Raw genomic sequence first — 56118 nt, 5'->3', positions numbered from 1 at the left:
TCACCGAGCACGGGCTGTCGCCCGAGGACCTGCGGACCCCGCCGGACCTGCCGCTGGACGCGGTGGAGGCCGAGACGTATCTCGCCGCCGGCCACGTCCGCGAGCGCGTCACGATGAACTGCTCCGGCAAGCACGCGGCCATGCTCGCCGCCTGCGCGCACAACGGCTGGGACATGACCGGCTACCTGGACCCCGCGCACCCTCTCCAGCGGCTGGTGCACCAGGTCGTGGAGGAGGCGGCGGGCGAGCAGGTCGCCGCCGTCGGCACGGACGGCTGCGGGGCGCCGCTGATGGCGGTCTCGCTGGTGGGCCTGGCGCGCGCGTTCCGCGGTTTCGTCCTGGCGGAGCCGGGTACGGCGGAGCGCCGGGTGGCGGACGCGATGCGGGCACACCCGGAGTACGTGGCGGGCACCCGGCGCCCCGACACCTGGCTGATGCGCGAGGTGCCCGGCACGCTGTCGAAGATGGGCGCGGAGGCCGTGCAGGCGGTGGCCCTGGCGGACGGCCGGGCGCTGGCCTTCAAGATCGACGACGGCTCGACCCGGGCGCTGGGCCCGGTCCTGGCCCGGGCGCTGGGGCTGCTCGGGATCGACGCGCCGGTGGTCGGGCGGATCGGCCGGGCGCCGCTGCTGGGCGGCGGCGCGGAGGTGGGGGAGATCCGGGCGGCCTTCTGAGGCCTCGCCGTTCCCCGCGTACGGGCGGCAAAACCATGCGACATCCCGCACCGTGCTCCCTAGCGTGAGGCGCATGACCGACCTCGACATCCGCCTCATCGCCCCGTCCGAACTCCCCGACTGGCTGCGTGCCCTCAACACCGGATTCCTGCGGGCGCCGACGCCCACCGACGAGCAGGTGGCCGGGCGCCGGAGCCACATGGACTTCTCCCGCACCCGGGGGGCGTTCGACGGCGGGCGGTGCGTGGCGACGTTCCGCTCGCTCGCGCAGGAGCTGACGATGGTGGGCGGCGCCCGCGTGCCGACCGACGCGATCACCAACGTCACGGTCTCCGCCACGCATCGCAGGCGGGGCCTGCTGACCAGGATGATGGCCGCCGACCTGGCGGCGGCGAAGGAGCGCGGCGACGTGGCGGCGACGCTGATCGCCGCCGAGTACCCGATCTACGGGCGGTACGGCTTCGGTCCGGCGGCCTGGACGACGCATTGGGAGATCGACGTCCACCGCACGGGCCTCGACCCGCACCGCCGGGTCCCGGCGGACGGGGACGGCGGCCGGATCGACCTGGTGGACGGCGCGGAGGTCCGCCGGGTCGGCCCCGCCCTGCACGAGCGGCTGCGGGCCTCCCGGCACGGAGTGGTGGACCGCGACGAGCGCTGGTGGGAACAGCTCACCGGCGAGGCGGCCGTCCAGTTCGCCGTCTGGACCGAGCCCTTCTACGCCGTGTACCGGGGACCCGGCGGCACGGTGGACGGCCTGCTGGTCTACCGCGCCGACGACAACTGGGGCGACGCCAAGCAGCCGCTGAACGGCGCGACGGTCCGCGACATGATCGCGGTGACCCCGGCGGCCGAGCGTGCGCTGTGGCACTTCCTCTGCTCGGTGGACTGGATCTCCACCATCCGGTCCGGCAACCGCCCGGCCGACGACCTCCTCCCGCTCCTGCTCCCGGACCCGCGCGCGGCGCGTGTGGTGACCCAGGCGGACTTCCTGTGGGTGCGCGTCCTGGACGTCGTACGCGCCCTGGAGACCCGCACCTACGCGGTGCCCGGGTCGCTGGTCCTGGAGATCCGGGACACGGCGGGCTACGCGGCCGGCCGCTTCCACCTGGACGCCACGCCGGACGGCGCCACCTGCGCGCCGACGACGCGCTCGGCGGACCTGGCGATGGACGTCCGGGAGCTGGGGACGCTCTGGCTCGGTGACGAATCGGTCCTGCGGCTGGCGGCCCTGGGCCGGGTGGAGGAGCTGACCCCGGGCGCGGCGGCGACGGCGGACCCGGTGTTCCGGGCGGCGCGGCGGGCGTGGTGCCCGGACGTGTTCTGAGGGCGGCTCCGCGTGGTTGCGGCCGGGCCCGGCGGGGAAAGGCCGCGCGCACCAGCGGAGGAACGCCCTCCGGGGCCGCTGGCTGCGGGGCGCCGCCGACGCGGGGCGCCACGCGCCGCCGGGCGAGACCGTCGACGCCCGCCGGTCCGCCTGCGCCCGGATCTCGTCGTACGCGTCATGGGCGGTCACCCGGAACGCCTCGCCCGTAGGACGCCGGCGCGGCCCGCATCACCGGTCCGGCGAGCCCACATCGACGGCGCGCCCCGGCGCCCGTCGCTTTGTTCGGCGTGCTGCAGGACGCCGGTCCGGCCCGCTTCGTCGGGTCGGCGAGTGTGCGCTGCCGGCAGGCCGCGGGGAAGCCCGCCGGTCCGGCGAGCCCGCGCCCCGGGGCCCGCCCCGGCGCCCCTGAGCCCGTCGCCCTCTTCGGCGCCGAGGGGGGCGTTCGATCCGCCGGCCACCCGCAAGGCCCTCGCCGCGCCCTTCGTGCGGCCGGGGGCGGGGCGGTATCCGTGGGCGGATGACGCGGAGGCATTCGGGGCGGGGGTGACCGGGTTCCTCGGGGTGCGCGGCTGAGGAGGAGACCGCCCGGCCCCTCAGCGCGCTCAGGACCGGGCCGGCTCCCAGACGGAGCAGTCGTGGGCGAAGAGCACGCGGCGCGGGTCGAATGCGGCCAGCCGGTCCAGCCAGGGCCGGTACGGCGGAAGCGGCGGCTCCACGCCTCCCAGAGCCGCCTGGCGCGCCAGCTGGTCGGACGCGAAGCCGGAGGCGAAGTCGTGCGCCTGTCCGGCGAGGACCACCGTGCCGTCGCTCTGCCGAAGCACCAGTGACTGATGCCCTTCGGTGTGCCCGGGCGTGGGAACGACCCAGATCCCCGGCCGGACCTCGACTTCACCGGTGACCTCCTCGTAGACCGCGCCGGGGAAATCGATCAGCGCGTCGACGGTGTAGTCGCCCGCGCGGGCGGTAGCCAGCTCGACGTCCTGGACCAGGACGGGCTTGCCGCGCAGGAGGGGATTGCCGCCGCAGTGGTCGAAGTGCAAATGGCAGTTGACGACCAGGGAGATGTCGTCGAGGGCCACACCGGATGCCGACAGGGCCTCCTGTAACGGACGTCGCCGGGGCCGGTAGTGCGCCTCGGTCTCTGGCCCCGCGTCACCGATGCCGGTATCGAAGAGGATCAGCCCGTTGTCGTGCCGGACCAGGTAGGCGAGGACGGGCTCGACGCGCGGCAGCGGACCGTCCGTCTCCGCGGCGGGCCGGACGAAGTACCCGAGGTCGAGCCGACGCACCGACATGTTCCCCATCCACCCATCCTGGCAGCCTGCCGCCCGGCATTGACCCGCTTCGCCGGAAGCGGAACCAAGTGTGGATGGGAACACTTTTGCAAGCAGCCGCTTGCAAAAGTTAGCAAGGCGGGGCAGCATCGGGGCATGGCCTCACTCAACGTCGGCAATCTCGGCGAGTACCTGCGGGAGCAGCGTCGTAGCGCGCAGCTCTCCTTGCGGCAGCTCGCGGATGCCGCCGGCGTGTCCAACCCCTACCTCAGCCAGATCGAGCGCGGGCTGCGCAAGCCGAGCGCCGAGGTGTTGCAGCAGGTCGCCAAAGCGCTGCGCATCTCCGCCGAGACCCTGTACGTACGGGCCGGGATTCTGGACGAGCGGCAGCAGGACGAGCTGGAGACGCGGGCGGTGATCCTCGCCGATCCGTCGATCAACGAGCGCCAGAAGAGCGTGCTGCTCCAGATCTACGCCTCCTTCCGCAAGGAGAACGGGTTGGACGACGAGTCCGGCGCGGACGCCTCCTTCAATGCCGACGGCAGTGCTGCCGATACAGGTTGAGAGCTCCGTCACCCTCACACCCAGTCTGATGATCCGGGAGGACCACAGTCATGGCCATCACCGATGACCTGCGCAAGACCCTCACCGACCCGACCCCCCTCTACTTCGCCGCCGGCACCGCCGACCTCGCCGTCCGCCAGGCCCGCAAGGTGCCCGCGCTGCTCGAACAGCTGCGGGCCGAGGCCCCGGAGCGGATCGAGGCCGTACGCAACACCGACCCCAAGGCGGTGCAGGAGAAGGTCACCGAGCAGGCCCGGGAGGCGCAGGCCGTCCTTCAGGCCAAGGTCACCGAGGTGATCGGCGCCTTCGACACCGACCTGAAGAAGCTCGGCGAGAACGCCCAGGACCTGGCGTTGCGCGGGGTGGGCATGGCCGCCGAGTACGCCGTACGGGCCCGCGAGACGTACGAGAAGGTCGCCGAGCGCGGCGAGCGCACCGTGCGGACGTGGCGGGGCGAGACCGCCGACGAGATCGTAGAGATCGCCGTCGTCGTGGAGCCGCGCAAGGAGTCCGAGCCGGCCGCGGCCCCGAAGCCGGCTGCTCCCGCGAAGGCCGCTCCCGCGAAGGCCGCTCCCGCCGCGAAGCCGGCCGACGTGAAGCCCGCCACCGCGGCCAAGCCGGCCGCCGCCGCCAAGCCGAAGCCCGCCGCCGCGAAGCCGGCCGCCGCCAAGAAGGCGCCGGCGCGGAAGCCCGCCGCGAAGAAGACCACCCCGCCCTCCGGCAAGTAGCACCGGTGCCTCCGGCAGGTGTGCCGGGGCGGCGGGTGGGCACATTCCGGGTGGCCCGTTCGTTGTCCCGGTACCTTGGCCGCGAGGCGCTTTCCACTGACTAGGCGGTGCACATCATGTTGCTCGAAGGCTTCAACTCGTTCCTCGGGCTGCTCTACACGGCCATGCTCGTCCTCGCCGTGGTCGCTCTGGTCATGGCCCTGATGGTCCGCGAGGACGCCTATCGCGCCGCGGACAAGCAGAAGAAGTCCTTCTGGCTGATCATCCTCGGTGTCGCGGTGGCGGTGAACCTCTGGGTTCCGTGGCTCTTCCTCCAGCTCGCCGGGCTGATCGCCACCATCGTCTTCTTCGTGGACGTACGGCCCGCCCTCAAGGCCGTCACCGGCGGTGGCCGCCGACGCGGCGGCTCCAGCAGCGACGGCCCGTACGGCCCCTACAACGGCGGGCGCTGAGCCCCTGCCGGCGAGCCCGGGCGCGGGCGCGGGATGTTCACGCTCCGCGCGCCGCCGGCAGCCCGGTGCCGGGCGGTGTCCTGGTCGCGGTCGAGCAGCAGGACCGCGACGTCGTCCGTCAGCTCGCCGCCGTTCAGCTCTCGCACCTGGGTGACCGCCGCTTCCAGCAGCTCCTCGCCGGTCAGCCCCTCGGCGAGCTGGCGGTTGACCATCGCCACCATGCCGTCCTGGCCGAGGCGCTGGGTGCCGTCGCCGACGCGGCCCTCGATGAGGCCGTCCGTGTACATCATCAGGCTCCACGAGCCGCCCAGCTCGACCTGCCGACGCGGCCACCGCGCACGCGGCAGCAGCCCCAGGGCCGGTCCGCCGTCCTCGTACGGGAGCAGCTGCGCCGCCCGTCCGTGCCGGGCGATCAGCGGAGCCGGGTGCCCGGCCAGGCACAGGCCCGCGCGGCGTCCGTCCGGGGCGATGTCCACCGTGCAGAGCGTCGCGAAGATCTCCTCGCTCTCCCGCTCGTGCTCCAGGACCTCCTGGAGCGTGGACAGCAGCTCGTCGCCGCACAGCCCCGCCAGCGTCAACGCACGCCACGCTATGCGGAGTTCCACGCCGAGCGCCGCCTCGTCCGGGCCGTGGCCGCACACGTCGCCGATCATCGCGTGCACCGTGCCGTCCGGGGTGCGGACCGTGTCGTAGAAGTCCCCGCCGAGCAGCGCGCGGCTGCGGCCGGGGCGGTAGCGCGCCGCGAAGCGCAGGTCGGAGCCGTTGAGGAGCGGGGTCGGCAGCAGCCCGCGTTCCAGCCGGGCGTTCTCCTGGGCGCGCAGCCGGGACTCGGTGAGCTGGTGCTGTGCGACGTCGGCCCGTTTGCGTTCGACGGCGTAACGGATGGCCCGGCTCAGCAGCCTGCTGTCCAGCTCGCCGCGGAAGAGGTAGTCCTGCGCCCCCACCCGGACCGCCTCGGCGGCCAGCTCGGCGTCGTCCTCCGCCGTGAGGGCGAGTACGGCGTGCCGGGGCGCGATACGCAGCACGTGCTTGAGCGTGGCGAGCCCGTCCTCCTCGCCCTCCCCGTCGCCCCGCGCCTCGGCACCGGCCGGCAGGGCCAGGTCCAGCAGGATGCAGTCCACGTCGTCGGTGAGGAGCCGGCCCGCCTCGGTGAGGTTCCGGGCGGCACGGATACGGACCCGGGCACCGGCCGCGGCGGAGAGCTCCGGGGCGGTGAAGGTGCCCGCCGGGTCGTCCTCGATCACGAGGAGGGTGAGGCCGGCGCCGGAGCTGTTCTCCGCAGCGGGCGCGGAACACGGCTGCGGTACGGGTACGGGCATCGGTTCGGGTTTCCTTCCCTCCCCCCGAGGGCACGGAGGGGCGCCGATCGACGACCCGCCAGACGGGGACCATAGCGGTACGGACCACGGGAACGGAATGGCGACCCGCCCGTGGTGCCGGGCATATGCACCGCCATAAGCCGCGTCCCACCACGGATCAGGCACGGTGGGCCGCGTTGGAGCGGCCGATCCCGACATGACAAAGCTCACGCCGCCGGGGCCACGCGCAGTGGCCCGCCTCACGGTGGCCCGCTACGCGGACACGTCCCCGCCGAGGCCCCGGCCCGGCCCCCGGCCGCCGGACCGCGAACCGGGCCGCGCCCCGGGGGCGCGCCCCCGGGCCGGGCTGGGCACTGGGTCGTGCCGCCGGATCGCGTGCCGGGTCGCGCGCGGGGGTGTGCCTGCCGGGCTGGGCTGGGCGCTGGGTCGTGCCGCCGGATCGCGTGCCGGGTCGCGCGCGGGGGTGTGCCCGCCGGGCTGGGCTGGGCGCTGGGTCGTGCCGGTGGGGCCGCGTACCGGGCCGCGCCCGGGGGAGCGCCCCGCCGGGCTGGGTTGTGCCGGTGGGGCCGCGTGCCGGGCAGCGCACGGGGGCGTGCCGGTGGGGCCGCGCGCGGGGGCGTGCCCGCCGGGCCGGGCTGCGCACGGGGGCGTGCCGGTGGGGACGCGCACCCGGGCCGCGCTCACCGGGCCCCGCCAGGCCACGCACCGGACGCGCATCGGGTCCCGCGTACCGGGCCCCGCGTACCGGGCCGTGTCCGCCGGTGCGGGGTGACGGCGGGCGGCCCGGCGGCGCCGTGGCGCGCGGCCCGCAACGGCCCGGTGGTGGCGCCGCCCCGCACTACTGGGCCGCGTACCCGCGCGCAAGTCAGCGGAGGGCGCCCCGGGGCGTGTGCGCTGCGCCCACCCGTGCCAGGCGTCCCGCCGGGCAAGCGCGTCGGGCTCGGCGACGCACCACCGCGTCCGCAGCGGGGTCTGCCCGCGTCGGCCCCCACAGGGCGTGCCCTGCCCCCGCCGTCCGCCCGAGGACACCGCGGGCGCGCCCCCGACTGCCGTCCGCCCAAGGACTACGCGTCGGGGTCTGCCCGCGTCGGCCCCCACAGGGCGTGCCCTGCCCCCGTCGTCCGCCCGAGGACACCGCGGGTGCGCCCCCCGACTGCCGTCCGCCCAAGGACTACGCGTCGGGGCGGACCACGCCGAGTATCTGCATGGAGCCCGCGCCCGCCAGGGTGACATCGCGGCCGGGGCGTGGGGCGTGGACGATCTGGCCGTTGCCCACGTACATGCCGACGTGGGTGGCGTCGGCGTGGTAGATGATCAGGTCGCCGGGGCGCATGTCCTTGATCGGGATGTGCGGGAGCAGCCGCCACTGCTCCTGCGAGGTGCGCGGGATCGGGCGGCCCGCCGCCGCCCATGCCTGGGACGTGAGTCCGGAGCAGTCGTACGACGCGGGACCCTCCGCTCCCCACACGTACGGCTTGCCGATCTGCTCGGTCGCGAAGGCCACCGCCTTCTTGCCGAGCGGACTGGCGTCCCGGTTGATCTCCCGCAGCGCGCCGGAGTCGAGCCACGCGCTCTGCGCCTGCCGCGCAGCCTCCCGCTCCATTTCGAGGAGCCGGGCGCGCTCCTCCTTCTCCAGCTGGGACTCCAGCTTCTTCGCCGCCGCTATCTGCGAGTTGATCTTCTTCTTGGCCTTGGCCTGCTTGACCCGGTTGGCTTCCAGCTTGGTCCAGTTGGTGCTGGCGTCCTTGGTGTAGGTCTCCAGGTCCTGCTGGGTCCTGGTCAGCTGCTCCAGGAGCCCCTTGGTGGCCTGCTGGCCCTGGCGCGTGCGGCTGATGCCGTCCAGGAAGAGCTGGGGGTCGCCGCTGAGCATGAGCCGCGCGCCCGGCGGGAGGCCGGCGTTGCGGTACTCCTCGCGGGCCTGGGCGCCGGCCCGGTTCTTGAGGGCGGCGATCTTCGCCTGGCCCTCGACTATCGACTGGGCCAGCTCGACCAGCTCGCCCGACTGCTTCCTGGCCTTCTCCTCGGCGAGGTTGTACGCGTCCGTGGCGGCGCCCGCCTTCAGGTACAGCTCGTCGATCTCCGCGCGCACCTCTTCCAGGCTCTTCCCGCCGGAATCGGCGCTGCCTGTCGGTGTCGGTGCGGCGAATGCCTGGACCGGCGAGGCGAGGACCGCCAGCGCGCAGACCAGAGTCATCGCGGCGGCGGCACAGTGGCGTCGGTACACAAGCTCCCCCTCCGAGCAGTACCCAACTGTTCGAGCAGCGCCAGCGATCTGATGGATCGACTAGCTGATTAACCGTCAGTAACATGTTGTGTCGACCAGATCGTGCCATGCCGTACTGAAAAGCAACAGAGGCAGACACACTCCGGCCTTCGGGCGGCACTCCGCTATTCCGTCACTCCCCGCCACCCCGACGCCCCGCGCCCCCCGGTTCCACTCACTCCGACGAACGATGCCCGCCCGCCGTTCCCGCTCCGGGGGTGAATTCCGGATGAACCAGGGCGCGCGCCCACGCCGCCCGAGTGCGCCCCCTCACCATCCCCGGGGCTCCAGTGCCTCCCACGCCACCGTGACCTCGCCCTGGCGCCACCGGCGCACCCCGTCCGCCAGCGGCCAGTCGCCCGAGAGCGCCCGCACCGCCGTGATCCAGCGCTGCCGGGCCCCCAGCGAGGCGTAGGGCGCCGCGGCCGCCCACGCCCGGTCGAAATCGCGGAGGAACGCGTGCACCCGCTCACCCGGGACATTGCGGTGGATCAGCGCCTTCGGCAGCCGTTCGGCCAGATCGGACGGCCGGTCCAGCGAGCCGAGCCGGGTCGCGAAGGTCACCGTGCGCGGCCCCTCCGGCCCCAGCGCCACCCACACGTGCCGGCGCCCGATCTCGTCGCAGGTGCCCTCCACCAGCAGCCCGTCCGCCGCCAGCCGCTCGCACAGCCGCTGCCAGACGCCGGCCACCTCGCCCTCGTCGTACTGGCGCAGCACATTCGCCGCCCGGATCAGGGCGGGCCGCTCCGGCAACGCGATCTCGAAGCCGCCGTGCCGGAAGGTCAGGCCCTCGCGCGCGTACGGCTGCGCGGCGGCGACCCGCTCCGGGGAGATCTCGATGCCGACCACCGCCGTGCGTGGTTCCGCGGTGCGCAGGCGCTCCAGCAGCTCGACGGCGGTCCAGGGGGCCGCCCCGTAACCGAGGTCGACGGCGACGGGGGTGTCGGCGCGGCGCAGGGCGGGGCCGTGCGTGGCGGCGATCCAGCGGTCCATGCGGCGCAGCCGGTTCGGATGGGTGGTCCCGCGCGTCGCGGTGCCGATCGGGCGCATGACACAGAGCGTAACGATCCGGGCGGAGACGGGCGCCGGGCGGGCGGGAAGCCACCGGGAGGGCCCCGCGTCCGCACCGTAATGATTTGGCAAAGCGGAAATGAAAGGAGGTATTCCGCTGTTCCCCACCTTCGAAGGGACCGTGCGCCCCTTCGGTGCCATGCCGTGAACCGTGCGGGCGCCGGGGCCCAGCGAGGAGGACGGACGACGTGACCCAGTACGTCTCTCGGCTCGGCAGCAGCCGTGGCGCACCGCGTCGCAGGTTCCCCGCAGGTCTCACCGGCTCCTTCACCGCCGGTCACCGCAGGCCCCGCCGCATCGCGATGCTCTCCGTGCACACCTCCCCGCTGCACCAGCCGGGGACGGGCGACGCCGGCGGGATGAACGTGTACATCGTGGAGCTGGCCAAGCGGCTCGCCGCGATCAACATCGAGGTCGAGATCTTCACCCGCTCCACCACCGGCGGGCTGCCGTCCGCCGTTGACCTGGCGCCCGGCGTCCTCGTGCGGCACGTCGACGCGGGGCCGTACGAGGGTCTGGCCAAGGAGGAGCTGCCGGCGCAGCTCTGTGCCTTCACGCACGGGGTGATGCAGGCGTGGGCCGGTCAGCGTCCCGGCTACTACGACCTCGTCCATTCCCATTACTGGCTCTCCGGACACGTGGGCTGGCTGGCCGCGCAACGCTGGGGCGTTCCCCTCGTGCACGCCATGCACACCATGGCCAAGGTGAAGAACGCCGCGCTCGCCGAGGGCGACACCCCCGAGCCCGCCGCCCGGGTCATCGGTGAGACCCAGATCGTGGACGCCGCCGACCGGCTGATCGCCAACACCGCGGAGGAGGCCGGTGAACTCGTCCGGTTCTACGACGCCGACCCGCGGGCCGTCGCCGTCGTCCACCCCGGCGTCAACCTCGACCGCTTCCGCCCGGGCGACGGCCGGGCCGCCGCCCGGGCCCGCCTCGGCCTTCCCCAGGACGCCCTGATCCCCCTCTTCGCGGGCCGCATACAGCCGCTGAAGGCGCCCGACGTGCTGCTGCGGGCGGTCGCCGTGCTGCTCGACCGGGACCCCTCGCTGCGGTCCCGGATCCTGGTGCCCGTCGTCGGCGGCCCCAGCGGCAGCGGCCTCGCGAAGCCGGAAGGGCTGCAGAAGCTCGCCGCCCGGCTGGGCATCGCGGACGTCGTGCGGTTCCATCCGCCGGTCGGGCAGGACCAGCTCGCCGACTGGTTCCGGGCCGCGTCCGTGCTGGTCATGCCCTCGTACAGCGAGTCCTTCGGGCTCGTCGCGGTCGAGGCCCAGGCGGCCGGGACGCCGGTCGTCGCGGCGGCCGTGGGCGGCCTCCCGGTGGCCGTGCGCGACGGGGTCAGCGGCTTCCTGATACCCGGGCACGACCCGGCGGCCTACGCCCAGGCGCTGGAGCGGTTCGCGGGGGCGCCGGAGCTGGTCGCCCGGATGGGCGGGGCGGCGGCGGAGCACGCGCAGCGGTTCGGCTGGGACACGGCGGCCGCCGCCACCGCGGAGGTGTACACGGCGGCCGTTCAGGAACACCGCAGGCGGGCCCGCGCGCGTTGAGCGTGACCGGGCCGTACCCGCCGGGCTCCACCGCGTAACGCCCGCGGCACCCACCCCGGCCGCGCGCCTTTGCCGCCTGACGTACGCTCGAAACATGGCTGACGCACCCGTACCGGCGAAGAACGAGGCCACCCGGGCCGCCCAGGTCCTCGAAGCGAGCTTCGCCGACGCCGGGCTCGACTGGGAGAGCCCCGCACCGGGCAGTTACGTCGTCCAGCTCCCCGGCACCCGCAAGCTGGCCACCACCTGCTCACTGATCGTCGGCGCGCACAGCCTCTCCCTCAACGCCTTCGTCATCCGGCACCCCGACGAGAACGACGCGGCGGTGCACCGCTGGCTGCTGGAACGGAACCTGCGCCTGTTCGGGGTGAGTTACGCGATCGACCGGCTCGGGGACATCTACCTCACCGGGAAGCTGCCGCTGTCCGTGGTGACGCCCGACGAGGTGGACCGGCTGCTCGGCTCCGTGCTGGAGGCGGCGGACGGGGCCTTCAACTCCCTGCTGGAGATCGGCTTCGCGACCGCGATCCGCAAGGAATACGCCTGGCGGGTCTCGCGCGGCGAGTCCACCCGTAATCTCGAAGCCTTCGCGCACCTCACCCAGCGCCCGGCGGACTGACCGCCCGTCACCCCTGCACGCGCGTCGCCGACCGGATCTCGTCGAGTGTGGCCGCCAGCCGGGGTGCGACCTCGTTCCAGGTCCACTCCAGCTGTTCCCCGGCCGTGGCGCGCGGAACGGTCTCCACCAGCATGATCAGGTACAGGTAGGCCCGGTAGAGCGCGAGCCGCAGCCGCAGCGAGCGGTCGAACTCCACGGGCCCGCCCGGCGCCTCTTCCCCGTAACCGGCGAGGAAATCCTTGTCGTCCTCGATGTCGCCCAGCAGAGCGAGCGACACGAAATCGGCGACCGGGTCGCCCCAGAACATCCTTTCCCCGTCGATGACCCCGCCCACCCGCCGTGCGCCCGGCGCCCCCGTGACCAGGATGTTCCCCTGCCACAGGTCGAAGTGGACCAGGGCCGGCCGGGTCACGTCGTCCAGCACGTACGAGGCGGCGGCGAGCGTGTCGCGGATCTCCGCGACCTCACGGGGGAGCCGGGCCGTGTAGGTCCGCGCGTCGGCCAGGACCGCGTCCGTCATCGTCGTGAACGCCTGTCGCCAGGTGGGCGCGAGCGGACCGAGCGCCTGCGAGGGGTAGCCGAAGCCGCCCGGCGCGGGCGCGCCGTGCAGCCGGCCGACGACCCGCCCGAGCTCGGTGCGCAGCCGCGCCTCCTCGCCGTCGGCCATGGCGCCGGTCAGCTCGTGCCAGGGGCGGCCGGGGCGGGCGGACATGACCACGTACGGGCCGGTGGGGGCGGCCGGACCGAGCTCGGCGTGGACGACGAGGGGCACGGCGGGCTCCCCGGCGGCGGCCCGGTAGAACGTCACCTCGTTGACCAGCAGGCCGTGTTCGTAGGACAGGCAGTCCCCGGCGCCCGGCGGAGGCGCCTTCACCACCCAGTCCCGCCCGTCCGTCAGCCGGACGCGGCTGACGGCGTTGTACGTGCCCCCGGTGAGCGGTTCGCGAGAGGCGACCAGGCCGGGCGATATGCCCAACGCGCCGAGGACGCCGGAGAGAACGGAATCGATCGGCACGGCGAGCTCCCCCTGAACGGTGTGCGCGAAGTGATCACGACGTCGTCACGATCACGTGCGTTGCCCAAAGTAAAGGATTGCCAAACCACAGCGGACTCATAGAGTTGGCTCACCCCCACGCACCCCCATTCCAGCCGCGCCGAACCCGACGGGGCTGCTCGCGTGCGGGCGAAACACTTTGAGCAGAAGGACGGGCCATGCGACCCACTGTCATACGCCGTACCGCCGTTGCCGCCACCGTGATGTCCTTGGCACTGTTCACCGCCGCCTGCGGTTCGGACGGCGACGACACGGACAGCGGCAAGGCGGCCGGCTCCTCGGCCCAGCCGTCGGAGAAGGGCGCCGACAAGGGCGCGGAGGCCCCCGCGAAGGCGCTGTCCGCCGCCGAGCTGGAGAAGGTCTCGCTGGCGCAGGGCGACGTCAAGGACCACAAGATCACCAAGGCCGGTCCGGCCGACCTGATCGACGCCAAGGACGTGACCGCGGACAAGGAGTCCTGTGACGTCATCGGCGACGTGCTGATGGGGGCCAAGGCCGGTTCGCCCGCCGCCGCCACGCAGCGCAAGGTGGCCAGCGTGCCGAAGAAGGGCGCGGACGAGGACACCACCGACCCCGAGGAGGCGTTCAAGGCCGCCTTCGACATCACGACCACGATGACCACGCTCGCCTCGTACGACGGCAAGGGCGCCGAGGAGACGCTGGCCGCGCTGCGCACCGCCGCGACGGACTGCGCGGGCGGCTTCACGTTCACCGTCGCCGGTGACAAGCAGAAGGTCGTCAAGATCGCGGAGGAGCAGGTCGAGGGCGGCGACGAGGCGGCGGCCTGGACGGTGACCGTGGAGTCGGACGGCGAGAAGAACTCCCTCAAGCTCACCGCGCTGCGCAAGGGCGCGACGCTCGCCACGCTCAGCTCGATGAACCTCGCGGCCGCGGGCTCCGGCGAGGACTTCGACCTGCCGACCGCGGTGATCGACGCGCAGGCGAAGAAGCTCGCCTGACCTCCCGTCAGGGAAGCGGAACGAGCCGTACGACGGTGACGGTCAGGACCGACCCGGAGACGTAATAGAGCACGATCGCCCCGGCGACCGTCGCCTCCCGGCGATCGTGCTCCCCCTTGACGGCGGTCGACCCGTGCCCGTACGGCTCGTGCCCCAGGGTCGCCGCCATCTCGTCCCGGAATGTTTCACCGTCCGTCATCTTGGCAAGGGTGTCGTCGGCGGGCGGCGCGTAGGAGATCCGGAAGCTCAAGCGACGCTCCGCCTCTCGGCCTCGTCCTGCGCCAGCCGGTCCAGGATTCGCTCGGCCTCCGGATCGGGCACGGCCTCCAGCATCCAGTGCCGCATCACGGCCTGGATCTCATGCACCCCGGCCTCATTGATGGCCCGCTCGAACTCCGCCCGCCGCCCCTCCGGCAACGCGTCCCGGATCGCCGGAATGCTGTTGGGCACCTCGACCTCGGCACCCCCGACAAAGGTCTTCAACGGCTCACCCATAACCGCCCTCCCGCTCTTCCCCGCATGGGGCCCAGGGTACGGGGCGGGGTGACGCGCGTCACTTCCGCTACGGGGCCCGGGCTGCCCGCCGAGCGCCGGCCGTGGTGCTCGCGGCACCGTCCCCGCACGGGGCGCAGACCGCCGCCGCGGTGCTCCGGAGTGGAGGGCCGGAGCCGGCTGCGCCCGTGGACGGCTCCGTAACGCGCGAAGGCCCCCGCCTGACCGTGCAGGGCGGGGGCCTTCTCGGGGCAGTCGTTACTTCTTCTTGCCCTGGTTCTTCACGGCCTCGATGGCCGCCTTCGCGGCGTCCGGGTCGAGGTAGGTGCCGCCCGGGTTCAGGGGGCGGAAGTCCGCGTCGAGTTCGTAGGTGAGCGGGATGCCCGTGGGGATGTTCAGGCCCGCGATGTCGGCGTCGGAGATGCCGTCGAGGTGCTTGACCAGGGCGCGGAGGCTGTTGCCGTGGGCGGCCACCAGGACCGTGCGGCCGGTCAGGAGGTCCGGGACGATGCCGTCGTACCAGTACGGCAGCATGCGCGTGACGACGTCCTTCAGGCACTCCGTGCGCGGGCGCAGCTCCGGCGGGATCGTCGCGTAGCGCGCGTCGTCGCTCTGGGAGAACTCGGTGCCGTCCTCGAGGGCGGGCGGCGGGGTGTCGTACGAGCGGCGCCAGAGCATGAACTGCTCCTCGCCGAACTCGGCGAGCGTCTGGGCCTTGTCCTTGCCCTGGAGCGCGCCGTAGTGGCGCTCGTTCAGGCGCCAGGAGCGGTGTACGGGAATCCAGTGGCGGTCCGCGGCCTCCAGCGCGAGCTGGGCGGTGCGGATGGCGCGCTTCTGGAGGGAGGTGTGCAGCACGTCGGGGAGCAGGCCGGCGTCCTTCAGCAGCTCACCGCCGCGGACCGCCTCCTTCTCGCCCTTCTCGGTGAGGTTGACGTCCACCCATCCGGTGAACAGGTTCTTCGCGTTCCACTCGCTCTCGCCGTGGCGGAGGAGGATCAGCTTGTACGGTGCGTCGGCCATGAGCCCGAGCGTAATCGAACCCGTCCGAGCCGCGCGCGGCCGGTCACAGAGCGGACAGGGCCGGAGGGGGCCTTTTGACGTTTGACGGCGCGTGTCAATTGAGTGGCAGGCGGGCCTCGCGGATTCGTAATGTTCGGATCGCCGGTGGGCCACTTACTCCCCCGGTCCCATCCGCCGTACGTCCCTGGGGGGAACCCGTATGTCTGCCACCGGTCTCGGACGGGCCACGCGTGCCACCCGGGAAACCGTCTCCGGGCTCCCCAGGGAGTTCTGGTGGCTGTGGACCAGCACCCTGGTCAACCGCCTGGGCGGGTTCGTCGCCACCTTCATGGCCCTGTATCTGACCCTGGACCGCGGCTACTCCGCCTCGTACGCCGGTCTCGTCGCCGCCCTCCACGGGCTCGGCGGGGTCGTCTCGTCACTCGGGGCCGGGGTGCTGACCGACCGCGTCGGGCGCCGGCCCACCATGCTCGCCGCGCAGCTCTCCACCGCCGCCGCGGTCGCCGTGCTCGGCTTCATGACGCATCCGGTGGCCATCGCCGGGGTCGCCTTCGTCGTCGGCATGGCGAGCAACGCCTCGCGCCCGGCGGTCCAGGCGATGATCGCCGACATCGTCCCCGCGAAGGACCGGGTGAGGGCCTTCTCGCTCAACTACTGGGCCATCAACCTCGGCTTCGCGGTCTCCTCCGCCGGCGCCGGGTTCGTCGCCGAGTACAGCTATCTCGCGGGCTTCGTGGGCGAGGCCGCGATGACCCTCGTCTGCGCGGTCGTCGTCTTCCTGAAGGTGCCGGAATCCCGTCCGGAGCGCTCGGCACCGGCCGTGCCCGGCGGCGTGCCGGCCGACGACGGCGTACGGCTCTCCACCGTGCTGCGCGACGGACGGTTCATGGGCGTCGTCGGCCTGTCGTTCGTCATCGCGCTGATCTTCCAGCAGGGTTACGTGGGCCTGCCGGTGGCCATGGGCGCCGACGGGCTCAGCAGCTCCGACTTCGGTACGGCGATCGCCGTCAACGGCGTCCTCATCGTCGTGCTCCAGATCCCCGTCACCCGGTTCATCCAGAGCCGCGACCCGCGCCGGCTGCTCGTCGCCTCCTCGCTGCTCGCGGGGTACGGCTTCGGGCTGACCGCCTTCGCCGGTTCCGTCGGGGTCTACGCGCTGACCATCAGCGTGTGGACGGTCGCCGAGATCATCAACGCGCCCGTGCAGAACGGCCTGGTCGTCCAGCTCTCCCCGGCCCACGGCAGGGGCCGCTACCAGGGCATGTACACCCTGTCCTGGTCGGCCGCCGCGCTCATCGCCCCGCTGATGTCCGGTGTGGTCATCGACCACTTCGGCGCCGGCTGGCTGTGGGCGACCACCGCCGTCCTGGGCACCGTGGCCGCCGCCGGCTACTGGCTGCTCATGCGGACCCTGCCGGCGGCGGAGACGGCGGCGGCGGAGACCGCCGCACCGGCGCCGCGGACCGGGGCGCGGGTCACGAAGGCGGAGGCGTCGCCCTCGTGACCCGTACGGCCCGGCGGCGTCAGCCGGAGCAGCCCCCGCACTGGCACGGCGCCCCGGACTGGCAGCCGCACCCGCAGCCCGAGCCGCAGCCGCAGGCGCCCAGGACGGTCAGCGGCACCACCTCGGCGGGGGCCTCCCGCTCCGGTTCGGTCATGGGGGAATCGGCCATGGTTCCTCCTCAAGGCGTACGACAGGGCCGCACGCCCACCGAGGGGCCCGCGACCGGGGCGTACGGACACGTCGTGCCGCCCCGTCCCATTGCATGCCCACCCGGACGGGCGCATCAACGGCGCACATGTGCAGGAACGTGTGTACGAGCCGTGCGCGCGGGCGTGCGCCGGGCCGCCGAGCGCCCCGCCTTTCCCGCGCCGGTGCCCTTCTAAGCCCCTTCGACCGGCCCGGGCTGCTGGATCTCGTCCGCGTGCTCACCCGTCACCAGGTAGACCACGCGCTTCGCCACCGACACCGCGTGGTCGGCGAACCGCTCGTAGTAGCGGCCGAGCAGCGTCACGTCGACGGCCGTCTCGATGCCGTGCTTCCAGCGGTCGTCCATCAGGTGCTGGAACAGCGTGCGGTGCAGCAGGTCCATCTCGTCGTCGTCCTGCTCCAGCTGGAGCGCGAGGTCGACGTCCTTGGTGACGATCACCTCCGCCGCCTTCGCCATCAGGCGCTGCGCGAGCTGGCCCATCTCCAGGATGGTGGCGTGCAGGTCGTGCGGGACCGCGGACTGCGGGAAGCGCAGCCGGGCCAGCTTGGCGACGTGCTGGGCGAGGTCGCCCGAGCGCTCCAGGTCCGCGCTCATCCGCAGCGAGGTCACCACGATCCGCAGATCGGTCGCCACCGGCTGCTGCCGGGCCAGGAGCGCGATGGCCCGCGCCTCCAGCTCGTGCTGGAGGTCGTCCACCTTCTGGTCGGCGGCGATCACCGACTCCGCCAGCTTCAGGTCGGCGTCGAGCATCGCCGTCGTCGCCCGGCCTATCGCCGAGCCGACGAGCCGGGCCATCTCGACCAGGCCCTCGCCGATCGAGTCGAGTTCCTCGTGGTACGCGTCACGCATGGGTGTCCCTCTCCAGTCCTTGACCGAGGCCGGGGCCCGCCGACGTCCGGCTCCGAACCCCACGGCACCACCGTGACGGGCGTACGCGTCGGATTCCGACCGGCCAAGTGAACCAGCCCTAGCCCCTCGGTGAACTCTGGGCGACGAGTGGCCGTGGAGGGCATCGGACGGCTGGGAGAGTGTCGGAGGTGCCGCATAACCTGGGGACATGGACGTGAACGCGGCGGTCGCCGCAGCTGCCGCGATCGCCGGGGTCGGTACCGGCGTGATCGCCATGCTGGCGTTCCGCTGGAGCGAGCGCGACCAGAAGAAGCCGACGCGCACCTCCCTGCGGCCCGACAGCGGTGCCCCGCTGCCCCCGGGCGTCGACACGGTCCTGTCCGTGCTCAGCTCCTCCGCGGTGGTGCTGGACGAGAGCGACAGCGTCGTCAAGGCCAGCTCCGCGGCGTACGCGCTGGGGCTCGTCCGGGGCGGCCGCCTCGCCGTCGAGCCGATGCTCAACATGGCGCGGGACACCCGCCGGGACGGCGAGATACGGCAGGTCGAACTGGACCTCCCGCGCCGCGGCACGGGCCGGGGCGAGGCCCTGGCGGTCTCCGCGCGGGTCGCCCCGCTCGGCTCCCGGCTGGTGCTGCTGCTCGTGGAGGACCTCACCGAGGCCCGCCGCATAGAGGCGGTCCGGCGCGACTTCGTCGCCAACGTCAGCCACGAGCTCAAGACCCCGACCGGCGCGCTCTCCCTGCTGTCGGAGGCCGTGCTCGACGCCTCCGACGACCAGGAGGCCGTCGAGCACTTCGCCCGCCGCATGCAGATCGAGGCGACCCGGCTCACCAATCTCGTGCAGGAGCTGATCGACCTCTCCCGGGTGCAGAACGACGACCCGCTGGAGGACGCCGAGCCGGTCCGCGTGGACGAGCTGGTCGCCGAGGCCATCGACCGCTGCCGCCAGCAGGCCGGCTCCAAGCAGATCACGATGGCCGCCGGCGGCACCGCCGACCTGCGGATATGGGGAAACCGCGGCCAGCTCGCCGCGGCCCTCGGCAACTTGGTCGAGAACGCCGTCAACTACAGTCCCGCCCGCACCCGCGTCGGCATCGCCGCCCGCCGCGTGGTCGTGCCCGGCGGGGACGAGATCGAGATCGCCGTGACCGACCAGGGCATCGGCATCTCCGAGAAGGACCGGGAACGGGTCTTCGAACGCTTCTACCGCGTCGACCCGGCCCGCTCGCGTGCCACCGGTGGTACGGGCCTCGGCCTGGCCATCGTCAAACACGTGGCCGCCTCGCACGGCGGGGAGGTCACCGTGTGGAGCTCGGAGGGACAGGGCTCCACCTTCACCCTGCGGCTGCCCGAAGCGGGCTCCGCACGCGGCCGGGACCGTGCGTCCGGCGGCCCGCTCATCGTCAACGGCGACGAGGCGTCCGACCCGGACGCCGCTCCCGACTCCTTCGATTCGTTCCCTTCCCCGGAGGCCCTTCCGTGACCCGAGTGCTTGTCGTCGAGGATGAGGAATCCTTCAGCGACGTCCTGTCCTACATGCTCCGCAAGGAAGGCTTCGAGGTCGCGATCGCGGCCACCGGACCCGACGGCCTGGACGAGTTCGAGCGCAACGGCGCCGACCTCGTGCTGCTCGACCTGATGCTGCCCGGACTCCCCGGCACCGAGGTCTGCCGCCAGCTGCGCAGCCGCTCCAACGTGCCCGTGATCATGGTGACCGCCAAGGACAGCGAGATCGACAAGGTCGTCGGCCTGGAGATAGGGGCCGACGACTACGTCACCAAGCCCTTCTCCTCCCGCGAGCTCGTCGCTCGCATCCGTGCCGTCCTGCGCCGCCGCGGCGAGCCCGAGGAGGTCGCCCCCGCCGCCCTGGAGGCCGGACCGGTCCGCATGGACGTCGACCGGCACGTCGTCACGGTCTCCGGCGGCAAGGTCGACCTGCCGCTGAAGGAGTTCGACCTGCTGGAGATGCTGCTGCGCAACGCGGGCCGGGTGCTGACCCGGATGCAGCTCATCGACCGGGTCTGGGGCGCGGACTACGTGGGCGACACCAAGACCCTCGACGTCCACGTGAAGCGGCTGCGCGCCAAGATCGAGCCTGACCCGGGCGCGCCCAGGTTCCTGGTGACGGTGCGGGGCCTCGGGTACAAGTTCGAGCCGTAAGCCGGCCCGTGGGCATGACATGGCCGAGGCGCCGCCCCCCGGCGGGGAAGGCGCCTCGGCCATGTGCGGTGCGGGGTGCGGCTCAGCCGGGCTGGCCGGACTCGGAGGCCGAGGACGAGGCCGTCGCCTCGCCGGACGGGCTCTCCGACGAGTCCGGCGACGCGGAGCCGGAGGGGGAACCGGACGGCGAGGCGTCCGGCGACGTGGACGGCTCGGGCAGCGCGCTGGGGCCGAAGTCCTTGAAGTAGTGGGTCGCCGGGACGACGGAGGCGCCCAGCGAGATGTCGCCGGTACGGCTGAACTTGAAGACGAGCGGCTGCACGTTGCCGTTCTCCGTGGCCTCGCCGCCGTTCTCGATCACGGCGGAGGCGTTGCCCTGGCCGCCGAGGATCACCCGGCCGCCGGCCGGGACGACGACCGGACCCGAGCCCTCGGCGGGGTGCAGCTGCACGGTGCCGCTGCCGCCCTTCAGCGTGATGGAGTCCAGGGTCTCCGGCTTGTTGCCGTTGTTGAACAGCGTGGCGGTGACGACCGCCGGGCCCTCGGCGTCGCGCTCGGGCTGGGTGATGACGTTGGCGTTCTGGATCTTGATGTCGCCGGACCGGGTGGAGGCGTTGTCCGGGCGGACTTCGAGCGTCTGCGCGTTGTTGCCCGCGCCGCATGCGGTGAGCGCGGTGATCGAGAACGCGATGGCAGTGGCGGCGAGGGCGCCGTGTCGAAGGCTGCGGCTCACGGCGGCGGCAACTCCTTGAACGTGCGGACGGTACGGACGGGTCGGGCGCCTGGGGTAAAGGCGCCCTAAGGGTCTGTCAGCGGTCAGGTTACCGAGCCCTCCTCGCCGCCCCGCACCCGACCCGCCCCTGAGGGGCCCGTGATCGCGGGGCTCGGACGCGTACGGACATTCGCGGTCCCTTCACATAACGCGCTTGATCAAATTCCGGCCACGCGTTCGTCCCGGGCTTCGTGGCTGTTCACGGACGGTGGCGCATTCATTGCGCATAATCCCCGCCGGGGCCGTACGTTGATCAATTTCATTGGCCATCGGCACTTACGTCCGAACGAGTGACCCATCACCGAACGGACTACGGAAAGTGCGGCAAGCGGAACCCGACAAAACGGGACGTTCGACCCCTTCGAAGTGAGCTGGAGGGTGTGTAACGTCCGCGTTTCTCCGTCGCCGGACAGCGGCTCCGACCTGCGAATACCGTCCTCCGCGCGCCCTCCGCAGCACGTCCCCGTCTCTCTTGTCAAGCCCCGAGATATGCCCTGACCTGCGAAAACGCCATTCAGGAGTAGCGATTCTCGTGTTACGCTTGATAGCCACGGAAGGGGTACCTGTCACATGACGTTCAAGGTTGGCGACACCGTGGTCTATCCCCATCACGGGGCCGCGCTGATCGAGGCTATCGAAACTCGCCAGATCAAAGGCGTGGACAAGACCTACTTGGTGCTCAAGGTCGCTCAGGGCGACTTGACGGTGCGTGTGCCGGCGGACAATGCGGAGTTCGTGGGCGTGCGCGACGTAGTCGGGCAGGAAGGGCTGGACCGCGTCTTCGAGGTGCTGCGCGCACCGTATGCCGAGGAGCCGACGAACTGGTCCCGGCGCTACAAGGCGAATCTCGAGAAGCTCGCGTCCGGCGATGTCATCAAGGTCGCCGAAGTCGTGCGCGACCTGTGGCGTCGTGAGCGCGAGCGCGGACTTTCCGCAGGTGAGAAGCGCATGCTCGCCAAGGCCCGCCAGATTCTGGTGAGCGAGCTCGCTCTCGCGGAGAACACCAACGAGGACAAGGCCGAGGCTCTCCTCGACGAGGTCCTCGCATCCTGAACCGGATGGCACCGGTCGGGACGACCGGATCGCACCGGCCGTAGATAATGTGCCGCGGTGCCCGCTGACCAGCCGTATTCACGCTGTGTCGTCGGGCGCTGCGGCATGTCCGGACACACTGCCCGGCGACCCAACGGCGAATTCCGGCCACTTGCCGACGATCCCCCGGTACACGTCCTTGGTACGTTGCTCGCGATTCCGCTGAACCCGGCGTGCGAGACCGACCCCGAACGGCCGGGGCCCGTCCCGGCTCGCCCGGGGTCACGGAAAGGGTCCCGGTCGAGTCATGGCGCAGCGCCCGGCTCGCTTGTGGCCATACCCACGTCGGCCGTGGACACAAACATGCCGAAGCCTCGGAGTGCAACCGATGTCTGAACAACCGCGTCCTTACCGCACGGCCGCCGTGATCCCCGCGGCCGGCCGCGGCGTACGGCTCGGCCCCGGCGCCCCCAAGGCGCTCCGCGCGCTCGGCGGTACGCCCATGCTCGTCCACGCCGTCCGCGCCATGGCGGCCTCCCGGCACGTGTCCCTGGTCGTCGTCGTCGCACCGCCCGAGGGCACCGCCGAGGTCCGCAACCTCCTGGACGAGTACGCCCTGCCCGAACGCACCGACTTCGTCGTCGTGCCCGGCGCCGGCACCCGCCAGGCATCCGTGAAGTGCGGCCTCGACGCGCTGCCCGACACCATCTCCGCCGTCCTGGTCCACGACGCCGCCCGGCCGCTGGTGCCCGTGGACACCGTCGACGCCGTCATCGAGGCCGTACGCGACGGCGCCCCCGCCGTCGTTCCCGCACTGCCGCTCGCCGACACCGTCAAGGAGGTCGAGCCCGGGGCCCCCGGCGCGCCCGAACCGGTGCTGGGCACCCCGGCCCGCGCCCGGCTCAGGGCCGTACAGACCCCGCAGGGCTTCGACCGGGCCACCCTCCTGCGCGCCCACGAGCAGGTCGCCGTCAGCGGTGAGGGCGCGACCGACGACGCCGGCATGGTCGAACAGCTCGGCTCGCCCGTCGTCGTCGTCCCCGGACACGAAGAGGCATTCAAGGTCACCCGCCCCCTGGACCTGGTCCTGGCCGAGGCGGTTCTCGCACGCAGGAGGGCCAACGATGGCTTCTGAGACCCCCGCCCCCGCGCCGGTGATCCCGCTCGTCGGCATCGGCACCGACATCCACGCCTTCGAAGAGGGCCGCGAGCTGTGGTGCGCCGGACTGCGCTGGGACGGCGAGGGCCCCGGCCTGGCCGGCCACTCCGACGCCGACGTCGTCGCCCACGCCGCGTGCAACGCGCTCTTCTCCGCCGCCGGCCTCGGCGACCTCGGGCAGCACTTCGGCACCGGGCGCCCCGAGTGGTCCGGCGCCGCCGGGGTCACCCTGCTCACCGAGGCCGCCCGTATCGTCCGCGCGGCCGGTTTCGAGATCGGCAACGTGGCCGTCCAGGTCGTCGGCGTACGCCCGAAGATCGGCAAGCGGCGCGAAGAGGCGCAGCGGGTCCTGTCCGACGCCGTCGGCGCCCCCGTCTCGCTGTCCGCCGCCACCTCGGACGGACTCGGCTTCACCGGACGCGGCGAGGGCATCGCCGGCCTCGCGACCGCCCTCGTCTACCGCACCGGCTGACCCCCGCGCCCGGACGCCCGCACCCGCCCCCCGTAACAACCGTGCCCGTGTTGTCCACAGGGGCGCGGGGCACTGGTGCGGGCCCACTACCCTTGAGGGGTGACTATTCGCCTGTACGACACCAGCGCCCGGCAGATCCGTGACTTCGTCCCGCTCACAGCGGGCTGTGTCTCGATCTACCTCTGCGGCGCCACCGTCCAGGCCGCCCCGCACATCGGGCACATCAGGTCCGGACTGAACTTCGACATCATGCGCCGCTGGTTCGCCCACCGCGGCTACGACGTGACGTTCGTCCGGAACGTCACGGACATCGACGACAAGATCATCACCAAATCCGGTGAGCAGGGCCGCCCCTGGTGGTCCATCGGTTACGAGAACGAGCGGGCGTTCAACGCGGGCTACGACGCGCTCGGCTGCCTCCCGCCCACCTACGAACCGCGCGCGACCGGGCACGTCCCGGAGATGATCGAGATGATGCGCGGCCTCATCGAGCGCGGCCACGCCTACGCCTCCGACGGCAACGTCTACTTCGACGTGCGCTCGTTCCCCGGCTACCTGGAGCTGTCCAACCAGGAGCTGGACGACCTGCGCCAGCCGTCCGGCGAGGGCGAGACCGGCAAGCGCGACCAGCGCGACTTCGCCATGTGGAAGGCGTCCAAGCCCGGCGAGCCCAGCTGGGAGACCCCCTGGGGCCGCGGCCGTCCCGGCTGGCACCTCGAGTGCTCCGCCATGGCGCACAAGTACCTCGGCACCGCCTTCGACATCCACGGCGGCGGCATCGACCTGATCTTCCCGCACCACGAGAACGAGATCGCCCAGGCCAAGGCGTTCGGCGACGACTTCGCGCGCTACTGGGTGCACAACGGCTGGGTCACCATGTCCGGCGAGAAGATGTCGAAGTCGCTGGGGAACTCCGTCCTGGTCAGCGAGATGGTCAAGACCTGGCGCCCCATCGTCCTGCGCTACTACCTCGGCACCCCGCACTACCGGTCCATGATCGAGTACAGCGAGGAGGCCCTGCGCGAGGCCGAGTCCGCGTTCGCCCGCATCGAGGGCTTCATCCAGCGCGTCACCGAGAAGGCCGGCGAGACCGTCGCCCCCGCCGCCGAGGTGCCGCCCGCCTTCGCCGAAGCCATGGACGACGACCTCGGCGTCCCGCAGGCCCTCGCGATCGTCCACACCACGGTCCGCCAGGGCAACTCCGCCCTCGCCGCCGACGACAAGGAGGCCGCCGTCGCGCGCCTCGCCGAGGTCCGCGCCATGCTCGGCGTCCTCGGCCTCGATCCGCTCGACGACCACTGGGCCGGCGAGAGCGACCGCGGCGACGACCTCCACGGCGTCGTCGACACGCTCGTCCGCCTCGTCCTCGACCAGCGGCAGTCCGCACGCGCCCGCAAGGACTGGGCCGCCGCCGACGCCATCCGCGACCAGCTCAACCAGTCCGGACTCGTCATCGAGGACAGCCCGTCCGGCCCCCGGTGGACACTCGGCCCCCGCCAGTAGCCACCACATGCCGCCCGGTCCGCCGGGCGGCACACTGCACTTATACGTACGCACGACCGAAGCAACGAAACAGGTAGGTCATGGCCGGGAACAGCCAGCGCAGGAACCGCCGCACGTCCAACAAGAAGGGCGCGCAGGTCGGCAGCGGTGGCCAGCGACGCCGGGGCCTCGAAGGCAAGGGCCCGACCCCGCCCGCCTCCGCCCGCAAGGGGCACAAGAAGAACCGCGTCGCCAACGCCCAGGCCAGGCAGGCCGCCGCCCGCCGCCCCGCTCCCCGGCGCGGCGGCGTCAAGGGCACCTCGGAGATGGTCGTCGGCCGCAACCCGGTCTACGAGGCCCTGCGCGACGGCGTCCCCGCCACCACCCTCTACGTCCAGCAGTACATCGACAACGACGAGCGCGTCCGCGACGCCCTCCAGCTCGCCGGTGAGCGCGGCAACATCAACCTCATGGAGGCCCCGCGCCCCGAGCTCGACCGCATGACGGGCGGGCTCAACCACCAGGGCCTCGTCCTCCAGGTCCCGCCCTACGAGTACGCCGACCCGCAGGACCTCCTCGAAGCCGCGTACGACAACGGCGAGGACCCGCTCATCGTCGCCCTCGACGGCGTCACCGACCCGCGCAACCTCGGCGCGATCGTCCGTTCCGTCTCCGCCTTCGGCGGCCACGGCGTCGTCGTCCCCGAGCGCCGCGCCGCCGGCATGACCGCCGGAGCCTGGAAGTCCTCGGCCGGCACCGCCGCCCGCACCCCCGTCTCCAAGGTCACCAACCTGACCCGCGCCCTCGAAGCCTTCAAGAAGGAGGGCATCGCGGTCGTCGGCCTCGCCGCGGACGGCGAGCACACCGTCGAGGACCTCGAAGCGCTCGGCGGACCCGTCGTCATCGTCATCGGCAGCGAGGGCAAGGGCCTCGGCCGCCTCGTCGGCGAGACCTGCGACTACCGCGTCCGCATCAACATGCCGGGCGGCGCCGAGTCCCTCAACGCCGGTGTCGCCGCCGGCATCGTCATGTACGAGGTGGCGCGCCGCCGCGCCTGACCGGACGCGTCCGAGGGGCCACCCGGGGGCGCGCGCGCACGTGCACGCGCCCCCGCGCAACCCCCCACCACCTGTTGACGGGTCTCGGACACCTTCGGCGCGGTCAAGGCAGTGTCCTAATCACACATCACTCGGTTAGATGAGTGTGGACACCAGAACGCCTCGGTTCGACGAACTACCCGCCCTGAGCATGACCAAGGTGGACTGCGACCCTGCGCAGGTCATCGTCAACCACGCCAGCTTCCGGGTGCAGCTCGCCCCCGGCCAGCGCGCACGGCTGCGCGGTGTGACCCCCGCCGGCGCGCCCAGGATTCCCGCCATGAGCGCCCCCGGAGCCGGCCGCGGCCGCCGCGCCCCCGTCGTCTGGAGCGGCAAGTCCGCCCCCGGCGACCCCGGCGCCACCGGCCTCCTCCAGGCCGTACGCAACTCCACCGCCGGCCTTCCCGAGGCCGGGTACGACCCCTACGATCCGTACGCCTCCTATGAGTTCGACCACGGACGCGGCGGCGCCGGCACCCAGGTCATCCCGCGTCTCGACGAGTCCTCCCTCGAAGAGACCCAGCCCAACCCCGTCATCGGCGCACCCCGCCCCGGCGGCCCCCTGCTGCCCCCGATGCGCCGGGCGGTCGGCGCCTACGACCCCGTAGACCCCGGCCCGTACGGCGCGGACGGCTACGACGAACGGGGCCCGTACGACGACGCGCCCGCCGTCGACCTCACCGACGAGGAGGCCCACGGCCGGCGCCAGGGCGGCGCCGACGACGTGCGCCACGCGTACTACCCGGGCCGCCGGATGAACCTCGGCGTCGTCCTCCTGCCGATGCGGGTCTTCCTCGGCTTCATCTCCATCTACGCCGGCATGGGCAAGCTCTGCGACCCCGTCTACTTCGACGGCGGCGAGCGCGGCTCCATGGTCAAGTGGCTCAACTCGCTCCACCCGTGGGCACTGGCCGAGCCGCTGCGCGAGTTCGCACTCGCGCACCCGGTCGGCGCCGGGCTCTCGATCGCCTTCCTCCAGGTCGTCGTCGGCGTCCTCACCGTGCTCGGGCTCTGGCAGCGCGTCGCCGCCACCGTCGGCGCCCTGCTGTCCGCCGCCCTCCTGGTCACCGTCAGCTGGCGCACCGTCGCCGCCTACGACGCCCCCGACATCATCTACCTCGCCGCCTGGAGCCCCCTGATCATCGCGGGCGCCCCCGTCTACTCCATCGACGGACGGCTCGCCGGCGAGGCCTGGCGCAAGCTCGGCCCCCGCTCCGAGATCTGGGACCTGCGCCGCCGCGTCCTGCGCCGGGGCGCCGTCGTCGCCAGCGTCGTCGTCGGCCTCACCCTGCTCATCGGCTCCGTTCTCGGCGGTGCCGTCCGCTCCACCGAGGTCGTCACCGTCCCCGGCCCGAACGGCGTCCCCACCAACCAGCTCCCCGGCGCCCCCCTCCCCGACGAGTCCCGCAAGGGCAAGGCGTCCAAGAGCCCCACCAGCCGGCAGCCCCCCCCCTCCCACAGCACCGCGCCCCGCTTCCATGTCCTACCGCCCGTCCAGTTCCTTGGCGGCCTCCGTCAGGTCCTTCGCGGTGTCGATCGCCCGCCAGTACGCCCCATGCGGCAACGGGTAACCCGCCAGCCGGCGCTCCCGGGCCAGCCGCGGAAACGTCGTCCGTTCGTGGTCGCCCCGGTCCGGCAGCATTCCCGTGAACGCGGGGGAGAACACGTACACCCCCGCGTTGATCAGATACGGCGACGGCGGTGCCTCGATGAAGTCGGTGATGTGCCCGAACGCGTCCGTCTCCACCGCACCCCACGGAATCCGGGGCCGCGCCAGCGCCAGCGTCGCCGTCGCGTCGCGCTCGGCGTGGAACGCCGCCATCTCGCGCAGCGAGAACCGCGTCCAGATGTCCCCGTTGGTCGCGTACCACGGCTCGTCCGGCTCGGGCAGCCGCGCCGCCGCGTACTTCAGGCCACCGCCGCGTCCCAGCGGCTCGGACTCCACCACCGTCGTCACGCGCAGCGGCAGCACCGCGTCGGCCAGCCACTCCTGGAGCACCTCGGCCAGATGCCCGCACGACACCACGGCGTCGGTCACGCCCTCGGCGGCCAGCCAGGAAAGCTGATGGCCGATGATCGGCGTCCCGGTCCCCGGGATCTCGACCATCGGCTTGGGGCGGTCATCGGTATACGGGCGCAGCCGTGACCCCTGGCCACCCGCCAGGATCACGGCCTGCGTCGGAAACGTATGCATGCCAGGCACGATAGGCCGTGCCCGGCAGCGGGAAGTGTCGCGTCGGTCAGCTGAACTGGGCGACGCCCGAGGCGAACGAGGTGTCGCAGACGGGGCGCGAGAAGCGGTGCGCGCGCGTCGGGCCGTACTTCTCGACGGCCGCCTTGCCCAGGGTCTTCGCGATGGACATGCAGTGCTTGGCGAGCGACGGGCGCCCCTCCACGGCGCGCTGGAGTTCCGTCAGCGCGACGCCCGGGTCCTTGGCGCGGAGCTCCTGGACGAGCCGGTCGCGCAGGACGTCCTGCGGGGCGCGCGGCTTGACCGCGGCCTCGGCACCCTTGGCGTCGGAGACGGTACGGGCCGACGCGGCGAGGAGCTGCGAGTCGGAGTTGCTGGCTGCCCACGGCACGGCGGTGACCGCGAGGGTCCCGGACAGGACCATGACGACGGGCAGTACGAAAGCGAGAGTTCGGCCGATACGGCGCACGGTGTGGGTCACGCAGCGAGCGTAGCGGCCGGTGACAGCGCGGCGACATTACGTCACCCTCGCGGGGGACGGTTCGAGCGTGCTTTTCGAATCGCGCGTTGACGAACGGGGCCGAAATGACCGTTCTGGCGGGGAATTCGCCCCTGCGGCTTTTAAACGCCTCCGCCGCTTCGAACCCTTCCCGCGACGCGCGGTGGCCCCGCACGGAGATCGTGCGGGGCCACCGTACAGCGTGTGCGACGTCAGGCGGTGAGGCGCTCGCCGGTCGACGTGGCGAAGACGTGCAGCTCGTCCGGGCGGGGCACGACGTGCAGCTTGGTGCCCTTCTCCGGGATGGCACGGCCGCCGACGCGGACGACCAGGTCCTTGTGCTCGCCACCGACCTCGGCGGCACCGTAGACGAAGCCGTCGGCGCCGAGCTCCTCGACGACGTTGACCGAGACGGCCAGGCCGGCCGGGGCGTCCGAGGAGTCCTTCGTGAGGGACTTCGCGGCGGCGCCGCCGTGCTCGACGATGTCGAAGTGCTCGGGGCGGATGCCGACCGTGACGGTGGTGTCGCCGCGGTTCGCGGCGGCGGTCAGCGCCTCGCGGGAGACCGGGACGACGCTGTTGCCGAACTTCACGCCGCCGTCGGTGATCGGGACCTCGACCAGGTTCATCGCCGGGGAGCCGATGAAGCCGGCCACGAAGAGGTTCGCCGGCTTGTCGTACATGTTGCGCGGCGTGTCGACCTGCTGGAGGAGACCGTCCTTGAGCACCGCGACGCGGTCGCCCATGGTCAGGGCCTCGACCTGGTCGTGGGTGACGTACACGGTCGTGATGCCCAGGCGGCGCTGGAGCGAGGCGATCTGCGTACGGGTGGAGACACGGAGCTTGGCGTCGAGGTTCGACAGCGGCTCGTCCATGAGGAAGACCTGCGGCTCACGCACGATCGCGCGGCCCATCGCCACACGCTGGCGCTGACCACCGGAGAGCGCCTTCGGCTTGCGGTCCAGGTACTGGGTGAGGTCCAGCATCTTGGCGGCCTCTTCGACCTTCGCCCGGATGTCGGTCTTGTTGACACCGGCGATCTTGAGCGCGAAGCCCATGTTGTCCGCGACGGTCATGTGCGGGTACAGCGCGTAGTTCTGGAACACCATGGCGATGTCCCGGTCCTTCGGCGGCAGGTGCGTGACGTCGCGGTCACCGATGCGGATGGCACCGCCGTTGACGTCCTCAAGACCCGCGAGCATGCGGAGCGAGGTGGACTTGCCGCAACCGGAGGGACCGACGAGGACGAGGAACTCGCCGTCCGCGATGTCGATCTCGAGCTGGTCGACCGCGGGCTTCGTGGAGCCGGGGTAGACGCGGGACGCCTTGTCGAACGTGACACTGGCCATGCTGATTCTTCTCCTCCACCGGCAGGAACGTGCCGGACGATCCGTTGTAAGGGAGTGGTCTGGTCCATCGGAGTGAACCTGCAAGGACGCTACCTGGCGGTTTCGGATCTGTCAGTAGTTCCATGGCTGTGAGATTTCCGCACTGTGCCGGCGGCCGGGTTGGTTAGACTGCTCCGGCACGCCTCCTTAGCTCAGCTGGCCAGAGCAACGCACTTGTAATGCGTAGGTCGTCGGTTCGAATCCGACAGGGGGCTCCACCGAAACCCCAGGACGGACGCGCTCCGGCCTGGGGTTTTGTCATCAGCGGATGCGGCGGCGGCGCCGGGTGCGGGCCGCTCGGGTGTCGGGGGTCTCGGCTTCTGGTCTCGGCAGGGCCGGATTCGGGGCCCGGATCGGGGGCCGGGGGAGTGGGCACGAAGAACTCGCTCATCCGTCGCGCCGCTCATGCGACGAGCATCCCCCGGGCGAGCTCCGTCAGGCGTTCGGCCACGATGCGCGGACCGTCCTGGGTGAGTATGGATTCCGCGTGGAACTGCATCGAGGTGAAGCGCGGGGCACGGAGCGCGTGCACCTCTCCGGTGTCCTTGTCCCGGCTGACTTCGACGACTGTGCCGTCCGGCGCCTGGAACGTGTCTGCGGCACTGTGTGCGGCGAAGGTGTTGTAGAAGCCGACCCGCTCGCTCGAACCGAAGAGGTCGATCTTCCGCTGCACACCCTGGTTGGGAACGGCCCTGCGGCGCAGAGTGAGGCCCAGGTCCAGGCTGAGCACCTGGTGGCTCAGGCAGACGGCGAGGAAGGCGCGACGCTCCCGCAGCAGGGTCCGGACCGCCCTGCCCAGATGCTCGATCCTGGGATCGCCGGTCTCGCGCGGGTCCCCGGGGCCGGGCCCCATCACGACGAGGTCGTGGTCGTCGAAGGTGTAGGGCTGGTCGAAACGGCGGACCGTCACCTTCATCCGCATGGACTTGAGCTGCTGCTCGATCATCGAGGTGAAGGTGTCCTCCGCGTCCACCACCAGAACCCGCCGCCCGGCCAGTTCGGGGACGGACAGTCCGCGCTCGGCGAGGTCGGCGAGCCAGAAGTCGGCGATCGAGCCGTTGCGTTCGGCGAGCGCGGCACGCACCTGCGGATGCTCGCCGAGCCGGGCCGGAGTGCCGTCCTGCAACGCGGCCACCAGCCCCGCGGCCTTGGCCCGTGTCTCGGCGACTTCGGAGCGCGGGTCGGAGTGGCGTACGAGGGTGGCCCCCACGCCGATCCTGACCTTCCCCGTGTTCCCGATCTCCGCCGTGCGGATGAGGATCGACGAGTCGAGGGTGCGTCGGCCTCGTGCGTCCCGGCCGATCAGCGCGGCGACGCCGCTGTAGTAACCGCGCCCGTGCGGCTCATAGCCGACGATGACGCGGCAGGCGCTCTCCAGAGGGCTGCCGGTGATGGTCGGTGCGAACATGGTCTCGCGCAGGATGTCCCGGGGGTCACGGTCGGTGCGTCCCTCGATGAGGTACTCGGTGTGGGCGAGCCGGGCCATCTCCTTGAGGAACGGTCCGGTGACCCGGCCGCCTCCTTCGCAGATCCGCGCCATCATCTTGAGCTCTTCGTCGACCACCATGTAGAGCTCGTCGGCCTCCTTGCGGTCGGCGAGGAAGTCCATGACCCCGGCGAGTGTGGGGCCGGTGGCGGGATAGCGGTAGGTGCCGCTGATCGGGTTCATCACGGCGACACCGTCGGCCATGCTGACGTGCCGTTCGGGGGAAGCACCGACGAAGGTGCGTTCACCGGCGTGCACCAGGAACGTCCAGTACGCGCCCTGCTCCCGCTCCAGCAGACGGCGGAAGAGCGTCAGGGCCCGGTCGAGCCCGTAGTCGGTGATCTCGGCGGTGAAGGAGCGTTTGATGACGAAGTTGGCGCCCTTGCCGGTGCCGATCTCGTCGGTGATCACCCGGCGCACGATGTCCGCGTAGGCGTCGTCGTCCACGTCGAAGTGTCCGTCGCGCAACGCCAGGGGCAGGTCGGGCACGCGCCGCAGCACCTCGGTGAGCGACACGCGCTGCTGATCGGTGACGGTGAGGGCGATCAGCGGGGAGCCGTCGTCGGTACAGGCGAAACCCCGTTCGGAGATCTGCCGGTAGGGCACGAGGGCGAGGACTTCCTGGTACGGCTCTCCGGTCGGGGCAGCCGCCTGCGGGACCGGTATCTCCGCGAGGGTCCCGGGCAGGGTCACGGTGCCGAGGAGCACATCGACCAGGCTCGCACCGATGGTCTCCGGACGGTGTATCAGGGCGAAGGCACCTGGGTCCGGCGCGAGCACCCGGCCGAGGAGGTCGCTGGTCATCCGGTGACCTCCTTGGTCGTGGTGACCACGGCGCAGCGGCGCGCCGCGTAGGTGAGGGCCAGCCAGTGGTCCTCCTCGGTGAAGTCGGCGACCGCGTCGGCCACCAGGAAGGGCTCTATGTCGTGGGTGAACGCCTCCACGGTGCTCATCAGCACACCGACATGGGCGTACACACCGCAGACGATGAGCTGGTCGCGCCGGTGGAAGCGCATCCGCTGCAACAGATCGGTGTTGAAGAACGCGCTGTAGCGCCACTTGGTGAGCAGCCAGTCGCCGGGAGCGGGCGCGAGCGCGTCAACCACCTCCCGGTCCTCGGGGGCGGTACGCATGCCCGGCCCCCAGAAGTCCTTCAGCAGACCCCGCTCCTGGGGGGTCATGCCGCCGGGCTGCGCGGTGTAGGCGACCGGAATGTTCTGGGACGCGCAGTACGCGCGCAGTGCCGCCGCCCGGGTGATCAGTTCCTCGCGCAGCGGAGCCGCGAACGGTTCGAGGAAGTAGCGCTGCATGTCGTGGACGAGCAGGAGCGCCCTGCTCGGGTCGATGGACCACTGCGGCACGGGGGAAGGCAGGGATTCGGCGGTCGGCAGCGGGTAGCTGGCGATGGGGGGCAGGCCGGCCATGGAGTCCTCTCACATGCGGGAACGCGGAAAGCGGCAGGGGCAGAAGCCGGCGGGCTAGGCGCCGAGCGTCGCCCCGCCGTCGACGGTCAGGTCGTGCAGGGTGATGTGGGACGCCTCGTCCGAGAGCAGGAAGGTGACGGCGGCGGCGATGTCCTCGGGCTGGGCGACCTTGCCGAGCGGAATGCCGAGCCGGAACTCCTCGGGCCGGCCCTCCACGGTGTGCTTCGGGCCCGTCTCGTCGTGCCACATGGAGCGCAGCATCGGAGTGTCCGTGGACCCGGGAGCGACGAGGTTGCAGCGGATGCCGTACGGAGCGGCCTCCAGGCCCAGGGACTTGGTGAAGAGGGTCGCGGCGGCCTTGGACGCGGCGTACGCGGCCATTCCCGCGCGGGGTGTGCTCGCGGCATTGGAGGCCACCGTGACGACGGAGCCGCGGCGGCGTTCCATCATCCGGTCGATGACGGCACGGGACACGTGGAAGACCGCGGTGGTGTTGACGGCGAACGTCAGCGCCCAGTCCTCCGCGCTGAACGTACGGACGTTTCCCAGGCGCAGTACACCCGCGCCGTTGACCAGGTACTCGATGGGGCCGAGCCGTTGTTCGACCGTGTCGACCAGCTCGCGTACGGCACCGGCGTCGGTGATCTCGACGACGTACGGATGGACGTCGTGGCCCTCCGCCCTGAGCTCGGCCACGGCGGCGTCGAGGGCCTCCGCGTCGCGGTCGACGGCGGCCACGGTCGCTCCGCGTTCGGCAAGTGACCTGATCACGGCTCGGCCGATGCCGCCTGCCGCTCCCGTGACGACGGCTGTCCTGTTCTCCACCAGGTGACTCCTTGTCTGGGTCTGGGTCTGGTTTCCGGTCGCGGCCCGGCACCGGTCGGTGGGGCCGAGCGGTCAGCGGCGCCAGGCGGTCAGCACCGAAACGGCCTGCCCGGGGTTGAGCCGTGGGTCGCAGAAGGTCGTGTACGTGCCGACGCTCCGGTCCGCGGACTGTTCGCGCGACACGCACTCACGGACGTCGTTCGGGGTCGTCTCCAGGTGCACTCCGCCGGCGACGCCGCCTTCGGCGACCACTGACTCCTGGAATGCCCGGATCTCCCGCTCGACTGTCTCCGTGCAGCGGGTCTTGACGCCCTCCGGCGTGCTGACGGTGTTGCCGTGCATCGGGTCGCTGAGCCAGATCGCGGGGTGTCCTGCCTCGCGCACGGCCGCCACCAGGGGCGGCAGCCGGTCGGCGACCCGGTCCGCCCCCATGCGTGCGATGAGGGTGAGCCGTCCGGGCCGGCGCTGCGGGTCCAGCCGGTCGCACAGGGCGAGGAGTTCCCCGGGGGACATCCCGGGGCCGACCTTGCAGGCCACGGGGTTGGCGACCTCCGCGAGCAGTGCCACATGGGCGCCGTCGACCTGCCGGGTGCGTTCGCCGATCCACGGCCAGTGCGTGGAGGCGAGGAAGAGACGGCCTTCGGCGTCCCTGCGCAGCATGGGGACCTCGTAGTCGAGCAGCAGCGCCTCGTGGCTGGTCCAGATGACGGGGTCGATGACCGGCCGCGCCTGCGGGGAGGACCAGCCGAGATGGCCCATGACTTCCCGGGCCGCCATGTACCCCGTGAGTATCCGCAGCGGATCGGGACGGCGGCTCTCGGGGTCGGGCTCGGGGGCGTTGACCATGTGGCCCCGGTAGACGGGGAGTTCGACGGCGCCGACCCGCTCGGTCGGACTGGAACGGGGCTTGGCGAACTGGCCGGCGATCCTGCCCACGCGGAGCACCGGCGCATGGGTGATCATCTTCAGGGTGCCGGCGAGCAGGTCGAGGACGGCTGCCTTCCGGGCGACGTCGGAGGCGCTGCACTCGTCGGGGTCCTCGGCGCAGTCGCCGGCCTGGATCACGTACGCCTCCCCGGTGGCGACGCGGGCCAGCAGGCCGGTCAGGGTGTCGAGGTCCTCGGCACGGACCAGGCCCGGACGCTCGGCGAGCTCGCCGTGGACCGAGCGCAACTGGGCCTCGCTCTCCCACGGCGGTTGGTGGAGTGCGGTCCTCGCCCGCAGGTCGAGCAGGGCGTTGTCCACGGAGATCTCCCAAGACGTAGATGGCGTAGGAACGTCGTGTGTCAGGTCTGGCCGGGGTGGTGGGCGGACCGGCGGTCCCGGTCCTGGCCGGTCCGCGGCGCATCCCGGCTCGACGGTGAACAGATGGTCGGGCAGCCCGCGGTCAGGCGCCGGGGAACCTCTGGCGGACGCGGTCGGCGGCCCGGCGCCCGGGCCCGCGCGCGGCGTCCTCACGTCATGTGCGGTCCGGTCCGCTCGTACGGGGAACCGGGCGCACGGACGGCACCCAGCCGGCGTGATCCCAGTAGCGAAGCTGACGGCTCTTGGGGAGGGGCCCGATCCGCGGCCGGTCGGTGCCGCCGAGGACGAGAGTGGACGCGCGCCCCGGGGTGAACTCCGGCCAATGGGGGGCCGCGGGGCTGCTTGGCACTCCGTGGTGGGAGAAGGAGGCGATCAGGTCCATGAACGTGCGGCTCACCCGCTCCTCGCGCGGACCGTCTCCGAGCTGCGCGACGTTCTCGGGGAGAGCGTACGTCCCGAAGAGGAACTTCGACGTGGCCTCGTGCGGTGTGCCGAACCACGGCGCGCGGACCGGGTGCGCGAAGTCCATGACGTACACCGGCGTACCACCGACACGAGCATGGCGCTCGGCAAGACGTATCCCCTGGTACCGGAAGAGGCCGTCCCCCCAGATCTCGGTCCACAGGGAGAGCGGGGTGTCGGACAGCCCGTCGGCGGCGGCGGCCTCCCGGTACGCGGCGATGCACGCGTCCACCTGCGCGGCGGAGATCTCGGCCGTGCCCTTGAGCAGCACTCCGCGGACGGCGTCGTGCAAGGTGGCCGCGTCGGTGGGCGCCGGCGTCGGCGGTGGCGTCGGCGGATTCGGGCCGGTGAAGAACGAACCTTCCGTGTGGGTCCCGATCACCATCATCGGCACGGAGGGCGTGGGCAGGTCGCTGTCGTTGCCCCGCATCCACCGCCCGTCGAGTACCGGGCCCTGGTACTCGCGCCCGCTGCTCAGCGCCCGGTCCCCGGGCGCCCCGGAGAACAGCTGCTGCCACGAGTCGCGCAGCGCCCGCGCCGGCACCTCACGCAGCCCGCGGACCGTCGTGCCGTGCCGGTGCGCCATCCGCTCGTACGCCTGCCGGGCATCGTCCGGGGTCAGGCCGATGGCCGGTGCCCAGGCGTGTGCCGCGCTGATGGGCACCGTCCGGCGCACGACCCCGCGCAGTTCGGGCAGGAGGGAGAGCTGCCAGGCGCTGCTGCCGCCCGCGGAGGAGCCGCACAGGGTGATGTTGGCCGGGTCCCCGCCGAAGGCCGCCGCGTTGTGCTGCGCCCAGTGCAGCAGCGCCGCTTGGTCCTGGAGTCCCCAGTTGGCGCAGTCGCCGGTCAGCGGGTCGGACAGGTCCTCGTGCAGCCCCCACCCGAACGCTCCCAGCCGGTAGTTGAAGGTGATGACGACGAGACCGCCGTGCCGGGCCAGCCGGGCCCCGTCGTACGTCGGCAGGCTGCCCGCGCCCGTGCGCCAGCCGCCGCCGTGGATGAACACGAACACCGGACGACGGCCGGCCGTGTCCGGGGTCCACACGTTCGCGTACAGGCAGTCCTCGCTGCCCGACCCGCCGGTGGACTGCAGGGCCGTGGGTGCGAACCGGGTCGCCTCACGTACCCCGCTCCACGGCCGCGGCGGCCTCGGCGCGGCGAAGCGCAGATCTCCCACCGGAGGCCGTGCGTAGGGCACCCCGCGGAACACCGAGACGTTCCCGATCCGTTCGCCCTGCACCAGGCCGGCGGTGGTGCGCGCCAGGGCGCCGCGAGCCGTGCCGGTGCGGCGGGCCGCCGCCCGTGCCGTACCGGCGGAACCCACCAGTGCCGACGCGGCGCAGGCGGTACCGATCGCGAAGGTTCGCCGTTGCACGGCTACCAGACCTGCCGGAGCGCGACCGCCGGTGCGGCCGCGGCGAGTATTTCCTGCACGGTTGCTCTCCTCGAAGGCGAAGGTGTGACCCCGGGAATGTTGGGGTCGAGCTCCGCCATCGGCCAACGAGAGCCCGGTGAGTCTGTCAAGTACGGACCGGAACCGAACCACTACGGGCGCGAGGGGCCCTGACCCGAGCTGACCTGACGTACTTTCGGTGAAGGGCTGCGGACCTCCATTCAGGACATGTAATGTCCTCGTTATGAACATGGGTGAGGGAGTCGAGTGGGGACTGCACTGCTGTCTGGCCCTGGCGTGGGTGGGGGAGGAGACCCCTGTCCCCGCGGCGAAACTCGCGGCCTGGTTCGACCTGCCGCAGGCGTACCTGAGCAAGTGCCTGCAGGCACTTGTCCGGGCGGACATCCTCGGGTCGACCCCCGGGGTCCGCGGCGGCTACCGGCTGGCGCGCCCGCCCGAGCGGATCACGCTCATGGACGTGGTCACCGCCATCGAGGGCCGGGAAAGCGTCTTCCGCTGCACCGAGATCCGGCAGCGCGGCGAGTCGGCCGCTGCTCCCGCCGGGGAGTTCCGCCGCAGCTGCGGCGTGGCGGTGGCGATGCGCCGGGCCGAGCTGGCCTGGCGGCGTGAGCTCACCGCGCAGACCGTCGCGGACCTGATGGCCACCGCACCTGCGAAGTCCCCCGAGCGCGCCCGGCGCCACTTCGCGGCCACCGGCAGCTGACCTGTCCCCCGCGCGTTCCACTCTCGCGCCGAATCGAACGGCCGGGAACCCAAGCACACTTCGAGGGAGATTCCGGATGTCAGATGTCTCGATTAAGTCGGACCGGGCCCCCGCCGGACCCGGCCCGGCCGAGCAGAAGGGGCTGTCGTCGACCCTGGTGCTTGCCCTGGGCACCTTCGCGGTGGGCACGGACGCCTTCGTGGTCGCCGGCTTCCTGCCGTCGATCGCCGCCGACCTGCAGGTCTCCGTCGCCGCGGCCGGCCAGGCGTCCGTCACCGTGTTCGCCGCCGCCTACGCCGTGCTCTCGCCGGTGCTGGCCACGGCGACCGCGCGACTGCCGCGAAGGGCTCTGCTGGTCACCGCTCTCGTCGTGCTCGGCCTGGCCAACCTCTGCTCCGCGCTGGCCCCCAATCTCCCGGTGCTGATCATCAGCCGGATCCTCGCGGCCGTCGGCGCGGCCGCCTACACCCCCAGCGCGGGCGCCGTCAGCGCCGCACTGGTCAGGCCCGAACTACGGGCCCGGGCACTGGCCGTGGTGATCGGCGGTCTGACCGTGGCGACCGCCCTCGGAGTACCGCTGGGGAACCTGGCCAGCCACTGGCTCGGCTGGCGCCCCGCCCTCGGCATCGTCGCGGCTCTCTGCGTCCTCGTGGCCGTCGGTCTGCGGCTGATCATGCCCGCCCTGCCGGGCAACGCGCGGGTGCCGCTGCGCACCCGGCTCGCCGTGCTGCGCCGTCCGGCCGTGCTCGCGGTGCTGCCGCTGACCATCCTGGGCATGGGCGCCTGCTACACCGCGTACGCCTACAGCGTCCCGGCCCTGCGCTCGGTGCACATCCCCGACAGCGCGCATCTGCTGATGCTCTTCCTCTACGGACTCGGCGCCGTCCTGGGCAACATCGCCGCCGGCTACGCCACCGATCGCTGGGGCTCCCGCCCGGTGCTGACCCTCGGCTACCTCGCGATGACCGCTTCGCTCGGCCTGCTGGCCTGGCTCTCGGCGAACGACGCCTCGCTGGAGACCGTGGTCGGCCTGCTCGTCCTGATGTGGGGAGCGAGCAGCTGGTGCCAGACGCCGCCGCAGCAGCACCGGCTGATCGAGGTGGCGCCGCACGAGGCACCCCTGGTGGTGTCGCTGAACTCCTCCTCCATCTACCTCGGCATCGGCCTTGGCACCGTGCTCGGCGGCATCGCACTGCCCTCCGGGATGACCGCGGTCTACGGACTGGGGGCCGCACTGGCCCTGGCCGCCCTGCTGTTCCTGCAGCTCACCGCTCGCACGAAGGCCCCCGCCGCGGACTGAACCGCCCGGCAGGTCCGGGTCGAGCACGCACGGCAACACGCCGAACCGCCCGCTGAAACACCCCTCAGCACCCGACACCGAACGACCGGCACGGAGAAGGACCCTGCCGCCCGGTTTTCGAGACAACGGCCCCGGCCGGTACGAGCGCCCACCCGGCGCAGCCGCCGCGGCCCGCAAGAGGCCCCTGTCAGGAGCCCACAAGTCGACGAAACCGAGAGGTCGCCCTGATGATCCAGCAGTCGCCCACCGAATTCCCGCTTCTGTCGGACCCGCAGCTCATGACGGGTGCACAGGCCCTGGTCCGCTCGCTCGAAGCCGTCGGCGTGGACACGGTCTTCGGTATCCCGGGCGGTGCGATCCTGCCCGCCTACGACCCGCTGATGGACTCGACGGCGCTGCGCCACATCCTGGTCCGGCACGAGCAGGGCGCCGGGCACGCCGCCACCGGCTACGCACAGGCCACCGGCAAGGTCGGGGTCTGCATGGCCACCTCCGGCCCGGGGGCCACCAACCTGGTCACGGCGATCGCCGACGCGCACATGGACTCGGTGCCGATCGTCGCGATCACCGGGCAGGTGCCGTCGTCCCTGATCGGCACCGATGCCTTCCAGGAGGCCGATATCTGCGGCATCACCCTGCCGATCACGAAGCACAACTTTCTGGTGACCGACGCGGACGAGATCCCGCAGACGATCGCCGCGGCCTTCCAGATCGCCGGCACCGGACGTCCCGGCCCGGTCCTGGTGGACATCACCAAGGACGCCCTCCAGGGCAGTACGGCCTTCACGTGGCAGCCCCGGGCCGACCTGTCCGGCTACCGGGTCGTCGCGCAGCCGCACACCAAGCAGATCCGGCAGGCGGCCGAACTCCTCGTGGGTGCCGAGCGCCCGGTGCTGTACGTCGGCGGCGGGGTGCTGAAGGCAGGGGCCGCCGCCGAACTGCGGGCCCTCGTCGATCTGACCGACATCCCGGTGACCACCACGCTGATGGCCCTGGGCGCGCTGCCGGACTCCGACCCGCGGAACCTGGGGATGCCAGGCATGCACGGTACCGTCGCCGCCGTCACCGCGTTGCAGAAGGCGGACCTCATCCTCGCGATCGGCGCCCGCTTCGACGATCGGGTCACCGGCAGGGCGGACACCTTCGCCCCCGGGGCGACCATCGTGCACGCGGACATCGACCCGTCCGAGATCGGCAAGATCCGACATGCCGACGTGCCCATCGTCGGTGACGCCCGCGCGGTCCTGGCGGAACTGGCTGAGGCGGTGCGGGCCTGCCACGAGAATGGTGGGCGCGCGGACTGCTCCGCCTGGTGGGACCAGCTGCGCGACTGGCGGGACCGCTACCCCCTCGGTTATCCGCCGGCACCCGACGGGCTGCTGTCGCCCCAGCAGGTCATCGAGCGCATCGGCCAACTGGCCCCCGAGGGCACGGTCTTCGCGTCCGGTGTGGGACAGCACCAGATGTGGGCCTCGCAGTTCCTCACCTTCGAGCAGCCCCGCACCTGGCTCAACTCCGGCGGCGCGGGAACCATGGGATACGCGGTCCCCGCGGCGATGGGCGCGAAAGCCGGCCGGCCCGAGGCCACCGTCTGGGCCGTCGACGGGGACGGGTGCTTCCAGATGACCAACCAGGAACTGGTCACCTGTGCGCTCAACAACATCCCGATCAAGGTCGCGGTCATCAACAACGGTGCTCTGGGCATGGTCCGTCAGTGGCAGACCCTCTTCTACGGCGGGCGGTACAGCAACACCGCTCTGAAGAAGGGGAGTGCGGGAGACGCGGGGCTTCCTGCCACCGGCACTCGTGTCCCCGACTTCGTCCTGCTCGCCGAGGCGATGGGCTGTGTCGGCCTGCGCTGCGAGAGCCCCGCCGAACTCGACGCGGTCATCGAGAAGGCCAACGCGATCGACGACCGCCCCGTCGTCATCGATTTCGTCGTGCACGAGGACGCCATGGTCTGGCCCATGGTCGCGGCCGGCGCCAGCAACGACGACATCCAGGTCGCCCGGGGCATGCGTCCCGACTTCGGCGACGAGACGGACTGAAGGGCCCTCGGCGACGGGCGACGACGCGCGCAGCGACGCCGGCCCACGGACCCGGCGCTCAGCCCATGAGGGCGCCGGGCCCCCCGGGGCGCACGAGACCGCGGCGGAGTTGACACAGTGCGGCACCGGCGGTGGCCCCCCGCCCGGCGCGGAGCACAGAATCTCCGGCGAGGCTCCGCGCTCCGCCGCTACGAGAACTGCCGCCTTCCCCGGCAGAGCCGGGTGACGGCCGGGCAGGCCCGCCGTGGAGCACCTCCCACGCCCACCCTGCCCTCGTACCCGGCGTACCTCGTTCTGGCCCAGTCGGCTCCAACCGAGGGAAAGAGAAACATGATCTTGCAACGCGTCGGCAAGGGCATCCGGCTCGGCACGGTCTTCGACCGCGCCGCCGCCCGGCATCCCGCAAGCCCCGTCTACCTGGACCATGACCTGGATGTGGCGCCGGAGCTGGGCCGTCGGCTCACCCTGACCGAGATAGCCGATCTGATCGACGACTTCGCCTCCCGGCTCTGGGCGGCCCGGGTGCGGCCGGGGGACCGCGTCGTGGTCCACAAGTCCGACAACTTCGACATCTCCCTGCTCGCCTACTGCGTGGCACGCGTCGGTGCGGTTCCGGTGCTGCTCTCACCGAAGCTGGACGGCGCCACGACCGCCCGGCTGCTGGAACGGCTCGACCGGCCCGCGCTGGTCACCGACCAGGCCAAGCTGGAGCAGGAGCTGCCCTCCGAGGTCTTCGACCTGGCCGAGCGGGTGATCACGGCCGCGGGCACCTTCCCCGGTGCGTGCGCGCTGGCCGAGCTGGCGGGGACTCCTCGGGTGCCTGCGGTCACCATGCCGCAGGACCTGCCGGCACTGATCACCCACACCTCGGGGACGACCGGACTGCCGAAGCTGGCGGTGCAGTCGGGCCGCACGATCCAGGCGCGCTGCCGCCCGCAGTCCACTCTGCTGGCGCCGGTCGGCCGGCACGAACCCATCGCCGTACACGTCTCCTTCGCACACTCCCGGATGATCAGTGGAGCCGCGCTGTTCGCGCTGCGGGGGCACCCCCTGATCATGATGCGCGACGACGATCCCGAGCGCGCGGCCGAGCTCTTCGCCCGGGTTCCTCCGGGGGTGATCGAGTCCCACCCCAACACCCTGCTGCACTGGGAGAGCCTGGCGCACCACCCGGCCCGGCCGCTGGCGCGAGTACGTTGCTTCAGCAACACCTTCGACGCCATCCATCCGCGTACCGTGGCGAGCCTGCTCGCGGCCTCGGAACGGAACCTGCCGTTCTTCGCCCAGACCTACGGCCAGAGCGAGACGGGCGCGATCGCCGCGCGCACCTACACCCGCCGCCACCGCGAGAGCGCGGACGGCCGCTGCGTGGGCCGGAACTTCCCCGGGCTCACGGAGCTCAGGGTGGTCAGCCGGAACGGCCGTGCCCCGGCCAAGGACAACCCGGGGCGCATCGAGGCACGCAGCGCCGGGCGGATCATGACGTACCTCGGAGAGCAGCAGCGCTTTGACGACCAGTTCTCCGAGGGCGGCTGGTGGCGCATGGGAGATCTCGGCTACCGGACCAAATGGGGCTGCCTCCACCTGCTGGACCGTGAGGTGGACGAGATCCCCGGGATCAACAGCACCTTGGAGCTGGAGGACAAGCTGTTCACCCGGCTGCCGGAGCTCATCGAGGTCATCGTCATCCCGGACTCCGCCGGTGTGCCGGTGCCGGTGGTGTGCACCCGCGACGACCAGCCGCTGGATCACGCCCGGTGGCGCTCGGCCGTCGCCGACCTCCCCGAGCTGGCGCCGCCGTTGCAACGTCGGCTGGACGAGCTTCCGCACACCGCGACCACGAAGGTGAAGCGCTTGGAGCTGGCCAGACTGCTCGGGTGACACGCCGACAGCCACGGGGCAGACCCGTCTTTCGAACAAGACCTCGACCGGATGCCGGGCGTTCCGGGTGACCTTCTTCCTGACGGAGAGCGAACAGAGATGAGTGCGAGTGCTGCGGCCACCGCAGGCGTCTCGGCCCGCAGTGGTGTCATTTACATAGCTTGCGCAGCGACGGCGTGGGGGACCGGAGGCGCAGCCGCGGCCCTGCTGTACAGGGACGCCGGGCTGGGCCCGGCCGCGGTGTCGTGCTGGCGATTCCTCACCGGCACCCTGCTGCTGCTCCTGTTCCGCGCACTCGGGCGCGGCCGGGCCGCCACGCGGGCCGGCGACGCTTCACTGTGGCGGACGCTTCGTTCCCACCGGCGTCAGATCCTGACGACCGGGTGCGGACTGGCGGTCTACCAGACCGCCTACTTCGCCTCGGTGGAGCAGGCCGGCCTCACCGTCGCGACCGTGGTGACACTCGGCTCCGGCCCCGTACTGGTCGCCGCCGGCGCCCGCCTGCTGCTCGCCGAACGGATCGGAGCCGGTGCTCTGGCCGCTCTGGCCGCCGGTGTGCTGGGGCTGGTCCTCCTGGCCTCGGGGGCGGACAGCGCGGTCGGCCCCGAACCCGTGCTCGGTCTCGGCTACGCGCTTCTCTCCGCCACCGGCTACGCGGGCATCACCCTCCTGGGACGCGCGCAGGGCAGCCGCACATCATCCGGCGCGGCCAGGACCTTGGAATCCCTCCCGCTCGGTTTCGCGGTCGGAACCCTGTGCCTGCTGCCCCTCGCGCTGGCCGAAGGCCCACTGCCCGCGGCGGGCCGAGAGCTCGACGCTGTCATGCCGGTGCTCTACCTCGGCCTGGTGCCCACGGCACTCGCGTTCCCGTTGTTCTTCGCGGGCCTGCGCACCGTGCCGGCCGCGACCGCCTCCGTCGTCGCTCTGGTCGAACCGCTGGCCGCCGCCGCGATCGGCGTCACCCTGCTCGGCGAGCGGCTCACCCCCCTCGGCGTCACCGGCACGGTCCTGATGCTGAGCGCTGTTCTCTGTCTGGCGACAGCCGGCAGACCGGACGTCTCCGGTGGGCGGTACGCCCCGCACGAGCGCACCGCTCACCCGCCTCCCGATGTGGCCCTCGAAGAAGCGGCCGCGCCACACCTCATGAGAAAGGAACCGCATGAACACTCTTGACATTTCCCGGACCCTGTCGGAACTGGAGAAGATCAAGGGCGAGTACGTACGCAACCGAATGGTCTTCATCGACGGCGCACGCGTCGTCGAGCTGCTCAAGGGGCTCGGCGCCACCGACGCCGACCTCGAACAGCTGAAGTCCGTCAGCGACCACCTCGGTGTGGACCCTACGCTGCCGTTCCGCGAGTCGAAGAACTGCCGCTTCGTCTACGACGGTGAGCAGCGGCGCATCGAGCGCGGTGAGTTCCAGCCGTTCGTCCTGTCCGCCGAAGAGGACTTCGTACGCCATGACTCCGGGCAGATAAGGAAGTTCGACGAGGTCGAGAACGACCTGCAACTGAACACCGCCTTCCAGCAGCTTCTGCGCATCAACGAGTTCATGGCCCGCGGCGTCGACATCGAGCAGCGCCCGGGGATGGACTACGACAGCCCGCACTGGGTGTGCACCCTGTTCCACCTGCGCACCGTCACCACGCCCGAGCTCGTCGGCGAGCCGGCCCTCGAAGGCGTGCACAGCGACGGCGTGGACCACACCATGACCACCCTGCTCGGCACCCGGAACATGACCGAGGACAGCGCGGTCACCTACCTGCACGACATGCGGCAGGAGAACGCCGTGGCCTGGGACAAGGCAGATCCGGACCTGGTGGTGGGCAGCTGCCAGCACCGCCATTTCCTGGACACGATGCTGGTCGTCGACCACGAGCGCAAGCACAGCCTCTCTCCGGTGCGGGCGCTGGATCCGCAGCAGAGGTCCACTCGCGACATGCTGGTCTTCTTCACGCGCAAGCCGGCGATGGAGGGCCACGTCTCCTATCCGTACGACTCCCTGGGACGGCATGTCGGCCTGCCGATGTCGGTCGACTACCTCGACCATGAGGCAGGATCCCGTCATGACTGAGTCCGTGCCACAACAGACGACCATCGAGGGGTTCCTCGCCGTCGACATCCGTGTCGGCCGCGTCGTCCGCGCAGAGCCGTTCGAAAAGGCGCGCAGGCCCGCCTACAAGCTGTGGGTCGACTTCGGACCCGAACTGGGCGTACGGAAGTCCAGCGCCCAGGTCACCGACCTGTACACCGTGGAGGACCTCAAGGACCGGCAGGTCATGGCTGTCGTGAATCTGCCGCCCCGGCAGATCGCCGACTTCATGTCCGAAGTGCTCGTTCTGGGCGTTCCTGGCGAACGCGGCGGCGACGTCGCCCTGATCGCCCCCGACCGCGACGTCACCCCGGGCCTGCGCCTGCTCTGAGCGGATCGCCGCCCCGGCACATGCGCCGGGGCGGCGGTCGCGCTCGGGCACCTCACCCTGCCGGGCAGTACCACCCGGTGCCGTCCGGCGGAACCCGAACCGTCTGCGGCCGGCGTCCGCCCCTCAGGCGGCGGGCAGGAGAGGGCGGAGACCTCCGCGTCGGCCCCGCCGGTACGGCCGGGGGCCGCCCGTTGCCCTGCCGACGACGCCGTGGCCGCTCCACCGGAGCCGGCCCGGCACCGGGCCAGCAGTGCGCGTGACGGATCACGCCGTGCGCGCCGCGGGCCCCGGCCCCGGGGCCAGCAAGGGCACGGTGGTCACCGGGTCCGGCATGAGACGTGGCGGGGCCGTGGCGGGGAGCGGGCGTCCGAGGCGGGCCAGCAGGTCGGGGTAGGCGCGGGTGTCCCCGATCAGGATGCCCCCGAGCAGACGACTCGCGTCGGCCGAGAGCACGACCTTGAGATAGCTGCCGGCCGCGTGATCGCTCTGGGCCAGTTCCAGCGCGCCCTCGGTCGTGGCGAGCGCATCACCGAAACTCGCCACGTCCACACCGAGCACCTTCAAGCGGGTCGCCGGGGCCGGCACGGTGAAGGGACGATCGTCGAGTGAGAGCAGCTGCCGGGCGACGGATGCGGCCATCCGGTGGCCCGGGGCGACGAGGCCGTGGCACCGGCCGTGCAGGGCGGCACACTCTCCGATCGCCCAGACGCGTTCGTCCTCGGTGCGCAGCCGGCCGTCGACGAGGAAGCCGCCGCGCGGCCCCAGCGGCAGCCCGGCCGGCCCGGCGAGTTCGTCCCGCGGACGGATGCCGGCGGAGAAGACCACCAGTTCCGCGGGCAGCACCGTGCCGTCGGCGAGCCGGACACCGCGCACCCGCCCGTCCGGGCCGCTCTCCAGCTCATCGGTCACCGCCGCGCAGTGGACACGCACGCCCAGATCGCCGACGAGTGAGGCGAGCAGACCGCCGCCCTCCGCATCGACCTGCTGAGGCATCAGACGAGGAGCGACCTCCACGATGTCGACCCGCATCCCGAGGTGCCTGAGGGCATTGGCCGCCTCCAGGCCGAGCAGGCCGCCGCCGATCACCACACCGGGCCGCCCCGCGACGGCCGCGGCCCGGATCGCCCGCAGGTCGTCCAGGGTCCGGTACGTGAAGCAGCCGGCCGCGTCCCGGCCGGGCACGGGGGGCACGAACGGACGTGACCCCGTTGCCAGCACCAGAGCGTCGTACGGGATGCCCGGGCCGTCGGCGCAGTGCACCGTACGGCCCGTCCTGTCGATACGGTGCACCGGATTCGCCGTGCGCAGTTCCACCATCGGGTCGCCGGAGCCGAAGGACGGGGTCAGCGTCAGATCCCTGCCCTCCGGGACGTCGAACCAGGAGGACAGGGCCATCCGGTCGTAGGCGGGCCATGGTTCCTCGGCGAGCACGACGACGCGCCAGGAATCGGTCCGGTCCAGCGCACGTACCTCCCGGACGAGACGGTGTCCGACCATGCCGTGTCCGACCACCACCAGTGTGCGGGTCACGCCACCTCCTCCGGCACGTTCGCGGGCGGCTGCACCGCGGCCCGGACGGACGCGTCGGCGCACAGCCCGCGCACGGTCTCCTTGCAGGTCCCGCACCCGGTGGTGGCGTGCGTCGTCTCCACCAGAGCCGCCCACTGCCCGGCACAGGCGTGCCACGCCCGCAGCAACTCCCCCTTGGTGACGTGGTTGCAGTGGCACAGGACGGCGTCGCCGGGCAGCTCGTCCTCACCGCGGGGCACCGCGGCCGCGCCGAGCAGCAACTCCAGCCGGTCCGAAGGCACGGGGCGCCCCTGCGCGTACCACTGGCCCACAGCCGCTGCTGCTTCGGGCAGACCGAACAGCACGGCCCCGAGCACTCTGTGGTCCTCCAGGGTCAGCCGGGCGTACCGCCGCCCGGCGCGGTCGGTGAAGGTGAAAGTGACCGTCCGGGTGCCTTCGCGCTCCCCGGGAGGTCGCCGGCTCTCTCCCATGAAGGCCAGGTCGGCTCCGGGCAGACGTGGTCTGACGGGTGCGCGCGTGCCCTCGTACCGCGCGTCATGGCCGGTGAGCAGGGCGGCCAGGACCTCGGCCTGTTCCCATGCGGCCGCGACCGTGCCCCGGCTCCCGGCAGGAGGCTCGGCGCAGTCGCCGATGGCGTGGATGCGCGGGTCGTCGGTGCGCAGGAACGCGTCGACCACGACGCCGGTGCGGACGGTGATCCCGGCAGCGGATGCCAGTCGGGTCTCCGGCCGCATGCCGGTGCACAGCAACAGGTTGTCGGTGCGTACGGCGGACCCGTCGTCGAGTACGGACTTGCCCGGTTCGTACGCGACGACGGTGCGCCCGCCACGGACCTCCACCCCCAGTTCCTCCAGCCACCTCGCCAGCAGCTGTCCGACTTCGGCGTCCAGATGGCGGTGCATCGGGTGGGGACCGTCATGCACGAGGAGTACCTCCGCGCCACGGCGGCGCAGTGCGGCCGCCGCCTCGGCACCGAGCACGCCGCCGCCGACCACCACGGTGGCCCCTGGGAAGGGCGCGCAGTCATCGAGGGTGCGCAGGCTCCGTACACCTGGGGCCAGGGTGCGGTCATGGTGGCGGACACCGGTGATGTCCGGCACGCGTGGTTGTGCTCCGGTGGCCAGGACCAGCGTGTCGTAGCGCAGCGCTGTGGTGCCCGCCCGCGATGTGGTGTGCACCAGCTGCCGCCGCCGGTCGATCGCGACGACCCGCACGCCCAGTCGCACCCGCGCGGGCTCCGGGAGCGGTGGCAGGGTGAGTGCCGCTGCGGGTACGGACCCGTCGAGCGCGTATGTCAGCAACGGCCGGTGGTAGGCGGGCCGGTGTTCGTCACCCAGCACCGTGACCGTGCCCCGGTGGCCGTAGTGGTGCAACCGCTGGACGAGGCGATGGGCCGCGGGCCCGTTGCCGACGATCACCACATGGTTCACGACGCCGTCCGGCATGGCTCGATGCGCACCGCGCAGACCTTGAACTCGGGCATCTTGCTCCGTGGGTCGAGGGCGGGGTTGGTGAGCAGATTCGCGCGGCCCGACCCGGCGAAGTGGAACGGCAGGAAGACGGTGTCGGGGCGCATGTCGGCGACCGCGCGCACTCGTGCCACGGTGCTGCCGCGCACCGAGGTGACACGCGCGAGAGCGCCGTCGGTGAGCCCCGAGCGGCGCATGGTGTCCGGGTGCACTTCCACGTACATCTCGCCCGCCGCGTCGTTCAACTCCGGGACGCGGCGGGTCTGAGCGCCGGACTGGTACTGCGCCAGGACCCTTCCGGTGGTGGCGAGCAGCGGGAAGGCGGAGTCCGGTGTCTCCGCGGCCGGCCGGTGCTCCACATCGGCGAACCGGGCCCGGCCGTCACTGTGGGCGAAACCGTCGAGGAACAGGCGCGGGGTGCCGGGGTGCGGTTCACCGGGCCGCTCCGGACAGGGCCAGTGCAGCGCCTCGCCCGCGTCGAGGCGCGCGTAGGTCACGCCCGAGTAGTCGGCCCGGCCGCCCCGCGTGGCACGCCGGAGTTCCTCGAACACCGCACTCGGACGGGACGGGTAACGCCCGGCCGGTTCACCCAGGCGTGCGGCGAGCCCGCCGAGGACTTCGAGATCACTGCGTACGCCCGGAGGCGGCGGGACCAGGGCACGGCGGCGCACCACCCGTCCCTCCAGGTTGGTGAGCGTGCCCTCCTCCTCGGCCCACTGCGTGACGGGGAACACCACGTCGGCCAGGGCGACGGTCTCCGACGGGACGAAGTCGGCGACCACCAGGAGATCCAGTGCGGCAAGGCGTTCTGCCACGTTGCCGGCGTGCGGCGCCGAGACCACGGGGTTCGAGCCGAAGACGAGCAGGGCGCGCGGACCGCCGGGCGCGCCGAGCGAGTCGAGCAGCTCGTAGGCGCTCGGCCCGGCCCCCGGCAGAGCGTCCGCCGAGACTCCCCAGACCTCGGCCACCTCGGTCCGGGCACGCGGGTCCGTGATGGACCGGGAGCCCGGCAACTGGTCCGACTTCTGGCCGAGTTCGCGTCCGCCCTGGCCGTTTCCCTGGCCGGTCAGCGTGCCGTATCCGCTTCCTTCACGGCCCGGCAGTCCGAGCACGAGAGCGAGGTTGATGAACGCCCCCACCGTGTCGGTGCCCTTGCTGTGCTGTTCGGCGCCGCGGCCGGTGAGGACGTAGGCGCGGCGGGCCGAGGCCAGCCGCCGCACGGCCTCCCGTTGAGCGGGGACCGGCACACCGGTGACCTGCTCCACCCGCTCGGGCCACCAGGAGAGCGCCGTCTGCCGGGCGGCATCGAATCCGGTCGTGCGCGCACGGAGGTAGTCGGCATCGATGAGGCCGTCGACCACGGCGATGTGCAGCAGGCCGAGCGCGAGTGCGAGGTCGGTACCGGGGGACGGTTGCAGGTGCAGTGCGGCGGCCCGTGCCGTCGGGGTGCGGCGTGGGTCGATGACGACGAGATCCGGGTGCTCCAGGTGTCGCATCAGCGGGGGCATCGTCTCGGCGGGATTGGCGCCGGCGAGGAGGACGACGTCGGCGCGGCCCACATCGGCGACGGGGAACGGCAGGCCCCTGTCGACACCGAAGGCGGCCCGGCCGGCCGCGGCGGCAGAGGCCATGCAGAACCGGCCGTTGTAGTCGATGTTCCTGGTGCCCAGCGCGAGGCGGGCGAACTTGCCCAGCAGGTAGGCCTTCTCGTTGGTCAGTCCGCCGCCGCCGAACACCGCGACGGCGTCCGGGCCGTGGTCCGCGCGAATCCGCAGCAGCCGTTCGGCGACCGTGTCGAGTGCGGTGTCCCAGCTCGCGGGTGCCAGGTCGCCGTTCGCGGCGCGGACCAGGGGCGTACGCAACCGGTCGTGGACCTCCAGCACGGCGGGCGCCGTCCAGCCCTTGCGGCACAAGCCGCCCTGGTTGACCGGAAAGGCGTCGTCGGGCCGCACCGACACCCGGTCCTCGCCCTTCCGCGCCAGTACGGTGCCGCACTGCAGGGCGCAGTAGGGGCAGTGGGTCCGCACCTCGTCCGGATCAGACACGGCCGACGCCTTCTCGCAGCGCGGACGGTCCCGTACCCTCGCGGCGGTGCCCACCGCGCAGATACAGCCTCCATGTCAGCACCATGCACCCCGCGTAGCAGACAAGGAACGTCACGAAGGCGGTCGAGCCGCTGCCGCCGCTGCTGTAGGTCGCGCGGAAGACGAGGTTGACCAGCGCCCCGCCCAGCGCGCCCGCCGCTCCCGCGATTCCGAGCACGGCTCCCGACATCCGTCGGGCCCGGTCGAAGGCGCTCCGGGCGTCCCTGCCCGCCACCACCTCGCGCTCGGCCTGTCGGGCGAAGGCCGTGGGGATCATTTTGTAGGTGGAGCCGTTGCCGAGCCCGGTGAGGACGAACAGGACGGTGAACCCCGCGACGAACAGCCCGAAGGAGCCCCGGGACGACGCCACGAGAAGGACCGCGGTGCCCGCTGCCATGGCGGCGAACGCGACGAAGGTGACCTGTGCCCCGCCCCACCTGTCCGCCGCCCGTCCGCCCAGCGGACGGAACACCGACCCGAGCAGAGGCCCCAGGAACGTGTACGAGGCGGCCTGCGCCGGAGTGGCACCGAACTCCGTCTGCAGAACCAGCCCGAAGGCGAACCCGAAGCCGATGAACGAGCCGAACGTGCCGATGTAGAGGAGAGATATCGCCCACGTGTGCCGGCTGCGCATCGCCTCGCGCCGGGTGCCGGGCTCGGCGCGAGCGACGCTCACGTTGTCCATTCTCATCGCGGCCAGCAGCGCCGCGATCACGATCAAGGGCAGGTAGACCGAGGTGACGTAGGCGGGATGGGTGTCGCCGGCCGTGGCGATGACCAGCAGGCTCAGCAGCTGGATCACCGCCACCCCCAGATTGCCACCGCCCGCGTTGAGCCCGAGAGCCCAGCCCTGGTGGCGCTGCGGGAAGAAGGCGGAGAGGTTCGTCATCGACGAGGCGAAGTTTGCCCCGCCCAGGCCGGTGGCCGCTCCGATGGCCACGAACACCCAGAGCGGGGTGCCCGGACGCTGCACGAAGTACGTCGTCAACGAGGCCGGTACGAGCAGCACGGCGGTGGAGCACACCGTCCAGTTCCGGCCGCCGAAGCGGGTCACGGCGTAGCTGTACGGAATCCGCAGCACTCCCCCGACGACGGTGGGCACCACCACGAGCAGGAACTTCTCACTCGGCGAGAACCCGAGACCGATCCGGGGTGACATGAAGAGCACCAGGACGGACCACATGCTCCACACGGAGAACCCGATGTGCTCACAGAGCACCGAAAGGGCGAGGTTGCGCCGTGCGATCCGGCGGCCGTGCCGTTGCCAGAACTCCCGGTCCTCCGGGTCCCACCGAACGACCTCGCGGCTCGAAACACTCCGTCTCACGGTGTGTTACTCCTCATCTGCGGGATCGGTGTTCCCGTGGTGCGCCCGCACGCGTACGACGGTGCCCCGCCCCGGTCGGCTACTTCTGCGCGGACCGGGCCGCGACCAGTTCGGCCAGCTCCAGGCGCTTGATCTTGGTGGTCGCGGTCTGCGGCAGCTCCCCGATCCGCCACTGCACGGGTTCGGCCATCGGCGGGAGCCCCGAGCAGGCCGCCTTCCAGGCAGCCAGGTCGAGCGGCTTGTCGTCCTTGGTGCAGACGACCGGAACGGCACGACCGTCCGGCCCGGGGATGATGATGACCTCGGCCAGGTCCTCCAGCTTGCCGAAGAGGGCGTCCTCGGCGGCCAGGGTCGAGCCGAAACCCTCGATCACGTCGACCTCGCGATCGAGCAGGTGCACGCAGCCCCACTTGGTGCGGTAACCGACGTCGCCCATGCGCCACCAGCCGCCCTCGGACACCTGCTGGTCATAGCGTTCTTGTTCGTCCAGGTACGTGACGATCCGGCCGTCGCTGCGGACCTCGATGAAGCCCGGGTTGGCCGCCGAGGGCGGGTTGCCGTCCCGGCTGACGACGCGCACTTGCGTCATACCGGGGAACGGGACGCCCACGCACCGGCCGTCCTCGTCGAGGGAACGCCGACGGGTGAAGCCCCGGACGACCGCCGGGCCCACCTCGCTCTGTCCGTAGAGCTGGCCGAATATGGGCGCCCGGCGCTTGGAGGCGCGCAGCAGGCGGTGCACCGTGCGCGGGTGGATGGCGTCGAACGTACTGCTGAACAAGGTGACGTTGGACAGCGGTCCGCGCGGGTCATCGGCCATCGCCTCCCACTCCATGAAGGAGTTGGGATGCGCCTCGAGGATGCCCGGCTTCATCCGGGCGAAGAGGTCGGCGACCTGAGCAGGCGCCGAATCGGCGAGCATCACGACGGGGAACCCGCGCAGCAGCGATATCGCCAGGGCGGTGAACAGGCGTGAGTGGACGAAGGACACGTGCATGGCGATGGTCTCGCGGTTGCGGATCAGCGGCTTGATGATCGATGCCTGCGGCCGGTACCGGGCCTGCAGCGTACGGCCGGTGTGCACGGCGAGCTTGGGGATGCCCGTGGTGCCCGAGGTGTGCGTGATCAGTGCCGGGTGCTCGGGGGGCATGATTGTCGTGGGTACCCGTGGGGACCCGGCGAGTCCGTGCAGGTCCACCGCGGCCTCGTGGGTGCCGGAGGTCAGCAGGACACGGCTGGCCAGCTCGAAGGTCCCGTCGGGCAGTTCATGCTCCAGCTTCGTCTGATCGGTGACGAGGAAGGGGCGGTCGGTGCGGCGCACCAGCTCGGCCGCGGTGGCGCCGTCCAGCTTCGCCGAGAACAGGACCGGGACCGCGCCGATGCGGGAGATGGCGCAGGACAGCAGTGTGATGTCGAATCCGTCGCTCTTGTAGACGACGACCCGGTCGCCGGCCCGGACCTTCGCCGCCCACAGCCGGGCGGCGTAGTCGTCCACCAGGTCGGCGATCTCGGCAATCGTGGCCCGGCGCCCCAACTGCGGTGCGATGTCGAGATCATGGTCGAGGACCATGATGTTCGCCGGGTGCAGGGCCGCGGCCCGCTCAAAGAGGGTGCCCAGCCGGATGCCCCGGTTGGCGATGCGCTGCAGCAGCATGTGTCCAAGCTCTCGTCAGATGGATACGCCGACTACGGCCGCCCGTGCGCGAGTGCGGCGGCGGTGTGCTCTCGGTCGTGCGCCCGGCTCAGCCGCCCTCGACGGCTGCCTTGATGCGGGCGACGGTGGTCTCGAGGTCCTTCTCGATCTTTTCGCCCCACTCCCGGAAGAAGCGCCGGCGCTCCTCGGACGTCATTCCGGAGGTGATGCCGCCGATGCCCTCCGTCGGCGCTCCCATCCGGAAGCGGTGGGTCAGCACGCTCTCGCCGTCGAGCGGCTCGATGTCGAAACCCCAGACGCTCTGTTGCTTCCGGCCGGCGCTGTCCCGCATCGCCCAGCTGAAGGTGCGCCCCGGCTCCGCGGCGACCACCTCGGACTCGGTGAACCAGGTGCCGCGCACTACCGGTGCCCACGCGACGACCTTCTCGGAGCGGAGGTTCTCGCCGCGGAACACCGAACCCACCGCGCCCGGGGCTCCGGAGACCCACTCACCACCGAGGCACTCCGGGCTCCAGTCGCCGCTGCGGCCCAGGTCACTGATGACCTCGTAGATTTCTTGCGGTGAAGCCGAGATGCGGACGGCGGCTCGGGCCTGGAACAGGCTGTTCCCGGCGGTCTCTCCGTCGCGGCCAATGTTGTGTTCAGTCACAGACATGCCGGAAGGCTGCGCCCGGCCACGGATCGAGGTCAAAGCAACCGGGCGGGATCCGTCAAGTCGGAAAGCCACTTCCCGCGGTCGCGTCCGGAGTCCCGGAAGCCACGTCACGGACGAAGTGCAGGGCGCCCAGCCGCATGCCCAGGGAGTGGTAGAAGCTCTGGGCGCGGTGATTGGCCGTGCCGGTGTCGAGCTCGATCCGGTCACAACCGGACTGCCGGGCCCGCCGCTCGACCTCGTCCATCAACTGCCTGCCGATGCCTCTTCCCCGCAGCGCCGGATCAGTGACGAGGTCCTCGACGAACAGGAGCAGGCCTCGACTTGTGGCGAGCGTCCGATGGGTGACGACGCCTCTGCAGCGTCCCGAACCGTCGTGGGCCGCGGTGAACACAAGCCCCTGCCGACAGGACCGCAGGACGAAGTCGGCGAACCCTCCGGGGTCGAGTGAGGGACGCAGTGTGCGGATGAGCGGTTCGACATCGGTCGTCATCGCGGGGTCGCCGGGCGCGATGTCCGTGAAAGCTATCTGCATGGGGAGGAAAGTAGGCCGGAACAGCGACAGGGGCCAGGCGCTGCCGGGCAGGCAGGGCCCGCAGTCCGGCGGAGTCGCCCACGCATCGCGCTCACGCACCGGCAGTGCCGCCACACGTCGGCCCTGTTCGGCCGCATCCGTCCCGCCCCCGGGGAGTTGACATACTCTGCGGCACAGAACGGATGCCGGTCGGGGAACGTGCCGACTCTGTGCATCATGAACGCCATGCGTGCTGCATTCATCGAAGAGCTCGGCTCCCCGGACGCCATCAAGTACGGGGAGTTGCCTTCACCTCTCGTAGGGCCGACCGATGTCCTGGTCGATGTCTTCGCGACCACCGTGAACCCCGTGGACACCTTCGTGCGTTCCGGAGCGTTCCGCACTCCGGTCCCCTTCCCTTTCGTGATCAGTCGTGACCTCGTCGGAACCGTGGCCCAAGTCGGCCCCGGCGCGGCCGGGTTCGCCGTGGGAGACCGGGTGTGGTGCAACTCTCTCGGGCACGACGGCCGGCAGGGAGCGGCCGCCGAACAGGCGGTCGTGTCCGCTGATCGCCTGTACCGACTTCCTGAGGGAGTGGACCCGCAGACAGCGGTCGCCGTGGTCCATCCTGGTGCTACCGCCTACCTGGCACTGTTCACCCACGGCCGGCTGCGTACCGGCGATACGGTCGTGGTCGTTGGTGCCGGCGGCAACGTCGGCAGCGCGCTGACCGTTTTCGCCTCGCAGGCCGGAGCCCGCGTCATTGCCGTCGCTTCGGCCCGGGACGCCGATTACTGCCGCTCCGTGGGAGCCCACGAGGTGTTCGACTACCGGGACCCGGCACTCTTCGACAAGATCCGAGCGGCCAGTCCCGGCGGTGTCGATGTGTATCTCGACACGGCGGGCGTCAACGACCTGGCGAACAGCGTCGGCCTTCTCGCCCGGCGTGGTCGTGTCGTCCTGCTGGCCGGCGCGCGGTCCACGCCCGTGCTGCCGGCCGGGCAGCTGTACATGAACGACTGCTCGGTCGTCGGGTTCGTGATCTCGCACGCCACCACGGCCGAACTCGCCGAGGCCGCGGACGCTGTCACTCGCATGCTGCGGTCCGGGCGGCTGCGGCCACGGGCCACGGAAGTGATGCCGCTGAGTGCCGCGGCCGACGCACACCGGCGTCTGGAGGGCGGTGAATGGCACGGCCGCCGGGTGGTCCTGCGCACCGCCGCCACGGATACGGGACCGTCGGATTCTACGGACTACCGGCAAGCGGCGTTGTTGGCGAATTCCGAACGGTTCATATAGACCCGTCCTGCTCTCTCGTTGATACTTGCCCGATGTACACGTTGATCTTAGCCACACGGAATCCGGGAAAACTGACCGAGTTGAAGGCGATTCTGGCCGATGCGGAACTCGCTCATGACCTCGTGGGCGCTGACGCCTATCC

The 56118-nt window shown here is 71.8% G+C and carries 51 protein-coding genes, 1 tRNA gene and 1 pseudogene (2 of these 53 running past the window's edge); 27 read left to right on the top strand and 26 right to left on the bottom strand.

The window, feature by feature from the left end:
* On the top strand, positions 1-674 hold the 3' portion of the coding sequence (locus FKN01_RS16400) for an asparaginase (RefSeq protein ID WP_143621040.1). 313 nt of this gene lie to the left of the window's left edge; 674 of the gene's 987 nt are visible here — the last part of the coding sequence; its start codon lies off the left edge, out of view; its stop codon occupies positions 672-674.
* Positions 675-747: 73 nt separating this feature from the next.
* A complete protein-coding gene (locus FKN01_RS16395) occupies positions 748-2001 on the top strand; it encodes a GNAT family N-acetyltransferase (protein ID WP_143621038.1) in 1254 nt (417 codons plus the stop codon).
* Positions 2002-2603: 602 nt separating this feature from the next.
* Here FKN01_RS16395 and FKN01_RS16385 read toward each other — a convergent pair.
* The gene (locus FKN01_RS16385; protein ID WP_143621036.1) at positions 2604-3305 is read right to left on the bottom strand and encodes an N-acyl homoserine lactonase family protein; all 702 of its coding nucleotides are present in this window, start codon (positions 3303-3305) and stop codon (positions 2604-2606) included.
* A 126-nt stretch (positions 3306-3431) separates the two neighbouring features.
* Here FKN01_RS16385 and FKN01_RS16380 point away from each other — a divergent pair, with 126 nt between their 5' ends.
* The 3 genes from FKN01_RS16380 to FKN01_RS16370 all read left to right on the top strand — a co-directional run bounded on the left by FKN01_RS16380 (position 3432) and on the right by FKN01_RS16370 (position 5019).
* A complete protein-coding gene (locus tag FKN01_RS16380; protein ID WP_143621034.1) occupies positions 3432-3839 on the top strand; it encodes a helix-turn-helix domain-containing protein in 408 nt (135 codons plus the stop codon).
* Positions 3840-3889: 50 nt separating this feature from the next.
* The gene (locus FKN01_RS16375) at positions 3890-4567 is read left to right on the top strand and encodes a hypothetical protein (protein ID WP_143621032.1); all 678 of its coding nucleotides are present in this window, start codon (positions 3890-3892) and stop codon (positions 4565-4567) included.
* Positions 4568-4683: 116 nt separating this feature from the next.
* Positions 4684-5019, top strand: coding sequence for a DUF2516 family protein (locus FKN01_RS16370; RefSeq protein ID WP_073964919.1), 336 nt, complete (start codon positions 4684-4686; stop codon positions 5017-5019).
* On the opposite strand, the gene FKN01_RS16365 is transcribed toward FKN01_RS16370, so the two are convergent.
* From FKN01_RS16365 to FKN01_RS16355, 3 genes are all read right to left on the bottom strand, one after another.
* Positions 5001-6338: a PP2C family protein-serine/threonine phosphatase gene (locus tag FKN01_RS16365; protein WP_143621029.1), complete on the bottom strand. Its 1338-nt coding sequence runs from the start codon at positions 6336-6338 to the stop codon at positions 5001-5003. The two genes, FKN01_RS16370 and FKN01_RS16365, sit on opposite strands and share 19 nt — an antisense overlap.
* A gap of 1171 nt (positions 6339-7509) precedes the next feature.
* Entirely contained in the window at positions 7510-8562 is a 1053-nt protein-coding gene (locus tag FKN01_RS16360; RefSeq protein ID WP_143621027.1) for a C40 family peptidase, read from the bottom strand.
* Between the two features lie 309 nt (positions 8563-8871).
* Positions 8872-9651, bottom strand: coding sequence for a class I SAM-dependent methyltransferase (locus tag FKN01_RS16355; RefSeq protein WP_143621025.1), 780 nt, complete (start codon positions 9649-9651; stop codon positions 8872-8874).
* Between the two features lie 209 nt (positions 9652-9860).
* Between FKN01_RS16355 and mshA the strand changes: the two genes are divergently transcribed.
* Both mshA and FKN01_RS16345 read left to right on the top strand, forming a co-directional pair.
* Positions 9861-11219 carry a D-inositol-3-phosphate glycosyltransferase gene (gene mshA, locus FKN01_RS16350; RefSeq protein ID WP_143621023.1) on the top strand — a complete coding sequence of 453 codons (1359 nt, stop codon included), beginning with the start codon at positions 9861-9863 and terminating at the stop codon, positions 11217-11219.
* A gap of 94 nt (positions 11220-11313) precedes the next feature.
* Complete coding sequence (locus FKN01_RS16345; protein WP_143621021.1) at positions 11314-11838, top strand: YbjN domain-containing protein; 525 nt, start codon at positions 11314-11316, stop codon at positions 11836-11838.
* 7 nt (positions 11839-11845) lie between these two features.
* Here the strand turns inward: FKN01_RS16345 and FKN01_RS16340 are convergent, their stop codons facing one another.
* Positions 11846-12853, bottom strand: a complete 1008-nt coding sequence (locus tag FKN01_RS16340) for a phosphotransferase family protein (RefSeq protein ID WP_143621020.1) — start codon at positions 12851-12853, stop codon at positions 11846-11848.
* A 197-nt stretch (positions 12854-13050) separates the two neighbouring features.
* Between FKN01_RS16340 and FKN01_RS16335 the strand changes: the two genes are divergently transcribed.
* Complete coding sequence (locus FKN01_RS16335; RefSeq protein ID WP_143621018.1) at positions 13051-13851, top strand: hypothetical protein; 801 nt, start codon at positions 13051-13053, stop codon at positions 13849-13851.
* 7 nt (positions 13852-13858) lie between these two features.
* Here the strand turns inward: FKN01_RS16335 and FKN01_RS16330 are convergent, their stop codons facing one another.
* The 3 genes from FKN01_RS16330 to FKN01_RS16320 all read right to left on the bottom strand — a co-directional run bounded on the left by FKN01_RS16330 (position 13859) and on the right by FKN01_RS16320 (position 15363).
* Positions 13859-14101: a hypothetical protein gene (locus FKN01_RS16330; protein ID WP_143621016.1), complete on the bottom strand. Its 243-nt coding sequence runs from the start codon at positions 14099-14101 to the stop codon at positions 13859-13861.
* A complete protein-coding gene (locus FKN01_RS16325; protein ID WP_143621014.1) occupies positions 14098-14346 on the bottom strand; it encodes a hypothetical protein in 249 nt (82 codons plus the stop codon). The genes FKN01_RS16330 and FKN01_RS16325 overlap by 4 nt, the downstream gene beginning before the upstream one ends.
* Before the next feature lie 255 nt (positions 14347-14601).
* Entirely contained in the window at positions 14602-15363 is a 762-nt protein-coding gene (locus FKN01_RS16320; RefSeq protein WP_143621012.1) for a phosphoglyceromutase, read from the bottom strand.
* Between the two features lie 199 nt (positions 15364-15562).
* Between FKN01_RS16320 and FKN01_RS16315 the strand changes: the two genes are divergently transcribed.
* Positions 15563-16867 carry an MFS transporter gene (locus FKN01_RS16315; RefSeq protein ID WP_143621010.1) on the top strand — a complete coding sequence of 435 codons (1305 nt, stop codon included), beginning with the start codon at positions 15563-15565 and terminating at the stop codon, positions 16865-16867.
* A gap of 19 nt (positions 16868-16886) precedes the next feature.
* On the opposite strand, the gene FKN01_RS32560 is transcribed toward FKN01_RS16315, so the two are convergent.
* A complete protein-coding gene (locus tag FKN01_RS32560) occupies positions 16887-17036 on the bottom strand; it encodes a hypothetical protein (RefSeq protein WP_185992863.1) in 150 nt (49 codons plus the stop codon).
* A gap of 210 nt (positions 17037-17246) precedes the next feature.
* Entirely contained in the window at positions 17247-17924 is a 678-nt protein-coding gene (phoU, locus tag FKN01_RS16310; RefSeq protein ID WP_143621008.1) for a phosphate signaling complex protein PhoU, read from the bottom strand.
* Positions 17925-18132: 208 nt separating this feature from the next.
* On the opposite strand from phoU, the gene FKN01_RS16305 reads away from it, so the two are divergent.
* Together FKN01_RS16305 and FKN01_RS16300 are read left to right on the top strand one after the other, a co-directional pair.
* Positions 18133-19407, top strand: coding sequence for a cell wall metabolism sensor histidine kinase WalK (locus tag FKN01_RS16305; protein ID WP_143621006.1), 1275 nt, complete (start codon positions 18133-18135; stop codon positions 19405-19407).
* The gene (locus FKN01_RS16300; protein WP_018519642.1) at positions 19404-20084 is read left to right on the top strand and encodes a response regulator transcription factor; all 681 of its coding nucleotides are present in this window, start codon (positions 19404-19406) and stop codon (positions 20082-20084) included. Before FKN01_RS16305 ends, FKN01_RS16300 begins: the two co-directional genes overlap by 4 nt.
* A gap of 82 nt (positions 20085-20166) precedes the next feature.
* Here FKN01_RS16300 and FKN01_RS16295 read toward each other — a convergent pair whose 3' ends face one another.
* Positions 20167-20817 carry a DUF461 domain-containing protein gene (locus FKN01_RS16295; protein ID WP_143621004.1) on the bottom strand — a complete coding sequence of 217 codons (651 nt, stop codon included), beginning with the start codon at positions 20815-20817 and terminating at the stop codon, positions 20167-20169.
* 609 nt (positions 20818-21426) lie between these two features.
* Here FKN01_RS16295 and FKN01_RS16285 point away from each other — a divergent pair.
* The 6 genes and pseudogenes from FKN01_RS16285 to FKN01_RS16260 form a co-directional block, all read left to right on the top strand.
* Positions 21427-21909 carry a CarD family transcriptional regulator gene (locus tag FKN01_RS16285; protein ID WP_006380568.1) on the top strand — a complete coding sequence of 161 codons (483 nt, stop codon included), beginning with the start codon at positions 21427-21429 and terminating at the stop codon, positions 21907-21909.
* 367 nt (positions 21910-22276) lie between these two features.
* Complete coding sequence (gene ispD / locus FKN01_RS16280) at positions 22277-23023, top strand: 2-C-methyl-D-erythritol 4-phosphate cytidylyltransferase (protein WP_143621002.1); 747 nt, start codon at positions 22277-22279, stop codon at positions 23021-23023.
* Complete coding sequence (ispF, locus tag FKN01_RS16275; RefSeq protein WP_143621000.1) at positions 23013-23519, top strand: 2-C-methyl-D-erythritol 2,4-cyclodiphosphate synthase; 507 nt, start codon at positions 23013-23015, stop codon at positions 23517-23519. The genes ispD and ispF overlap by 11 nt, the downstream gene beginning before the upstream one ends.
* A gap of 99 nt (positions 23520-23618) precedes the next feature.
* A complete protein-coding gene (gene cysS, locus FKN01_RS16270; protein WP_143620998.1) occupies positions 23619-25022 on the top strand; it encodes a cysteine--tRNA ligase in 1404 nt (467 codons plus the stop codon).
* 80 nt (positions 25023-25102) lie between these two features.
* Positions 25103-26059 carry a 23S rRNA (guanosine(2251)-2'-O)-methyltransferase RlmB gene (rlmB, locus tag FKN01_RS16265; RefSeq protein ID WP_143620996.1) on the top strand — a complete coding sequence of 319 codons (957 nt, stop codon included), beginning with the start codon at positions 25103-25105 and terminating at the stop codon, positions 26057-26059.
* A gap of 190 nt (positions 26060-26249) precedes the next feature.
* Positions 26250-27566, top strand: a pseudogene (locus tag FKN01_RS16260) (DoxX family membrane protein); the annotation flags it as partial.
* A 15-nt stretch (positions 27567-27581) separates the two neighbouring features.
* Here FKN01_RS16260 and FKN01_RS16255 read toward each other — a convergent pair.
* The 3 genes from FKN01_RS16255 to FKN01_RS16245 form a co-directional block, all read right to left on the bottom strand.
* Positions 27582-28292, bottom strand: coding sequence for a nucleotidyltransferase family protein (locus tag FKN01_RS16255; protein ID WP_143621097.1), 711 nt, complete (start codon positions 28290-28292; stop codon positions 27582-27584).
* A 46-nt stretch (positions 28293-28338) separates the two neighbouring features.
* The gene (locus FKN01_RS16250; protein ID WP_143620994.1) at positions 28339-28770 is read right to left on the bottom strand and encodes a hypothetical protein; all 432 of its coding nucleotides are present in this window, start codon (positions 28768-28770) and stop codon (positions 28339-28341) included.
* A 230-nt stretch (positions 28771-29000) separates the two neighbouring features.
* Complete coding sequence (locus FKN01_RS16245; protein WP_143620992.1) at positions 29001-30137, bottom strand: ABC transporter ATP-binding protein; 1137 nt, start codon at positions 30135-30137, stop codon at positions 29001-29003.
* A 180-nt stretch (positions 30138-30317) separates the two neighbouring features.
* On the opposite strand from FKN01_RS16245, the gene FKN01_RS16240 reads away from it, so the two are divergent.
* Positions 30318-30394, top strand: a tRNA-Thr gene (locus FKN01_RS16240).
* Positions 30395-30579: 185 nt separating this feature from the next.
* Here the strand turns inward: FKN01_RS16240 and FKN01_RS16235 are convergent.
* The 5 genes from FKN01_RS16235 to FKN01_RS16215 form a co-directional block, all read right to left on the bottom strand.
* Positions 30580-32466 (bottom strand): anthranilate synthase family protein, encoded by a 1887-nt coding sequence (locus FKN01_RS16235; protein ID WP_143620990.1) that lies wholly within the window; start codon positions 32464-32466, stop codon positions 30580-30582.
* Positions 32463-33086, bottom strand: coding sequence for an isochorismatase family protein (locus tag FKN01_RS16230; protein WP_143620988.1), 624 nt, complete (start codon positions 33084-33086; stop codon positions 32463-32465). The genes FKN01_RS16235 and FKN01_RS16230 overlap by 4 nt, the downstream gene beginning before the upstream one ends.
* A 54-nt stretch (positions 33087-33140) precedes the next feature.
* The gene (locus FKN01_RS16225) at positions 33141-33911 is read right to left on the bottom strand and encodes a 2,3-dihydro-2,3-dihydroxybenzoate dehydrogenase (protein WP_143620986.1); all 771 of its coding nucleotides are present in this window, start codon (positions 33909-33911) and stop codon (positions 33141-33143) included.
* Between the two features lie 72 nt (positions 33912-33983).
* The gene (locus tag FKN01_RS16220; protein WP_143620984.1) at positions 33984-35156 is read right to left on the bottom strand and encodes a 3-deoxy-7-phosphoheptulonate synthase; all 1173 of its coding nucleotides are present in this window, start codon (positions 35154-35156) and stop codon (positions 33984-33986) included.
* Between the two features lie 214 nt (positions 35157-35370).
* Positions 35371-37053, bottom strand: coding sequence for a carboxylesterase/lipase family protein (locus FKN01_RS16215; protein WP_260696912.1), 1683 nt, complete (start codon positions 37051-37053; stop codon positions 35371-35373).
* Positions 37054-37315: 262 nt separating this feature from the next.
* On the opposite strand from FKN01_RS16215, the gene FKN01_RS16210 reads away from it, so the two are divergent.
* The 7 genes from FKN01_RS16210 (at position 37316) to FKN01_RS16180 (ending at position 45447) form a co-directional block, all read left to right on the top strand.
* On the top strand, positions 37316-37795 hold the full coding sequence (locus FKN01_RS16210) for an Rrf2 family transcriptional regulator (protein WP_143620980.1): 480 nt from the start codon (positions 37316-37318) through the stop codon (positions 37793-37795).
* Between the two features lie 76 nt (positions 37796-37871).
* Positions 37872-39095: an MFS transporter gene (locus FKN01_RS16205; protein WP_143620978.1), complete on the top strand. Its 1224-nt coding sequence runs from the start codon at positions 37872-37874 to the stop codon at positions 39093-39095.
* A gap of 227 nt (positions 39096-39322) precedes the next feature.
* Complete coding sequence (locus tag FKN01_RS16200) at positions 39323-41143, top strand: acetolactate synthase large subunit (protein WP_143620976.1); 1821 nt, start codon at positions 39323-39325, stop codon at positions 41141-41143.
* A 330-nt stretch (positions 41144-41473) separates the two neighbouring features.
* Complete coding sequence (locus FKN01_RS16195; protein ID WP_143620974.1) at positions 41474-43024, top strand: class I adenylate-forming enzyme family protein; 1551 nt, start codon at positions 41474-41476, stop codon at positions 43022-43024.
* A gap of 51 nt (positions 43025-43075) precedes the next feature.
* The gene (locus FKN01_RS16190; RefSeq protein ID WP_313906153.1) at positions 43076-44197 is read left to right on the top strand and encodes an EamA family transporter; all 1122 of its coding nucleotides are present in this window, start codon (positions 43076-43078) and stop codon (positions 44195-44197) included.
* A complete protein-coding gene (locus tag FKN01_RS16185) occupies positions 44184-45098 on the top strand; it encodes a 2OG-Fe dioxygenase family protein (protein WP_143620970.1) in 915 nt (304 codons plus the stop codon). The genes FKN01_RS16190 and FKN01_RS16185 overlap by 14 nt, the downstream gene beginning before the upstream one ends.
* Entirely contained in the window at positions 45091-45447 is a 357-nt protein-coding gene (locus tag FKN01_RS16180; protein WP_143620968.1) for a tRNA-binding protein, read from the top strand. Before FKN01_RS16185 ends, FKN01_RS16180 begins: the two co-directional genes overlap by 8 nt.
* 264 nt (positions 45448-45711) lie before the next feature.
* Here the strand turns inward: FKN01_RS16180 and FKN01_RS16175 are convergent, their stop codons facing one another.
* The 7 genes from FKN01_RS16175 to FKN01_RS16145 all read right to left on the bottom strand — a co-directional run bounded on the left by FKN01_RS16175 (position 45712) and on the right by FKN01_RS16145 (position 54698).
* Positions 45712-46977, bottom strand: coding sequence for an NAD(P)/FAD-dependent oxidoreductase (locus FKN01_RS16175; protein ID WP_143620966.1), 1266 nt, complete (start codon positions 46975-46977; stop codon positions 45712-45714).
* Positions 46974-48422 carry an FAD-dependent oxidoreductase gene (locus FKN01_RS16170; RefSeq protein WP_185992862.1) on the bottom strand — a complete coding sequence of 483 codons (1449 nt, stop codon included), beginning with the start codon at positions 48420-48422 and terminating at the stop codon, positions 46974-46976. The genes FKN01_RS16175 and FKN01_RS16170 overlap by 4 nt, the downstream gene beginning before the upstream one ends.
* On the bottom strand, positions 48404-50491 hold the full coding sequence (locus tag FKN01_RS16165; RefSeq protein ID WP_260696911.1) for a molybdopterin oxidoreductase family protein: 2088 nt from the start codon (positions 50489-50491) through the stop codon (positions 48404-48406). Before FKN01_RS16165 ends, FKN01_RS16170 begins: the two co-directional genes overlap by 19 nt.
* On the bottom strand, positions 50484-51857 hold the full coding sequence (locus FKN01_RS16160) for an MFS transporter (protein WP_143620964.1): 1374 nt from the start codon (positions 51855-51857) through the stop codon (positions 50484-50486). The genes FKN01_RS16165 and FKN01_RS16160 overlap by 8 nt, the downstream gene beginning before the upstream one ends.
* Positions 51858-51936: 79 nt before the next feature.
* Positions 51937-53511, bottom strand: a complete 1575-nt coding sequence (locus FKN01_RS16155) for a class I adenylate-forming enzyme family protein (protein ID WP_143620962.1) — start codon at positions 53509-53511, stop codon at positions 51937-51939.
* 88 nt (positions 53512-53599) lie between these two features.
* Positions 53600-54166 (bottom strand): SRPBCC family protein, encoded by a 567-nt coding sequence (locus FKN01_RS16150; protein ID WP_143620960.1) that lies wholly within the window; start codon positions 54164-54166, stop codon positions 53600-53602.
* Positions 54167-54221: 55 nt separating this feature from the next.
* The gene (locus tag FKN01_RS16145) at positions 54222-54698 is read right to left on the bottom strand and encodes a GNAT family N-acetyltransferase (protein ID WP_143620958.1); all 477 of its coding nucleotides are present in this window, start codon (positions 54696-54698) and stop codon (positions 54222-54224) included.
* 225 nt (positions 54699-54923) lie between these two features.
* Here FKN01_RS16145 and FKN01_RS16140 point away from each other — a divergent pair, with 225 nt between their 5' ends.
* Positions 54924-55976, top strand: coding sequence for an NADPH:quinone reductase (locus FKN01_RS16140; protein ID WP_143621091.1), 1053 nt, complete (start codon positions 54924-54926; stop codon positions 55974-55976).
* A gap of 32 nt (positions 55977-56008) precedes the next feature.
* On the top strand, positions 56009-56118 hold the beginning of the coding sequence (gene rdgB, locus FKN01_RS16135) for an RdgB/HAM1 family non-canonical purine NTP pyrophosphatase (RefSeq protein WP_143620956.1). 493 nt of this gene lie beyond the right edge of the window; 110 of the gene's 603 nt are visible here — the first part of the coding sequence; the start codon lies at positions 56009-56011; the stop codon falls past the right edge of the window.

Source organism: Streptomyces sp. 130, from assembly GCF_007096885.1.
Lineage (GTDB): Bacteria > Actinomycetota > Actinomycetes > Streptomycetales > Streptomycetaceae > Streptomyces.
Note: the sequence above shows the minus strand (reverse complement) of the source record. Positions and strands in the feature narration are given on the sequence as shown.

What these genes read in the sequence shown, in the direction of transcription:
- FKN01_RS16140 (WP_143621091.1), top strand. Translation starts at nt 54,924, where the DNA reads ATGCGTGCTGCATTCATCGAAGAGCTCGGCTCCCCGGACGCCATCAAG.
- rlmB (WP_143620996.1), top strand. Translation starts at nt 25,103, where the DNA reads ATGGCCGGGAACAGCCAGCGCAGGAACCGCCGCACGTCCAACAAGAAG.
- FKN01_RS16205 (WP_143620978.1), top strand. Translation starts at nt 37,872, where the DNA reads ATGTCAGATGTCTCGATTAAGTCGGACCGGGCCCCCGCCGGACCCGGC.
- FKN01_RS16320 (WP_143621012.1), bottom strand. Translation starts at nt 15,363, where the DNA reads ATGGCCGACGCACCGTACAAGCTGATCCTCCTCCGCCACGGCGAGAGC.
- FKN01_RS16150 (WP_143620960.1), bottom strand. Translation starts at nt 54,166, where the DNA reads ATGTCTGTGACTGAACACAACATTGGCCGCGACGGAGAGACCGCCGGG.
- FKN01_RS16325 (WP_143621014.1), bottom strand. Translation starts at nt 14,346, where the DNA reads ATGGGTGAGCCGTTGAAGACCTTTGTCGGGGGTGCCGAGGTCGAGGTG.
- FKN01_RS16210 (WP_143620980.1), top strand. Translation starts at nt 37,316, where the DNA reads ATGAACATGGGTGAGGGAGTCGAGTGGGGACTGCACTGCTGTCTGGCC.
- FKN01_RS16335 (WP_143621018.1), top strand. Translation starts at nt 13,051, where the DNA reads ATGCGACCCACTGTCATACGCCGTACCGCCGTTGCCGCCACCGTGATG.
- FKN01_RS16155 (WP_143620962.1), bottom strand. Translation starts at nt 53,511, where the DNA reads ATGCTGCTGCAGCGCATCGCCAACCGGGGCATCCGGCTGGGCACCCTC.
- ispF (WP_143621000.1), top strand. Translation starts at nt 23,013, where the DNA reads ATGGCTTCTGAGACCCCCGCCCCCGCGCCGGTGATCCCGCTCGTCGGC.
- FKN01_RS16385 (WP_143621036.1), bottom strand. Translation starts at nt 3,305, where the DNA reads ATGGGGAACATGTCGGTGCGTCGGCTCGACCTCGGGTACTTCGTCCGG.
- FKN01_RS16365 (WP_143621029.1), bottom strand. Translation starts at nt 6,338, where the DNA reads ATGCCCGTACCCGTACCGCAGCCGTGTTCCGCGCCCGCTGCGGAGAAC.
- FKN01_RS16145 (WP_143620958.1), bottom strand. Translation starts at nt 54,698, where the DNA reads ATGCAGATAGCTTTCACGGACATCGCGCCCGGCGACCCCGCGATGACG.
- FKN01_RS16200 (WP_143620976.1), top strand. Translation starts at nt 39,323, where the DNA reads ATGATCCAGCAGTCGCCCACCGAATTCCCGCTTCTGTCGGACCCGCAG.
- FKN01_RS16235 (WP_143620990.1), bottom strand. Translation starts at nt 32,466, where the DNA reads ATGACCAGCGACCTCCTCGGCCGGGTGCTCGCGCCGGACCCAGGTGCC.
- FKN01_RS16315 (WP_143621010.1), top strand. Translation starts at nt 15,563, where the DNA reads ATGTCTGCCACCGGTCTCGGACGGGCCACGCGTGCCACCCGGGAAACC.
- phoU (WP_143621008.1), bottom strand. Translation starts at nt 17,924, where the DNA reads ATGCGTGACGCGTACCACGAGGAACTCGACTCGATCGGCGAGGGCCTG.
- FKN01_RS16305 (WP_143621006.1), top strand. Translation starts at nt 18,133, where the DNA reads ATGGACGTGAACGCGGCGGTCGCCGCAGCTGCCGCGATCGCCGGGGTC.
- FKN01_RS16345 (WP_143621021.1), top strand. Translation starts at nt 11,314, where the DNA reads ATGGCTGACGCACCCGTACCGGCGAAGAACGAGGCCACCCGGGCCGCC.
- FKN01_RS16375 (WP_143621032.1), top strand. Translation starts at nt 3,890, where the DNA reads ATGGCCATCACCGATGACCTGCGCAAGACCCTCACCGACCCGACCCCC.
- FKN01_RS16185 (WP_143620970.1), top strand. Translation starts at nt 44,184, where the DNA reads ATGAACACTCTTGACATTTCCCGGACCCTGTCGGAACTGGAGAAGATC.
- FKN01_RS16245 (WP_143620992.1), bottom strand. Translation starts at nt 30,137, where the DNA reads ATGGCCAGTGTCACGTTCGACAAGGCGTCCCGCGTCTACCCCGGCTCC.
- FKN01_RS16355 (WP_143621025.1), bottom strand. Translation starts at nt 9,651, where the DNA reads ATGCGCCCGATCGGCACCGCGACGCGCGGGACCACCCATCCGAACCGG.
- FKN01_RS16255 (WP_143621097.1), bottom strand. Translation starts at nt 28,292, where the DNA reads ATGCATACGTTTCCGACGCAGGCCGTGATCCTGGCGGGTGGCCAGGGG.
- FKN01_RS16195 (WP_143620974.1), top strand. Translation starts at nt 41,474, where the DNA reads ATGATCTTGCAACGCGTCGGCAAGGGCATCCGGCTCGGCACGGTCTTC.
- ispD (WP_143621002.1), top strand. Translation starts at nt 22,277, where the DNA reads ATGTCTGAACAACCGCGTCCTTACCGCACGGCCGCCGTGATCCCCGCG.
- FKN01_RS16170 (WP_185992862.1), bottom strand. Translation starts at nt 48,422, where the DNA reads ATGCCGGACGGCGTCGTGAACCATGTGGTGATCGTCGGCAACGGGCCC.
- FKN01_RS16190 (WP_313906153.1), top strand. Translation starts at nt 43,076, where the DNA reads ATGCCGGGCGTTCCGGGTGACCTTCTTCCTGACGGAGAGCGAACAGAG.
- FKN01_RS16380 (WP_143621034.1), top strand. Translation starts at nt 3,432, where the DNA reads ATGGCCTCACTCAACGTCGGCAATCTCGGCGAGTACCTGCGGGAGCAG.
- FKN01_RS16230 (WP_143620988.1), bottom strand. Translation starts at nt 33,086, where the DNA reads ATGGCCGGCCTGCCCCCCATCGCCAGCTACCCGCTGCCGACCGCCGAA.
- FKN01_RS16395 (WP_143621038.1), top strand. Translation starts at nt 748, where the DNA reads ATGACCGACCTCGACATCCGCCTCATCGCCCCGTCCGAACTCCCCGAC.
- FKN01_RS32560 (WP_185992863.1), bottom strand. Translation starts at nt 17,036, where the DNA reads ATGGCCGATTCCCCCATGACCGAACCGGAGCGGGAGGCCCCCGCCGAG.
- FKN01_RS16180 (WP_143620968.1), top strand. Translation starts at nt 45,091, where the DNA reads ATGACTGAGTCCGTGCCACAACAGACGACCATCGAGGGGTTCCTCGCC.
- FKN01_RS16285 (WP_006380568.1), top strand. Translation starts at nt 21,427, where the DNA reads ATGACGTTCAAGGTTGGCGACACCGTGGTCTATCCCCATCACGGGGCC.
- FKN01_RS16370 (WP_073964919.1), top strand. Translation starts at nt 4,684, where the DNA reads ATGTTGCTCGAAGGCTTCAACTCGTTCCTCGGGCTGCTCTACACGGCC.